48 protein-coding genes and 3 tRNA genes are annotated in these 48,993 nt (G+C 66.2%); 39 read left to right on the forward strand and 12 right to left on the reverse strand.

Annotated features, from left to right (window positions below; genetic code table 11):
• The 8 genes from Q8N19_RS06775 to Q8N19_RS06810 all read left to right on the forward strand — a co-directional run.
• On the forward strand, positions 1–521 hold a 521-nt coding region (locus Q8N19_RS06775), incomplete at its 5' end, for an aminotransferase class V-fold PLP-dependent enzyme (RefSeq protein ID WP_305588818.1).
• Between the two features lie 10 nt (positions 522–531).
• Positions 532–2,001 (forward strand): Fe-S cluster assembly protein SufB, encoded by a 1,470-nt coding sequence (gene sufB, locus Q8N19_RS06780; protein ID WP_305588819.1) that lies wholly within the window; start codon positions 532–534, stop codon positions 1,999–2,001.
• Positions 2,002–2,027: 26 nt separating this feature from the next.
• Positions 2,028–2,399 (forward strand): hypothetical protein, encoded by a 372-nt coding sequence (locus Q8N19_RS06785; RefSeq protein WP_305588820.1) that lies wholly within the window; start codon positions 2,028–2,030, stop codon positions 2,397–2,399.
• Positions 2,399–3,145: a Fe-S cluster assembly ATPase SufC gene (gene sufC / locus Q8N19_RS06790; protein ID WP_305588821.1), complete on the forward strand. Its 747-nt coding sequence runs from the start codon at positions 2,399–2,401 to the stop codon at positions 3,143–3,145. Before Q8N19_RS06785 ends, sufC begins: the two co-directional genes overlap by 1 nt.
• Positions 3,142–4,182: a Fe-S cluster assembly protein SufD gene (gene sufD / locus Q8N19_RS06795; RefSeq protein WP_305588822.1), complete on the forward strand. Its 1,041-nt coding sequence runs from the start codon at positions 3,142–3,144 to the stop codon at positions 4,180–4,182. The genes sufC and sufD overlap by 4 nt, the downstream gene beginning before the upstream one ends.
• On the forward strand, positions 4,182–5,396 hold the full coding sequence (locus tag Q8N19_RS06800; RefSeq protein ID WP_305588823.1) for an aminotransferase class V-fold PLP-dependent enzyme: 1,215 nt from the start codon (positions 4,182–4,184) through the stop codon (positions 5,394–5,396). Before sufD ends, Q8N19_RS06800 begins: the two co-directional genes overlap by 1 nt.
• 5 nt (positions 5,397–5,401) lie before the next feature.
• On the forward strand, positions 5,402–5,761 hold the full coding sequence (locus Q8N19_RS06805) for an SUF system Fe-S cluster assembly protein (RefSeq protein ID WP_305588824.1): 360 nt from the start codon (positions 5,402–5,404) through the stop codon (positions 5,759–5,761).
• A 15-nt stretch (positions 5,762–5,776) separates the two neighbouring features.
• On the forward strand, positions 5,777–6,181 hold the full coding sequence (locus Q8N19_RS06810; RefSeq protein WP_305588827.1) for an iron-sulfur cluster assembly accessory protein: 405 nt from the start codon (positions 5,777–5,779) through the stop codon (positions 6,179–6,181).
• A gap of 8 nt (positions 6,182–6,189) precedes the next feature.
• On the opposite strand, the gene Q8N19_RS06815 is transcribed toward Q8N19_RS06810, so the two are convergent.
• From Q8N19_RS06815 to Q8N19_RS06840, 6 genes are all read right to left on the reverse strand, one after another.
• Positions 6,190–6,999 carry an enoyl-CoA hydratase/isomerase gene (locus Q8N19_RS06815; RefSeq protein WP_305588835.1) on the reverse strand — a complete coding sequence of 270 codons (810 nt, stop codon included), beginning with the start codon at positions 6,997–6,999 and terminating at the stop codon, positions 6,190–6,192.
• Between the two features lie 85 nt (positions 7,000–7,084).
• Positions 7,085–8,140, reverse strand: coding sequence for a diguanylate cyclase domain-containing protein (locus Q8N19_RS06820; protein ID WP_305588842.1), 1,056 nt, complete (start codon positions 8,138–8,140; stop codon positions 7,085–7,087).
• Positions 8,141–8,261: 121 nt separating this feature from the next.
• Positions 8,262–9,869: a DEAD/DEAH box helicase gene (locus Q8N19_RS06825; RefSeq protein ID WP_305588863.1), complete on the reverse strand. Its 1,608-nt coding sequence runs from the start codon at positions 9,867–9,869 to the stop codon at positions 8,262–8,264.
• A 165-nt stretch (positions 9,870–10,034) separates the two neighbouring features.
• Positions 10,035–12,119: a DNA topoisomerase IV subunit B gene (parE, locus tag Q8N19_RS06830; protein WP_305588871.1), complete on the reverse strand. Its 2,085-nt coding sequence runs from the start codon at positions 12,117–12,119 to the stop codon at positions 10,035–10,037.
• Positions 12,120–12,256: 137 nt separating this feature from the next.
• A complete protein-coding gene (gene glnA / locus Q8N19_RS06835) occupies positions 12,257–13,666 on the reverse strand; it encodes a type I glutamate--ammonia ligase (RefSeq protein WP_305588873.1) in 1,410 nt (469 codons plus the stop codon).
• Between the two features lie 37 nt (positions 13,667–13,703).
• The gene (locus tag Q8N19_RS06840) at positions 13,704–14,042 is read right to left on the reverse strand and encodes a P-II family nitrogen regulator (protein WP_293317003.1); all 339 of its coding nucleotides are present in this window, start codon (positions 14,040–14,042) and stop codon (positions 13,704–13,706) included.
• 239 nt (positions 14,043–14,281) lie between these two features.
• On the opposite strand from Q8N19_RS06840, the gene Q8N19_RS06845 reads away from it, so the two are divergent.
• From Q8N19_RS06845 to Q8N19_RS06875, 7 genes are all read left to right on the forward strand, one after another.
• Positions 14,282–15,817: an acetyl-CoA acetyltransferase gene (locus tag Q8N19_RS06845; RefSeq protein WP_305588875.1), complete on the forward strand. Its 1,536-nt coding sequence runs from the start codon at positions 14,282–14,284 to the stop codon at positions 15,815–15,817.
• 3 nt (positions 15,818–15,820) lie between these two features.
• Positions 15,821–16,390 carry a histidine phosphatase family protein gene (locus Q8N19_RS06850; protein WP_305588877.1) on the forward strand — a complete coding sequence of 190 codons (570 nt, stop codon included), beginning with the start codon at positions 15,821–15,823 and terminating at the stop codon, positions 16,388–16,390.
• Between the two features lie 18 nt (positions 16,391–16,408).
• The gene (locus Q8N19_RS06855; protein ID WP_305588879.1) at positions 16,409–17,854 is read left to right on the forward strand and encodes an NAD(P)H-hydrate dehydratase; all 1,446 of its coding nucleotides are present in this window, start codon (positions 16,409–16,411) and stop codon (positions 17,852–17,854) included.
• Positions 17,855–18,115: 261 nt separating this feature from the next.
• Entirely contained in the window at positions 18,116–18,757 is a 642-nt protein-coding gene (locus Q8N19_RS06860) for a LysE family translocator (RefSeq protein ID WP_305588881.1), read from the forward strand.
• A 37-nt stretch (positions 18,758–18,794) separates the two neighbouring features.
• Positions 18,795–18,879 (forward strand) — tRNA-Leu (locus Q8N19_RS06865).
• A 143-nt stretch (positions 18,880–19,022) separates the two neighbouring features.
• A complete protein-coding gene (gene tig / locus Q8N19_RS06870; protein WP_305588954.1) occupies positions 19,023–20,381 on the forward strand; it encodes a trigger factor in 1,359 nt (452 codons plus the stop codon).
• Positions 20,382–20,583: 202 nt separating this feature from the next.
• On the forward strand, positions 20,584–21,198 hold the full coding sequence (locus tag Q8N19_RS06875) for an ATP-dependent Clp protease proteolytic subunit (RefSeq protein WP_304753155.1): 615 nt from the start codon (positions 20,584–20,586) through the stop codon (positions 21,196–21,198).
• Positions 21,199–21,278: 80 nt separating this feature from the next.
• Here Q8N19_RS06875 and Q8N19_RS06880 read toward each other — a convergent pair whose 3' ends face one another.
• Together Q8N19_RS06880 and Q8N19_RS06885 are read right to left on the reverse strand one after the other, a co-directional pair.
• Positions 21,279–21,713, reverse strand: a complete 435-nt coding sequence (locus tag Q8N19_RS06880) for a nucleoside triphosphate pyrophosphohydrolase (RefSeq protein ID WP_305588891.1) — start codon at positions 21,711–21,713, stop codon at positions 21,279–21,281.
• A complete protein-coding gene (locus tag Q8N19_RS06885) occupies positions 21,713–22,330 on the reverse strand; it encodes an HAD-IB family hydrolase (protein ID WP_305588893.1) in 618 nt (205 codons plus the stop codon). The genes Q8N19_RS06880 and Q8N19_RS06885 overlap by 1 nt, the downstream gene beginning before the upstream one ends.
• Before the next feature lie 377 nt (positions 22,331–22,707).
• On the opposite strand from Q8N19_RS06885, the gene clpX reads away from it, so the two are divergent.
• The 6 genes from clpX (at position 22,708) to Q8N19_RS06915 (ending at position 29,333) form a co-directional block, all read left to right on the forward strand.
• On the forward strand, positions 22,708–23,970 hold the full coding sequence (gene clpX, locus Q8N19_RS06890; RefSeq protein WP_293321178.1) for an ATP-dependent Clp protease ATP-binding subunit ClpX: 1,263 nt from the start codon (positions 22,708–22,710) through the stop codon (positions 23,968–23,970).
• Between the two features lie 224 nt (positions 23,971–24,194).
• Positions 24,195–26,594 (forward strand): endopeptidase La, encoded by a 2,400-nt coding sequence (lon, locus tag Q8N19_RS06895; RefSeq protein WP_305588896.1) that lies wholly within the window; start codon positions 24,195–24,197, stop codon positions 26,592–26,594.
• 163 nt (positions 26,595–26,757) lie between these two features.
• Positions 26,758–27,033 carry an HU family DNA-binding protein gene (locus tag Q8N19_RS06900; RefSeq protein ID WP_293321182.1) on the forward strand — a complete coding sequence of 92 codons (276 nt, stop codon included), beginning with the start codon at positions 26,758–26,760 and terminating at the stop codon, positions 27,031–27,033.
• A 121-nt stretch (positions 27,034–27,154) separates the two neighbouring features.
• Positions 27,155–27,231, forward strand: a tRNA-Val gene (locus Q8N19_RS06905).
• A gap of 18 nt (positions 27,232–27,249) precedes the next feature.
• Positions 27,250–28,164: an aldo/keto reductase gene (locus Q8N19_RS06910; protein WP_305588898.1), complete on the forward strand. Its 915-nt coding sequence runs from the start codon at positions 27,250–27,252 to the stop codon at positions 28,162–28,164.
• Between the two features lie 74 nt (positions 28,165–28,238).
• Complete coding sequence (locus tag Q8N19_RS06915; protein ID WP_305588900.1) at positions 28,239–29,333, forward strand: glutathione S-transferase family protein; 1,095 nt, start codon at positions 28,239–28,241, stop codon at positions 29,331–29,333.
• A 29-nt stretch (positions 29,334–29,362) separates the two neighbouring features.
• Here Q8N19_RS06915 and Q8N19_RS06920 read toward each other — a convergent pair whose 3' ends face one another.
• The 4 genes from Q8N19_RS06920 to Q8N19_RS06935 all read right to left on the reverse strand — a co-directional run bounded on the left by Q8N19_RS06920 (position 29,363) and on the right by Q8N19_RS06935 (position 32,817).
• Entirely contained in the window at positions 29,363–29,839 is a 477-nt protein-coding gene (locus tag Q8N19_RS06920; RefSeq protein ID WP_305588904.1) for a MarR family winged helix-turn-helix transcriptional regulator, read from the reverse strand.
• A complete protein-coding gene (locus tag Q8N19_RS06925; RefSeq protein WP_305588908.1) occupies positions 29,832–30,968 on the reverse strand; it encodes a hypothetical protein in 1,137 nt (378 codons plus the stop codon). The genes Q8N19_RS06920 and Q8N19_RS06925 overlap by 8 nt, the downstream gene beginning before the upstream one ends.
• A gap of 163 nt (positions 30,969–31,131) precedes the next feature.
• Positions 31,132–31,208, reverse strand: a tRNA-Asp gene (locus Q8N19_RS06930).
• 55 nt (positions 31,209–31,263) lie between these two features.
• The gene (locus tag Q8N19_RS06935; RefSeq protein WP_305588910.1) at positions 31,264–32,817 is read right to left on the reverse strand and encodes an AbgT family transporter; all 1,554 of its coding nucleotides are present in this window, start codon (positions 32,815–32,817) and stop codon (positions 31,264–31,266) included.
• A gap of 247 nt (positions 32,818–33,064) precedes the next feature.
• Between Q8N19_RS06935 and Q8N19_RS06940 the strand changes: the two genes are divergently transcribed.
• The 18 genes from Q8N19_RS06940 to Q8N19_RS07025 form a co-directional block, all read left to right on the forward strand.
• Complete coding sequence (locus tag Q8N19_RS06940) at positions 33,065–33,442, forward strand: NADH-quinone oxidoreductase subunit A (RefSeq protein WP_293321188.1); 378 nt, start codon at positions 33,065–33,067, stop codon at positions 33,440–33,442.
• Positions 33,412–33,993 carry an NADH-quinone oxidoreductase subunit B family protein gene (locus Q8N19_RS06945; RefSeq protein WP_305588912.1) on the forward strand — a complete coding sequence of 194 codons (582 nt, stop codon included), beginning with the start codon at positions 33,412–33,414 and terminating at the stop codon, positions 33,991–33,993. Before Q8N19_RS06940 ends, Q8N19_RS06945 begins: the two co-directional genes overlap by 31 nt.
• The gene (locus tag Q8N19_RS06950; RefSeq protein ID WP_305588914.1) at positions 33,990–34,619 is read left to right on the forward strand and encodes an NADH-quinone oxidoreductase subunit C; all 630 of its coding nucleotides are present in this window, start codon (positions 33,990–33,992) and stop codon (positions 34,617–34,619) included. Before Q8N19_RS06945 ends, Q8N19_RS06950 begins: the two co-directional genes overlap by 4 nt.
• On the forward strand, positions 34,616–35,851 hold the full coding sequence (locus Q8N19_RS06955) for an NADH-quinone oxidoreductase subunit D (RefSeq protein ID WP_305588921.1): 1,236 nt from the start codon (positions 34,616–34,618) through the stop codon (positions 35,849–35,851). Before Q8N19_RS06950 ends, Q8N19_RS06955 begins: the two co-directional genes overlap by 4 nt.
• Positions 35,848–36,198 carry a nuclear transport factor 2 family protein gene (locus Q8N19_RS06960; protein ID WP_305588926.1) on the forward strand — a complete coding sequence of 117 codons (351 nt, stop codon included), beginning with the start codon at positions 35,848–35,850 and terminating at the stop codon, positions 36,196–36,198. The genes Q8N19_RS06955 and Q8N19_RS06960 overlap by 4 nt, the downstream gene beginning before the upstream one ends.
• Before the next feature lie 7 nt (positions 36,199–36,205).
• A complete protein-coding gene (gene nuoE, locus Q8N19_RS06965) occupies positions 36,206–36,889 on the forward strand; it encodes an NADH-quinone oxidoreductase subunit NuoE (RefSeq protein WP_305588928.1) in 684 nt (227 codons plus the stop codon).
• 29 nt (positions 36,890–36,918) lie between these two features.
• The gene (locus tag Q8N19_RS06970; protein WP_305588930.1) at positions 36,919–37,095 is read left to right on the forward strand and encodes a hypothetical protein; all 177 of its coding nucleotides are present in this window, start codon (positions 36,919–36,921) and stop codon (positions 37,093–37,095) included.
• A gap of 5 nt (positions 37,096–37,100) precedes the next feature.
• Positions 37,101–38,417, forward strand: a complete 1,317-nt coding sequence (gene nuoF / locus Q8N19_RS06975; protein ID WP_305588932.1) for an NADH-quinone oxidoreductase subunit NuoF — start codon at positions 37,101–37,103, stop codon at positions 38,415–38,417.
• Between the two features lie 5 nt (positions 38,418–38,422).
• Entirely contained in the window at positions 38,423–40,462 is a 2,040-nt protein-coding gene (gene nuoG, locus Q8N19_RS06980; RefSeq protein ID WP_305588934.1) for an NADH-quinone oxidoreductase subunit NuoG, read from the forward strand.
• Between the two features lie 3 nt (positions 40,463–40,465).
• Positions 40,466–41,551: an NADH-quinone oxidoreductase subunit NuoH gene (gene nuoH, locus Q8N19_RS06985; protein WP_293321346.1), complete on the forward strand. Its 1,086-nt coding sequence runs from the start codon at positions 40,466–40,468 to the stop codon at positions 41,549–41,551.
• Entirely contained in the window at positions 41,551–42,048 is a 498-nt protein-coding gene (gene nuoI, locus Q8N19_RS06990) for an NADH-quinone oxidoreductase subunit NuoI (protein ID WP_293321344.1), read from the forward strand. Before nuoH ends, nuoI begins: the two co-directional genes overlap by 1 nt.
• A 104-nt stretch (positions 42,049–42,152) precedes the next feature.
• Complete coding sequence (locus tag Q8N19_RS06995; RefSeq protein ID WP_305588938.1) at positions 42,153–42,770, forward strand: NADH-quinone oxidoreductase subunit J; 618 nt, start codon at positions 42,153–42,155, stop codon at positions 42,768–42,770.
• Complete coding sequence (nuoK, locus tag Q8N19_RS07000; protein WP_293321340.1) at positions 42,767–43,075, forward strand: NADH-quinone oxidoreductase subunit NuoK; 309 nt, start codon at positions 42,767–42,769, stop codon at positions 43,073–43,075. The genes Q8N19_RS06995 and nuoK overlap by 4 nt, the downstream gene beginning before the upstream one ends.
• 8 nt (positions 43,076–43,083) lie before the next feature.
• Positions 43,084–45,141 carry an NADH-quinone oxidoreductase subunit L gene (gene nuoL, locus Q8N19_RS07005; RefSeq protein ID WP_305588945.1) on the forward strand — a complete coding sequence of 686 codons (2,058 nt, stop codon included), beginning with the start codon at positions 43,084–43,086 and terminating at the stop codon, positions 45,139–45,141.
• 14 nt (positions 45,142–45,155) lie between these two features.
• Positions 45,156–46,643, forward strand: coding sequence for an NADH-quinone oxidoreductase subunit M (locus Q8N19_RS07010; RefSeq protein WP_305588947.1), 1,488 nt, complete (start codon positions 45,156–45,158; stop codon positions 46,641–46,643).
• 13 nt (positions 46,644–46,656) lie between these two features.
• The gene (gene nuoN / locus Q8N19_RS07015; protein WP_305588949.1) at positions 46,657–48,087 is read left to right on the forward strand and encodes an NADH-quinone oxidoreductase subunit NuoN; all 1,431 of its coding nucleotides are present in this window, start codon (positions 46,657–46,659) and stop codon (positions 48,085–48,087) included.
• 1 nt (position 48,088) lies between these two features.
• Positions 48,089–48,832, forward strand: coding sequence for a biotin--[acetyl-CoA-carboxylase] ligase (locus Q8N19_RS07020; protein WP_305588951.1), 744 nt, complete (start codon positions 48,089–48,091; stop codon positions 48,830–48,832).
• Positions 48,829–48,993, forward strand: a 165-nt coding sequence (locus Q8N19_RS07025) for a type III pantothenate kinase (RefSeq protein WP_305588962.1), incomplete at its 3' end; no start/stop codon positions are given. The genes Q8N19_RS07020 and Q8N19_RS07025, both read left to right, overlap by 4 nt.

Here is a 48,993-nt window from a genome sequence, read left to right on the forward strand (position 1 = left end):
GGGCCCTGACCTTCGGACCTCGCGTCACCCTGGTCCGTCAGCTGCATGGGGGCGGCCAGGAGCGCGGCCGTCGGGCCGGGACCGAGAATGTCGCCGGACTGGCGGGCTTCGGCGCCGCGGCCGAAGCCGCCCAGCGGGACATGAGCGCCGCGGCCGCCCAGTCTGAGTGGCGCGACGCCGCCGAGGCGGCCCTGGTCGCCGCCGGTGCGGTCGCCATTGGTGAGCAGGCCCCGCGCCTGCCCAACACGCTTTGCATCGCCGCCCCGGGGTTTCCGGCCGAACTGCAGGTCATGACCCTGGACCTCGCCGGGATCATGGTCAGCGCCGGATCGGCCTGTTCCTCGGGGAAGGTGAAGGCAAGTCACGTGCTCCTGGCCATGGGCCTGGATCAGTGCGCTGGCGCGGCGATCCGCGTCTCGGGCGGCTGGTCCACTGGGGCTCAGGACTGGAAACACATGGTCGAAGCCTGGATCACGGCTTACGACCGCCACGCCGCGCGCCGTCGCGCGCCTGCGGCCTGAAGGAAGAACAATGCCCGCCGTCAAAAAGACCGTCGATTCTGTCGAGGCCCTGGAGCGCTACCAGCATGGCTTCATCACCAGCGTCGACCAGGAGTTCGCCCCCAAGGGCCTGAGCGCCGACATTGTCCGCTTCATCTCCGCCAAGAAGCAGGAGCCGGAGTGGATGCTGGAGTGGCGCCTCGCGGCCTATGAGCGCTGGCTGGCCATGGACGAGCCGGACTGGGCCAAGGTCAACTATCCCAGGATCGACTACCAGGACTCCTACTATTACGCCGCGCCCAAAGAGAAGATCGGGCCGATGAGCCTGGACGAGGTGGATCCGGAAATCCTGGCCACCTACGCCAAGCTCGGCATCCCCCTGCGCGAGCAGGAAGTCCTGGCCGGCGTCCAGGGGGCGCCGAAATACGCGGTGGATGCGGTGTTCGACAGCGTCTCGGTGGTCACCACCTTCAAGAAGGAGCTGGCTGCCGTCGGGGTGATCTTCTGTTCGTTCAGCGAGGCGGTGCGCGAGCATCCTGAGCTGGTGAAGAAGTACCTGGGCACGGTGGTGCCGGCTTCGGACAATTATTTCGCCTGCCTCAACAGCGCGGTCTTCTCCGACGGGAGCTTCGTCTATGTGCCGCCGGGGGTCCGCTGCCCCATGGAGCTGTCGACCTATTTCCGCATCAATGCGGCTGAGAGCGGCCAGTTCGAGCGGACCCTGATCATCGCCGATGAGGGCGCCTACGTCTCCTATCTGGAGGGTTGCACGGCCCCCATGCGGGACGAGAACCAGCTGCACGCCGCGGTGGTCGAGCTGGTCACTCTGGATGATGCGGAGATCAAATATTCCACCGTCCAGAACTGGTATCCAGGCGATCCCGAGACCGGCAAGGGCGGCATCTACAACTTCGTCACCAAGCGCGCCGACTGCCGCGGCGACCGCTCCAAGGTGTCCTGGACCCAGGTGGAGACCGGCTCGGCCATCACCTGGAAGTACCCGTCCTGCGTCCTGCGCGGGAAGGACAGCGTTGGCGAATTCTATTCCATCGCCATCACCAATGGCCGCCAGCAGGCCGACACCGGCACCAAGATGATCCATCTGGGGGAAGGGACCCGCTCGCGGATCATCTCCAAGGGCATCTCGGCCGGGAGATCGTCCAACACCTATCGCGGTCTGGTCTCGGCCCATCCCAAGGCCAAGGGCGCGCGGAACTTCACCCAGTGCGACAGCCTGCTGATCGGCAAGACCTGCGCGGCCCACACCGTGCCCTATATCGAGGCGCGCAATGGCCAGTCGGTGTTCGAGCACGAGGCCACCACCACCCGCCTGTCGGACGATCAGCTTTTTTATGTGATGCAGCGGGGGCTTTCCCAGGAGGAGGCCGTCCAGTTGCTGGTCAACGGCTTCGTCAAGGACGTGCTGCAGGAGCTCCCCATGGAGTTCGCCGTCGAAGCCCAGAAGCTCGTCGCCATCTCACTCGAAGGGTCCGTCGGATGACCCATGATCAAGCTCGGACCCTGTCTATGACTCTCAAAGCCGCATTCGAAGCCGAACATGCCCGCCGGGAGGCCGAGCGCCAGGCCCGGGAAGCGGCGGAACAGCAGCGACAGGCGGAAGATCTGGCCCGCGCCGAAGGCCTGGAAGCGATCCTGGCCAGAGACAGCGAGTTTCTGGCGAGCCGTGGCGTCGGGCTCGAGCGCCGTCGCTATACGGTGACCCTCGACCACGCCGACTACCGGATCGCCGCCTATTTCGAGGATGGTCAGGTGAGCGTGACGGCCTCGGACAAACGCAACGCCACCACCTCGGCTGCGCCACGAAAGCAGCAGTTCGCCGAAAGCGTCGAGGACGCAGTGCTGATCATGGCGCAATTCCTGGCTGATGAGACCCGCTGATGCTGTCGATCAAAAACCTGCACGCCCGTGTCGAGGCCGCCGAAATCCTCAAGGGCCTGAGCCTTGAGCTGCCGGCCGGGGAAGTCCACGCGATCATGGGACCCAATGGCGCCGGCAAGTCGACCCTCTCCTATGTGCTGACCGGCCGCCAGGGCTATGAGGTCACCGACGGAACCGCGACGCTGGACGGCGAGGACCTGCTCAGCCTGGAAGCCAATGAGCGCGCTGCGCGCGGGGTCTTCCTGTCGTTCCAGTATCCGCTGGAAATCCCCGGTGTCCCGGCCATGACCTTCCTGCGGACGGCCATGAACGCCCAGCACAAGGCTCGCGGCGAACCGGAAATCAGCGCGACCGACTTCCTGAAGCGGGCCCGTGAGGTCGCCGGCCAGCTGAAGATGGACTTCGACATGCTGAAGCGCCCACTGAACGTCGGCTTCTCAGGTGGTGAGAAGAAGCGGATGGAAATCTTTCAGATGGCGATGCTTTCGCCTCGCCTGCTCATCCTGGACGAGACCGATTCAGGCCTGGACATCGACGCCCTGAAGATCGTCGCCGACGGGGTCAACGCCCTGCGCCGCCCTGATCGGGCCATGCTGGTCATCACCCACTACCAGCGCCTGCTGGACTATATCCACCCCGACAAGGTGCATGTGCTGGCCGCTGGCCGCATCGCCGCCACCGGCGGTCCCGAACTGGCTCACGAGCTGGAGCGGGAAGGCTATGACAAGTATGCGAGGGCCGCTTGACCCTCTCACTGGCCCTTGAGGCGCGCGACCTCTCTCAGCTCCCCAGCCGTCGGGATGAAGACTGGCGATGGACTGACCTGCGTGGCCTGATCCGCGAACTGCCGGCGCCGTCCCCAGAGGTGAGCGCCGACCTGTCACCCGGCCCGTTCGGCGACGAGGGCCAGGCCGAGTTGCTCGTGGTCAATGGTCGGGTGTGGGGAGACGTAGGTCTGCTCACCCTGGCAGAGGGCGAGGCGAGGGTGGTTCGCCTCCGGTTTGTCTCCGCGACGGCCGCCACCGGGCATGGGATCAAGCTGGCCGTCAGTCTGGCCCCCGGAGCGCATCTGACGCTGCTGGAATCCTATGAGGGCCAGGCGCCGGACTATCTGGCCGATGCGGCCCTGAACGTCCGCCTGGAGACGGGCGCCCGCCTCGAGCGCATCGTCCTGGCAAGCGATCACGCCGAGGGGGTCAGCGTCAGCACCGCGAGCGTCAGCCTGGCGCCTGGGGCGGGCTTCGCCCAGACGGTGCTGACCGACGGGGCGCGGCGCCAGCGCCTGGAAACCCGGGTCGAGCATCCAGGTCAGTCGGCCGCCGTTCGGATGGACGGCGCCTATCTGATCGCTGACCGCCGTCACGCCGACCTGACCACGGCGGTCAACCACGCCGGAACGGACGGAACCACCGACCAGCTGGTCAAGGGCGTGGTGGCCGACCAGGGGCGCGGCGTCTTCCAGGGACGGATCACCGTCAGCCCTGGGGCAGATCGTACCGACGCGCGGATGGGGCACCACGCTCTGCTGCTGTCCGACCGGGCCGAGGTCAACGCCAAGCCAGAGCTGCTGATCTTCGCCGATGACGTGGCCTGTGCGCATGGCAATACGGTCGGCGCCCTGGATGAGGACGCCCTCTTCTACGCCCAGCAGCGCGGCATCCCCGAGGCTGAGGCCCGGGCCATGTTGACCGAGGCCTTCATCGGTGAGGTCATCGACCGCATCGTCCATGACGGCGCCCGCGAGGTCGCCCGCGCCTGGGCCGCCAAGAGGCGGGTGGGCTGATGGCGTTCGACGTCGAGGCCGTGCGCGCGGAGTTTCCGATTCTGCAGCGGCAGGTGAACGGCCATCCCCTAGTCTATCTGGACTCCGCGGCCTCGGCCCAGAAGCCTGAGGCTGTGATCTCGGCCATGAGCCGGGCCATGGAGACCTCCTACGCCAATGTGCATCGGGGTCTGCACACCCTGGCCAATGAGACCACCGAGGCGTTCGAACAGGCCAGGGCCTCCGTGGCCCGGTTCATCGGCGCGGACACCGATGAGGTGGTCTTCACCAAGGGCGCGACCGAAGCCATCAATCTGGTCGCCGCAGGGCTGGGCGCGGGGCTGAAGGCCGGCGACGAGATCCTGCTCACCCAGATGGAGCACCACGCCAACATCGTCCCCTGGCACTTCCTGCGCGAACGCTTGGGCGTCGTGCTGCGGTTCGCGCCCGTCACCGAGACCGGCGAGCTCGATCTGGCGGCCATGGGCCAGATGATGGGGCCCCGCACAAAGGTCGTGGCCTTCAGCCACATGTCGAATGTGCTGGGCACCGTAAATCCGGCCGCCGAGATCATCGGCATGGCCAAGGCGGCTGGCGCGCTCACCCTGGTGGATGGTTGCCAGGCGGTCGTTCACCAGGTGGTGGACGTCAAGGCGCTGGACGCCGACTTCTATGTCTTCTCCGGCCACAAGCTCTATGGGCCCACAGGGATCGGCGTCCTCTACGGGAAGCGCGAACGGCTGGCCGAGCTGCCGCCCTATCAGGGGGGCGGCGAGATGATCGCCACAGTGACGGAAGACGCCATCACCTATGCGGACTCCCCCCACCGGTTTGAAGCCGGGACCCCGGCCATCATCGAAGCCATCGGCCTGGGCGCGGCCATCGAGTGGCTGAGCGGCCTTGATCGGGAGGCTATCGCCGCCCACGAGGCGGCCCTCTACGCCCGGGTTCTCGACCAGCTCTCCGGCGCCAACTGGTTGCGGATCATCGGCGAGGCGCCGGGCAAGGGCGCGATCCTGTCCTTCACCATGGAGGGGGCGCACGCCCACGATGTGGCCCAGATCCTGGATCGCTACGGGGTCGCTGTCCGCGCCGGCGCCCATTGCGCCGAGCCGCTGATGCGCCGGTTTGGCGTCACCTCCAGCGCCCGGGCCTCCTTTGGCCTCTACAACACCGAGGCTGAGGCTGACGCCTTCGCCGCCGCCCTTTTCAAGACTCAGACCTTTTTCGCGTGAACGCCATGGATGACGCCCCCGCCACGACCACAGCCGCCACGCCCCTGTCCCAGGGCGAGTTGGATAAGCTGACCGATCAGCTGATCGACAAGCTCAAATCGGTCTATGACCCCGAGATCCCGGTCGACATTTATGAGCTCGGCCTGATCTACAAGGTCGACGTTTCCGACGACAAGGACGTGGCCATCGACATGACCCTGACCGCGCCGGGCTGCCCGGTGGCCGGAGAAATGCCGGGCTGGGTCCATGATGCGGTGATGGAGATCGGGGAGATTCGATCCTGCACTGTGGAGCTGGTTTTTGATCCCCCATGGGATCCTTCGCGGATGTCCGACGAAGCCAAGCTTCAACTCAACATGTTCTGACCCCATATCCTGATCATGGAACCTTTGAACCTCACTCCTGCGCCCCGCGCCCGCCGCCCCAGGCCCCAGGTCGTCTCCCTGACCGAGGCGGCGGCGGACCGCGTGCGCGACATCATGGCCCGGGCCGACAAGCCCTATGCGGGCCTGCGGGTGGGCGTGAAGAACGGCGGCTGCGCGGGCCAGGAGTATGTCCTGGAATATGCCGAGACCGCCGGCGCTATGGATGAGGTGGTGCAGGACAAGGGCGTGACTATCCTGGTCGAGCCCAAGGCCGTGCTGTTCCTGATCGGAACGGTGGTGGACTACGAGACAACCGCCCTGTCGTCCAAGTTCGTCTTCCGCAATCCCAACGAGACCGACGCCTGCGGCTGTGGCGAGAGCGTCACCATCGTGCCGCAGACCGACGAGTCTGAGGCTTAGGCCGCGCCTCAGCGGCCCTGGAACTGAGCCGGCCGCTTCTGCAGGAAGGCCACGACGCCCTCGCGGGAGTCCTCTGTCAGACCGGCTTCGCGCTGAACGACCCGTTCGGCGTGCAGCTGCTCGGCCCATTCGGCGTCGAGGCCGTCCCAGACCAGCTTGCGGATGTAGCCAAGCGCACGCGGTCCGGTGGCTAGCGCCTGGGCGAGCTCCATGGCGGTGTCCATCAGCTCGGCGTCGGGCACGCAGCGGTTGATCAGACCCCACTGCAGGGCCGTCGCCGCCGGCAGTTTTTCGCCCAGGAGGGTAAGTTCCATGGTCCGGGCCTTGCCCACCAGCCGGCTCAGCAGATAGGTGGCGCCGCCGTCCGGCACGAGCCCGATGCGACGGAAGGCCTGCAGGAAATAGCCGCTCTCTCCGGCCACGATCAGATCGCCCATCAGGGCGATGGAGCAGCCGATTCCGGCCGCCGCGCCGTTCACCGCGGTCACGATAGGGATCGGATAGTCGCGCATGCGCGTGACGAAGGGATTGTAGACGGTTTCCAGCGCGCTGCCGGAGTCTCGCGCCTGGGCCTGCATCTGGTCTTGGGCGGCGGGCGCATCGGCCCGACCGGTCAGGTTGGCGCCCGAACAGAAGCCGCGGCCCTCGCCGGTGATGACCACGCAGCGGACGCCGGATTCAGGCGCCGCGAAGCCCGCCATGGCGTCGTCCAGCTCGGCCATCAGGTCAAGGCCAGCGGCGTTGAGGGTCGACGGATCGCAAAGGGTGACCACCGCCACACCGTCGGAGACCGAGGTCTTGATCTTGCTGTAGGCCATGATGGGACTCCTCTGGTGCGCGGACTGCGATCCTGGAGGAACCTACGTTGCGTCAGCCAAGGAGGGAATGGGGCAGAGCCAATCCTCAGGCGGCGTCGGACAAGGGTTCGGCCATGCTCACGCGATTGCGCCCGCCATGCTTGGACGCATATAGCGCCGCGTCGGCCCGCTCCATCAAGCTGTGGGCCGACTCACCGGGATGCCGTTCGGCAAAGCCAGCCGAGACGGTGATGTTGCCCAGATCTTCATTGGTGGAGCGTCGCTTCAGCACCCGCGACCCGATCTCTTCGCGAATCTCTTCGAGCGCCACGGACGCGGCCTGGCGATCCTCGTTAGGGAAGATCAGCGCGAATTCCTCACCGCCATAGCGGGCGGCCATCCGCGGGGTGGCGCCCACCCGGCCGATGACGCTGGCCACATAGCGGATGACCTGGTCGCCGGTCTGGTGGCCCCAGGTGTCGTTGAAACCCTTGAAGTGGTCGATGTCGATCAAGGCCAAGGTCAGGCAGCCGCGGCCGGCATCGGCCTCCAGGCAGGCCCGCTCGAGTTCTTCGTCAAAGGCCTTTCGGTTGGCGAGGTTGGTCAGACCATCAGTGGTGGCCTCCCGGCGCACCAGCTCAAGGTGCTCGCGCAGGCGCGCAACTTCACTGCTGGATTCGCTGAGGCGCTTTTCGAGAGACTGATTCTCTAGCTGCACACGCTGGGTGGCGCCGGCCAGGGTCTTCACCGTCGCCTCCAGGCTGGCGACGTCTTTCTCAGCGGCCAGGGACTGGCTGGCGGTGGCCAGGGTGAGGCCATAGGCCTTGCTGGACTGTTTGGCGGAGTCGATGGCGGCCGAGACGGAGGCCAGTTCGCGGCTCAACTGGTCGCCAGTGTCGCGTATCTGCTCATTGAGCTTGGCCTTGGGCAGGTAAAGGGCCGCTAGCTCCTCGCTCACCTGATCTGTGAACGCCGTGCCTGCCGAGAGCATGCGGGTCATTTCCTGGCCCAGCGGCGCATTGGGTGCGGCGAGGAAATGGATCCACAGTTCGAAATTCAAGGAGGTCGGCCAGATCCGATGGCGTTCCATCTCTTCGATGGCCTTGCGGGCCAGGCCGAAGCCCTCCGGGCCCCTGAGCCGTATCTCGAGTTCATGAGACATTGACTGCCTTCCCTGCCCACCGCGGCCGACATCCGACCCCACGGTTTCCCCCGCACCTTGAGCGTGACCTTAAAGGCCAGAATCAAACGACCGGTTAAGGCGATACCGCCGGTCGCAGATCCTAGTCGTCCCGGGTCGGGGTCGGCCGAAGAAGGAAGGCTGGCGTGTCGCCGCCGAATCCGCGGACGCCATTGCGGTTGTCGTCGGCCTCGTCGCGGGCCTTGACCCCCCGGATGGGACGTTCCGCCTGACGCGGGGCGCGGCGTGGAGCCGGCTCAGGCGCCGCTGTGTCCTGCGGCGCCGGTTCCGGGGCGGCCACGACGGTTTCAACCGGCTGGTCTGCGGTTCGGTCAGGCCGGGCGCGGGTCCGCGTGCGGCTCCGGGCTCTCGGACGATCCTCGGCCGCCGGCGCCTCTGTTGGCGCAGGCGCGGCTTCAACCGCCTGGACAGCTTCCGGAGGGGCGGGCGCGGTCTGATCGGCGTCGTCACGGCTCGGGCGTCGGCCGCGGGCGGGCGCGCGGGACTCGCCCCGGCGACCGTCGCGGCTGGAGGCGCCTCGGCCGCCGCTGCGGCCGCGCTCGTCCGTAAGGCTCGCCCAGTCGAGGTCCAGGGGCGCCAACTGCGGCGTCTGGCCGATCAGCTTCAGCACCTTGTCCAGGGACTTGGAGTCCGCGGGGGTGACGATCATATAGGTTTCGCCGGTCCGCCCAGCCCGCCCGGTCCGCCCGATGCGGTGGACATAGTCGTCGGCGTGGTGAGGGACGTCATAGTTGAATACGTGGCTGACGGCCGGAATATCCAGGCCACGGGCCGCCACGTCCGAAGCCACCAGGAGCTTCAGCTCGCCCTTGCGGAAGCTCTCCAGCGTCCGGGTGCGCGTCGCCTGATCCAGATCGCCGTGGATCGGGGAGGCGTCAAAGCCATGGCTCTTCAGCGACTTGGCGACGATGTCGACTTCGGTCTTCCGGTTGCAGAAGACGATGCCGTTCTTCACATCGGCCCGCTCGGCCAGGGCGCGCAGCGCCGCGCGCTTGGCCTTGGAATCAGAGACCGGAAGTTCGGTGATGTACTGGGTGATGGTTTCGGCGGTGGTGGCCGGGCGGCTCGCCTCGATCCGGGTGGGATCATTGAGGAACTGCTTGGTCAGCCGGGTGATCTCCGGCGGCATGGTGGCCGAGAAGAACAGCACCTGACGCTTGGGCGGCGTCATTTTGAAGATGCGCTCGATGTCGGGGATGAAGCCCATGTCGAGCATGCGGTCGGCCTCATCGACCACCAGCATCTGGACCCCGGTGAGCAGCAGCTTGCCGCGCTCGAAATGGTCCAGCAGGCGACCGGGCGTGGCGATCAGCACGTCGACGCCCCGGTCGAGCTTGGCTTCCTGGTCGCCGAACGAGACGCCGCCGATCAGCAGAGCCCAGCTGAGCTTGTGGTACTTGGCGTACCGCTCGAAGGACATCGAAACCTGGTCGGCCAGCTCCCGGGTCGGGGCGATCACCAGGGCGCGAGGCATGCGGGCCTTGGAGCGGCCGGCCGCCAGCCGATCAATCATCGGCAGGGTGAAGGCCGCGGTCTTACCGGTGCCGGTCTGGGCGATACCCAGGACGTCGCGTCCGGCAAGGGCGACAGGGATCGCCGCCTCCTGGATGGGAGTCGCATCGGTGTAGCCGGTTTCGGCGATGGCCTTCAGCGTCGAATCCGACAGGCCCAGAGAGGAAAATTCAGTCATTCATCGGCAAATCAAGATCAGCGGGCGTCACGTCGCGCCCCTGATCGACAAGCGCGGCGTGATCGACGCGCGCCGCGGAACATAGGCGGAAGCGCTTTCAAGTCAACGCATGTCGCCCGGCTAAGCCGCATGGAGGCGCCGATTGTTCGCGCGGCGCCGCAGGTCTCAGACATCGAGATCTTCGGTGGCGAATTCCGCGTTCTCCTGGATGAAGCGGAAGCGAAGTTCGGCCTTGCGTCCCATGAGGGCCTCCACCAGGTCGATTACGGCCTCTTCCGAACGCGGCAGGGTGACCCGGGCCAGGATGCGTTTGGCCGGGTCCATGGTGGTTTCCTTGAGCTGGGCGGGCATCATTTCCCCCAGGCCCTTGAAGCGTCCGATCTCGGGCTTCTTGCCCTTGAAGTCGGTGGCCAGCAGCTCCTCGCGGTGGGCGTCGTCGCGGGCGTAGACGGTCTTGCCCCCGTGGCTGAGCCGGTAGAGCGGCGGCAGGGCGAGGAAGAGCCGGCCGGCCCGGATCAGACCCGGCATGGTTCGATAGAAGAAGGTGATCAGCAGCGAGGCGATATGGGCGCCGTCCACATCGGCGTCGGTCATGATGACGATGCGCTCGTAGCGCAGGTCCTCTTCCTTGAACTTCGCCCCGGGCTGTACGCCCAGAGCCAGCATCAGGTCACTGAGCTCCTTATTGGCCCCCAGCTTTTCGGCGCCGGCCGAGGCCACGTTCAGGATCTTGCCGCGCAGGGGGAGAATGGCCTGGGTGCGGCGGTCTCGGGCCTGCTTGGCCGAGCCGCCGGCCGAATCGCCCTCCACCAGGAACAGTTCGGTGCCGTCAGAGGCCTGGATGGCGCAGTCGGCCAGCTTGCCCGGCAGGCGCAGCTTTCGGGTCGCCGAAGCGCGGGCGACGTCCCGGTCCTTGCGCCGCTTCAGCCGCTCTTCGGCCCGCTCGATGACGAAGGCCAGCAGGGCGCTGGCGGCCTTGGGCTGGGCGGTCAGCCAATGGTCGAAGGGGTCGCGCAGGGCGGCCTCCACCAGGCGCTGGGCGTCGCTGGAGGACAGGCGCTCCTTGGTCTGGCCCTGGAACTCGGGATTCTTGACGAAGACGCTGATCAGGGCGCCGGCCTGGGCGACCACGTCCTCGGCGGTGATCAGGGTCCCGCGCTTCTCATTGGTCAGTTCTGCGTAGGCCTTCAGGCCGCGGGTGAGGGCGGCGCGCAGGCCGGCCTCATGGGTGCCGCCCTCGGGCGTCGGCACAGTGTTGCAGTAGGACCGCATGAAGCCGTCGGCCTCGCCGAACCCTTCGGCGGTCCAGGTGATCGCCCACTCCACCGCGCCGGCCTCGCCCTGGCGGGTGAAGCGTCCGGCGAAGGGCTCAGGCGTCACGGTTTCGAGCTTCTCTGCCTGCTCGGCCAGATAGTCGGCCAGGCCGTTGGGAAAGCGGAACACCGCCTCCGCCGGGGTCTGGTCCTGGATCCGGGCGGGATCACACTTCCAGCGGATCTCCACCCCGCCGAACAGATAGGCTTTCGAGCGCGCCATCCGATAGAGCCGGGCGGGCTTGAAGGCGGCCCCTTCGCCGAAGATCTGAGGGTCGGGCAGGAAGCGGATCATGGTGCCGTGCTTGCGGCTGGGTTGGCCCTTCTCGATGGCCCCCAGCGGCTTGCCCCGGGCGAAGGCCTGGCGCCACTCGAAGCCGTCCTTCCAGGCCGTCACCTCGACCAGTTCCGACAGCGCGTTGACCACCGAGACGCCGACCCCGTGCAGGCCGCCGGACGTCTCATAGGCCTTGCCGGAGAATTTCCCGCCCGAGTGCAGCACCGTCATGATGACTTCCAGGGCCGACTTGCCCGGGTGCTTGGGATGGGGATCGACAGGAATGCCGCGACCGTCGTCCTTGACGCTGAGATAGCCGTCGGCGTCGAGGCTGACCTCGATGAACTTGGCGTGGCCGGCGACGGCCTCGTCCATGGCGTTGTCCAGCACCTCGGCGAACAGATGGTGCAGGGCCCGCTCATCGGTGCCGCCGATATACATGCCCGGCCGCTTGCGCACCGGCTCCAGCCCCTCAAGGACCTCGATGTCCTTGGCCGAGTAGCCCCCGGCCGTGTCCGCGCCGGCCTGAGGCGCCTTGCTGGCCGGCGGCGGCGGAGGCGGCGGGCTGGGGCGCGGCTCATGGCTCTGCGCCAGCGGCGAGGCGGCCGGCGGGTTCAGGGCGTCATCGAAGAGGGAGGCTTGGGGAGGGGCCTTGGACATTGGCTCGGAAGCTGGGGCGATTCGGGAGGCCCCGGTATGAATCGGGGGGCGAGACAAATCAATGCGTAGGGCCCTGAACGGAAAAAGGGCCGCAGCTTGCGCCGCGGCCCCTCAAATCCAACCTCAGGCGTTGAGGCTTAGCACTTGTAGTACATGTCGAATTCGACGGGGTGCGGATGCAGTTGCAGGCGCATCACCTCTTCCATCTTCAGCTCGATATAGCTGTCGATGAAGTCGTCATCCATCACGCCGCCCTTCTTGAGGAAGGCGCGGTCCTTGTCGAGGTTCTCCAGGGCTTCACGCAGGGAGCCGCAGACTTCCGGAACCTTCTTCTGCTCGCGCGGCGGCAGGTCATAGAGGTTCTTGTCCATGGCCGGACCCGGATCGATCTTGTTCTCGATCCCGTCGAGGCCAGCCATCAGCAGGGCGACGAAGGTCAGATAGGGGTTGCCCATCGGATCGGGGAAGCGGGCCTCGATGCGCTTGGCCTTCGGCGAGTCCACGTGCGGGATGCGGATGGAGGCCGAGCGGTTACGCGACGAATAGGCCAGTTTCACGGGCGCTTCGTAGCCGGGCACCAGGCGCTTGTAGCTGTTGGTGGTGGAGTTGGCGAAGGCGTTGATGGCCTTGGCGTGCTTGATGATGCCGCCGATGTACCAGAGGCAGTCCTGCGACAGGCCGGCATACTTGTCGCCGGCGAACATGGGCTGGCCGTCCTTCCAGATCGACTGGTGGACGTGCATGCCCGAGCCGTTGTCGCCGAACATCGGCTTGGCCATGAAGGTGGCGGTCTTGCCGTAGGCGGCGGCGACGTTGTGGATGACGTACTTATAGAGCTGCATCCGGTCGGCCATGGTCAGCAGATCGGAGAACTTCAGGCCAAGCTCGTGCTGGGCCGGCGCCACCTCGTGGTGGTGCTTTTCGGGCTGCATGCCCAGCTCGCCCATGACGGCCAGCATTTCGCCGCGCAGGTCCTGGGCGGAGTCCACGGGGTTGACCGGGAAGTAGCCGCCCTTGGGGCCGGGCCGATGGCCCATATTGCCCTCGGCATATTCCTTGGACGAGTTCACCGGCAGTTCGGTGGAGTCGAAGGCGTAGCCGGTGTTGTGGCCGGCCGTAGACCAGCGAACGTCGTCAAACAGGAAGAACTCGGCCTCGGGGCCGAAATAGACGGTGTCGCCGATGCCCGCCGACTTCACATAGTTCAGGGCCGCCTTGGCGATGGAGCGCGGGTCGCGGTTGTAGGGGGTGTTGGTGTCGGGGTTCAGCACGTCGCAGAACAGGCAGAGCGTCGTCTGCTGATAGAAGGGGTCAATATAGGCCGAGTTCAGGTCCGGACGCAGCTTCATGTCGGACTCGTTGATGGCCTTCCAGCCGACGATCGACGAGCCGTCGAACATGGTGCCGTCGGTCAGGAAGTCGTCATCGACCAGGTCGATGTCGAACGTCACATGCTGCATCTTGCCGCGGATGTCGGTGAAGCGAACGTCGACATATTTGACGTCCTTCTCAGCGATCATATCCAGGATGTCTTTGGCGGTAGTCATGGCGGTTATCCCCTAACTCGCGTGATAGGTCAGAACGTCAAACCGCAAGCGCGCCGGTTTCACCGGTGCGAATGCGCAGAACCTCAATGATCTCGGAGACGAAGATCTTCCCGTCTCCGATGCGGCCCGTGCGCGCCGCGGTGGTGATTGCCTCAAGGGCGCTATCGAGCTGGTCGTCGGCGACCACCACCTCGATCTTAATCTTGGGCAGGAAGTCCACGACATATTCAGCGCCGCGGTACAGCTCCGTCTGCCCCTTCTGCCGTCCATAGCCCTTGGCCTCAAGCACGGTCATGCCCTGCACGCCCAGTTCCTGAAGGGCTTCCTTCACCTCGTCGAGCTTGAACGGCTTAATGACGGCTTCGATCTTCTTCATGGGGCCTCGTCGGACTGAACGCGCCGCCCTGCTCAAAGGGGGTGAAAGGGACGGAGCATGCCGGGCCGCGGGGCGACAAGAGGGCGCCTCGCCAGGAGTTTGGCGCGGGGCTGCGAAATCGCCGGGTGCGCGCGAAATAGGCAGACGGCGCCCAATGGTTGTGCGCTGCGGAAATGGCCTTGTGAGCCGCCGATAGGCCCCTAGGATCGCGCGGCGCAGTTGGGTGAGGAGGCGTTGCCATGGACGATAGAACCCCAGTTCTGATCGGGGCGGGACAATTCACATATCGGGGCGAGCCGCAGGTTTCCCCGGCGCCCACGCAACTGCTGAAGATTGCGGCGCTCGCCGCGGCTCGCGACGCCGGCCTCAGCGAGGCTCAGCTGGCGAGGATCGACAGCCTGGCCGTGGTGGGCTTCACGGTCGATGCGCCGGGAGGCGGACGGGCCACGCCGCACAGCACCAATCCGCCAACCAGTCTCGCCAGGGCCTTGGGCGCCGCCCCGGACTGGTCAGTCTATTCCCATATGGGCGGCAACAGCCCCCAGCAGCTCATCAACGTGCTCTGTGAGCGAGTCGCCCGGGGCGAAACCAGCCTTGGCCTGGTGGTCGGCTGTGAGTTCCTGGGCTCAGCCACCAAGCGCATGACCCGAGGGTTTGGCTTCGACGACTGGAATGAAGACCAGGAGCTCCCCGCGCCCGAGCGGATCGGCGACCCGCGCCCCGGCGCGACGCCCTATGAGGCCCGGCACGGCCTCGGGCGGCCGATCAACACCTATCCGCTGTTCGAGAACGCCCTGCGCGCCAGGGACGGGCGGAGCATCCCCGACCACCAGGCGCGAATGGGCGCCCTGTTCGCCCCGTTCACCGAGGTTGCGGCGCGCAATCCGGAGGCTTGGTTCCCGATCGCGCGATCGGCTGATGAGCTGGTGACGGTCACCGACCGCAACCGCATGGTCGGTTTCCCCTACACCAAGTATCTCAACGCCATCATGGACGTGGACCAGTCTGCGGGCGTCCTTGTGGCCAGCCTCGCCAAGGCCCGTGAGCTGGGGGTGGCCGAGGACCAACTGGTCTATCTTCATGGCTGCGCCGACGCCGCCGACCTCTGGTATCCCCTGGATCGCCAGAACTTCCATTCCAGTCCCGCCATGCGCCTGACCGGCGCGCGCGCTCTGGAGATGGCCGGGATCGGGCTCTCCGACATCGGGATCATCGATCTCTATTCCTGCTTCCCCGTGGCCGTGGAGATCGGCGCGGAGGAGCTGGGGCTGGCCCTGGATGATCCCCGGGGGCTGACGGTCACCGGCGGGCTGCCCTATGCCGGGGGGCCGGGGAACAACTACGCCATGCACTCCATCGCCGTGATGATGCAGCGGCTGCGGGCGGCCCGGGAAGACTATGGTCTGGTCACGGCCAATGGCTGGTTTCTGACCAAGCAGTCCACCGGCGTCTATTCCTGCCGACCCCCGAAAACCCCGTTCGAGCGCCAGGACCCGGCGGTCATCCAGCGGGAGATCGACGCCCTGCCGCATCCGGTTGTCACAGAGACCCCTCAGGGTCGCGCTGTGATCGAGACCTATACCGTCGTTCATGGCCGCGAGGGCTATCTGATGGGGATTGTGGTGGGCCGCGACGAGGCCGACCGACGCTTCGTCGCCCACACCCCCGCTGATCCCGCCGTTCTCGAAAGCCTGGAGGCGGTGGAATCCGTCGGGCGGACGGGTAGGGTGGGGCCTGCCCCCGAGGGTCAACGCAACCTCTTTGTTCCGGACTAGCCCATGCCGCGTCTCTATCTGATCCGCCACGGAAAGCCTGCCGCCACCTGGGGTGGCCATGATGACGATCCGGGGCTGGATGAGACGGGCCGCCAGCAGGCGGCTGCGGCTCGAGACCATCTGTTGGGCCTGCCCGATGGTCATCGCCCCCGGCTGGTTGTCTCGTCCCCGCTGGCCCGCTGTCGCGAGACCGCCGAGCCGACCGCGCGCGCCCTGGGCGTGGAGGTCGAGATCGATCCGGGGGTCGGCGAGATTCCGACGCCCGCCTCTCTTGCCGCCGCAGACCGCGGTGAGTGGCTGCGCCAGGCCTTTCAGGGCGCCTGGGGTGAGATCACGGGCGACCTGGACTATGACGCCTGGCGGCGGCAGGTGGCGCAGGCGCTGCACGCCCGCGGCGACACGGCCGTCTTCAGTCATTTCGTGGCCATCAATGCAGTGGTCTCGCTGCTCACCGGCGAGGACCGCGTAGTCAGCTTCCGTCCAGATCATACTTCGATCACCGTCTTGGAAACCGACGGTAAGACCTTGACCTTGGTGGAGAAGGGGCGAGAAGCCTCCACCGGCGTACTGTAGCAGACCAGCGGAGGTCCCGTGGCGGCCAAACAGATTCTGACCGTAGCCGAGATGGCTGCGGCTGATCGCGCGGCGGTGGCCGCGGGGACCCCGGCCCTTGAGTTGATGTCACGGGCTGGCGCTGCGGTGGTCGGCGCTGTCGTCTGTCGCTTTTCCCCCTGCGAGACGGTGGTCCTTTGTGGTCCCGGCGACAATGGCGGCGACGGCTATGTGGTGGCGCGGCTTCTGGCTGAACAGGGTTGGCCGGTGCGGGTCGCCGCCGTCGCCCCGCCGAGCTCTCCCAGCGCCAAGGCCATGGCCGCCCAGTGGACCGGGGTGACGCTCGATCTCGACGCAGAGCTGGAGGCCGAGCTCTTTATCGACGCCCTGTTTGGCGCAGGCCTGTCAGGTCCGCTGTCGGGGGATGCGGCCCGGGTGGTCCAGCAGATCAATGCGGTTCCGGAACGCGTTGTCGCTGTTGACGTGCCGAGCGGTCTGCCTGGGGATACGGGCCAGCCGCAAGGCGTCTGTGGCCGCGCGGCGCTGACGGTGACGTTTCACGCCCGCAAGCCCGCCCATGTGCTTGAGCCGGGCCGGGGGCGCTGCGGCGAGGTGATCGTCGCCGATATCGGGCTGGCCCCCTCGGAGGCGACCCTTTTCGAAAACGGCCCCGACCTTTGGGCGGCGCGGTTTCCCTGGCCGACAGCGGCCTCGCACAAGCACGCCCGGGGCCGGCTGGTGGTGGTGAGCGGCCCGGCCTGGAGCACAGGCGCAGCGCGGCTGGCCGCCCGGGGCGGCCTGCGGATCGGCGCCGGCGTGGTCACTGTCCTGTCGCCGGGCGAGGCGCTGGCGACCAATGCCGCCCATCTGGAAGCCATCATGCTGCGGCCCTTCGAGACTGAGGCCGAGCTTGAGGCCCTGGCGACTGAGGTGGACGCCGCCGTGATCGGTCCCGCCGCCGGGGTCAGCGAGACGACCCTGATGAATGTCCTGGCGCTCGCCCGCACGGGCGCGGCCCTGGTGCTCGACGCCGACGCCATCACGGTGTTCCAGCAGGATCCCGAGGAGCTGTTCTCGGTGCTGGACCGGGACGATGTGCTCACGCCGCATCCGGGCGAGTTCGACCGGCTGTTTCCCGGCGTTCTGGCGGGCGAAACCGACCGGATCACCGCCACGCGCCGGGCCGCAGAGCTGGCGGACGCCGTCGTCCTGCTGAAGGGTCCGGACACGGTCGTCGCTGCGCCGGATGGACGCGCCGCCGTCGCCCTGAACGGCTCACCCTGGCTGGCTACGGCCGGATCGGGTGATGTGCTGGCGGGGTTCATCGGGGGGCTGATCGCCCAGGGGATGGACAGCTTCGAGGCCGCCTGTGCGGCGACCTGGATCCATGCCGAGGCCGCTCATGCCCACGGCCCAGGGCTGATCGCCGAAGACCTGCCGGACCTGACGCCAGGGGTGCTGCGAGGGCTGTACGTCGCACGCTAGACCAGGAGCGATTGCTCTGTTAGCGATCCGAGGTCGTTCTAGAGCCGTGACCTGTGTCTCGCCTGACCCGCAACTCCGTCCTTGCTGACGCACCTGTAGCCGCCGGCGCGGCGATGGTGCGCGGGGCGCGGGCTGGGGAAACAGGGACCAGAATCTAGCCACAGCGCTGGATGACGACATCCTCCCCAAGCCCGGCCGTGATGGCGGGCGGGGTCGAGACGACGCCGGAGCGCACATCAGGCCCGTTCCGGACACCAACCCATGACAGGCTACACCCCACAACTCCTTGGCGCGCTCGGCCTCTTCGCCTTCGCCTCGTCAATCACGCCAGGCCCCAACAACGCCATGCTGATGACGTCTGGCGCCAATTATGGCTTTGCCCGCACCCTGCCGCACCTGGCCGGGGTGGTGCTGGGGTTTACGATCCTGCTGTTGGCCGTGGGGTTTGGCCTGGGCGGCCTGTTCTCGGCCCATCCCACCGCGCACACGGCGCTAAAGGCGCTGGGCGCGGCCTATCTGCTCTGGCTCGCCTGGAAGATTGCTGGCGCCGAGGGCATGGGGGAGAGGGCGGCGAGCGCCCGGCCCTTCACCTTCCTCCAGGCCGCCGGTTTCCAGTGGGTCAACCCTAAGGCCTGGACCATGGCGGTCGGCGTCGCGGCCGCCTATGTGCCGCAACAAGGCGGCGTCCTCGACATGCTGATCGCTGGTCTGGTGGTCTTCGCCATCAGCATTCCCTGCGCGGCCGCCTGGGCGGGGTCCGGCGTGGCGCTTCGCCGCCTGTTGGAGGAGCCCAGCGCGCTCAGGCTGTTCAACTGGACCATGGCCGCGCTGCTTCTGGCGTCGCTGGCGCCGGTTCTGATGGAGTTGGCCCAGACGATAGCGGCGGTGGTCAAGCCAGCTTGACGCGCGAAGGCAAACCGCCGATGGCAGGCGATGGAACGCGGGCGTGGCGGAACTGGTAGACGCACTGGATTTAGGTTCCAGCGCCGCAAGGCGTGGAGGTTCGAGTCCTCTCGCCCGCACCACCTTTGCACTTGGACAGGGGAGGCGCCCGTGACATAAGGGCGCCCTCCCGCCGCCTCGACGTAGGCGGCGCTTCCCGTTTCACCATTAGGCGGACCGTCAAGAGCGCGTGACAGCGCCCCGGAGTCCGGAAGCAAGAATGTCGATGCAGATCGTTGAAAAGTCCGGTGAAGGCCTGAGCCGCGTCTATGGCGTCACTGTTCCGGCGGCCGACCTGGCCGAACGCCTGGAAGCACGCATCACCGAGATCACGCCCCAGCTCAACATCAAGGGCTTCCGCCCGGGCAAGGTGCCGCCGGCCCATGTGCGTCGGGTTCACGGCAAGGCCCTGATGGCCGAGCTGGTCGAGCAGACCATTTCGGAATCCACCCAGAAGGTGCTGGAAGAGAACAAGCTGCGCCCCGCCGGCGAACCGGCCCTGACGCCCGAGGGCGACCTGCAGGAAGTGGTGGACGGCAAGGCCGACCTGTCCTTCGAGATCGCCCTGGAAGTCATGCCGGAATTCGATCCGGTCGATCCTGCGACCCTGGAACTGGTCCGCCCGGTCTACAAGCCCGGCGATGATGAGGTCGACGAGGCCCTGGCCGAGCTGGCCAAGCAGAACCGCAGCTTCGAGCCGCGCACCGGCAAGACTGTGAAGGCCAAGGACGGCGATCAGGTCACCATCGACTTCGTCGGCAAGATTGACGGCGAAGCCTTTGAAGGCGGATCGGCCGAAGGCGCTCAGCTGGTGCTTGGCTCGGGCAGCTTCATCCCTGGCTTCGAAGACCAGCTGGTCGGCGCCAAACCGGACAGCGATGTGGTGGTCAAGGTGACCTTCCCCGAAGAATATCAGGCCGCTCATCTGGCCGGGAAGGAAGCCGAGTTCGAGGTCAAGGTGACCGCCGTCTCGGCCCCGGTGGACACTGTCGCCGACGACGCCTTCGCCGAGAAGCTGGGCATTGAGAGCCTGGACAAGCTTAAAGGGCTGCTGCGCGACAACATTGAGCAGCAGTATGTGAGCGCCTCGCGCTTCAAGCTGAAGCGCGCCCTTCTGGACGCGCTGGACACCAAGCACGACTTCCCCCTGCCGCCCAAAATGGTCGAGGCCGAGTTCGCCGCCATCTGGACTCAGGTTCAGCAGGACAAGGCGCAGGAGTCCCTGCCGCCAGAAGACGCCGGTAAGACCGACGAGCAGCTGGAGTCGGAGTATCGCAAGATCGCCGAGCGCCGGGTGCGTCTGGGCCTGGTGCTGGCCGAGATCGGCCGGATCAACAACGTCCAGGTGACCGAGCAGGAGCTGCTTGAGGCCATGCGCCAGGAGGCCATGCGCTATGGTCCCCAGGCGCAGCAGGTCTTCGACATGTTCCGCCAGAACCCCAACGCCCAGGCCCAGCTCCGCGCCCCGATCTTCGAGGACAAGGTCGTCGACCTGATCGTCGAAAAGGCCAAGGTCGAGGACAAGGACGTCAGCAAGGACGAACTGATGGCCGAGGACGATCTGCCGGAAGGCTACGGCGAGTAAGCCTTGCAGGTCACGCCACAGCGGCGCGACAATGTGATTGCGGATCCCGGCGTGGCCTGCAGGCGGCGCCGGGATTGTGCATTTTAGGGCTTCCGAAAGGGCCGGCGTCGGAGGGTCGCCTTGCAACCGGCCGCCGCAGACGCGATATCGGAAGGGACGGCGGCGATCAGACGTTCGCCAATCGAGAAGGGCTCTTAAGCTTATGCGTGACCATGTGACCACCGCGCTCAACCTCGTGCCCATGGTGGTCGAACAGACCAGCCGCGGCGAACGCGCCTTCGACATTTTCTCCCGGCTGCTGAAGGAACGAATCATCTTCCTCAACGGCCCGGTCGAGGACGGCATGGCCGCCCTGATCTGCGCCCAGCTTCTCTATCTGGAGTCCGAGAACCCCAAGAAAGAGATCTCCATGTACATCAACTCGCCGGGCGGCATCGTGACGTCCGGCCTGGCGATCTACGACACCATGCAGTACGTGAAGAGCCCGATCTCCACGGTCTGCATGGGCATGGCGGCCTCCATGGGCTCGTTCCTGCTAATGGCCGGCGAGAAGGACCAGCGGATCTCGCTGCCCAACGCCCGGATCATGGTCCACCAGCCCTCGGGCGGCTACACCGGCAAGGCCTCGGACATCCAGCGGCATGCCGAGGACATCATCAAGACCAAGGGCCGCCTGAACGAGCTCTACGCCAAGCACACCGGCCAGCCGATCGAGGTGGTCGAGGCCACCCTTGACCGCGACCATTTCATGACCGCCGAGGAAGCCAAGGCGTGGGGCATTGTCGACCACGTCTATGAGCGGCGCTCGGAGGACTGAAGACCCCGTTGCGCGGCGCTGCTCAGGCGCCGCGCGCGGATCTTTGACCTGGCCGCCGGCCTAGTTCGGCGAGCCGCCTCCTAACTGTCCGAGGGCTTAGACGCGAGCGGGTCGAGCGGGGCGCCATCCTCAGTTAGCGGTGGATACTGATCGGGGCGGGTCAGATAGTAGGCGATCCCAGGGGTCCCGCTCTCGCCCGCGACCGCGCGATTATATACCCGTCCCTCAAAGCCACCTCTTTGAGCGCGTTTGGCCAGGCGGGCGGCCTCTACAGCCTCTGGACTGAGGCCGGCGGCGGCGATCAGGGCCATCAACACCTCGCTGACGTCGGCCAGTTCCTCGAGGAGGTCATCGGCCGTGGCGACGGCGACCTCCTCAGCCTCCTCCAGGAGTTTCGCCTTGAGCGCGGTGAGGAACTCTGCGTCCCCGAGCCGGTGACAGAACACGGTCAGGCCTTGTTCGCGCATCATCGGGGGAAGACCGTCGCGGATCAGCTTCTCCACCCGAAACCGCATCAGGGGGTTTCCTTGAACACCCGATAGCCTGGTTCGTCGGCGATCTTCAGCATCTCCCGGTCGCCGCTGGTGTCGCCATAGGCGGCCCGCAGGCGAAGGTCGGGACCAAAGACCGCCTGCAGGCGGGACACCTTCTCAGGCCCGCGGCAGTTGCGGCCCTCGAACATGCCAGCCACGCGGTCCTCGGAATCGAAGGCCAGGCGGGTGGCGATCAGATGATCGGCCCCAAGGCCCCGGGCGAAGGGCTGGACGATGATGTCCGGCGAGGCGGTGACAATGACCATGGTCGCCCGCCGGCCGCGCCAGCGCCGCCAGGTGTGCAGGGCGTCAGGCCGCAGAAGGCGCGGGGCGTAGGCCTCGGCGAAGGCGCGAGCCTCGGCCTCCAACTCGGCTCTGGGGACACCGAGTAGAAACTCCCGCACGGCGGCGGCCTTGATGCGGCCCCGGTTGCGATGAAACAGGTAGCTGGCGCCGGCCGGCGCAAGGCGGCGCATGCCGCGGGCATAGCGGGCCCCGCCCGCCCGCCAGCGCAGGAAGGCTGTGAAGCTGTCCTTGGTGGTGAGCGTGCCATCGAAGTCGAAGGCCACGACGCCCGTGTCGTCAGCCGGATCGTCCATGATTCCCCCAAAAAACGCGGCTTGCGCCGAAATAGCGCAGTCTGGCCCCTGGACTGCAACCGCCCCGAGCCGCCTTGCCAGAACCGGGCCGATGCTACTGCGGGCGCAAACAACGCATTCCCCTTTTCCCGCAAGGGAGTCGTGGGGCGACTTGCGTCAATCCGATACAATCCCATCTAGAGATTCGAAATTGCGCGCTATCCGGCCGGGCTGGCCACCTGACGCGTCAGGTCCGGCAAGGCTTGTGATCCTGGCGCGGATCGGGGAATGTCAAGGATTGGACAACCCCCGGCGCGTATCCTGCAAGGACGGCGGGAAACGCCGCCCGCGCCACGGGCACGGTTTCGACCGACGTCGTCGAGAGAGTGAGACTAAACATGACCAAGGCCGCGAGCGGGGACTCCAAGAGCACGCTGTATTGCTCCTTCTGCGGAAAGAGCCAGCATGAAGTCCGCAAGCTCATCGCGGGCCCCACGGTGTTCATCTGCGATGAATGCGTCGAGCTCTGCATGGATATCATCCGCGAGGAGCACAAGATCTCCTTCGTGAAGTCGAAGGATGGCGTGCCCACGCCCCGCGAGATCCGCGAAGTCCTCGACGATTACGTGATCGGCCAGGATCACGCCAAGAAGGTGCTCTCGGTCGCGGTCCACAATCACTACAAGCGCCTGAACCACGCCACGAAGAACAACGATGTTGAGCTGGGCAAGGCCAACATCATGCTGATCGGCCCCACCGGCACCGGTAAGACCCTGCTGGCCCAGACGCTCGCCCGAATCATCGACGTGCCCTTCACCGTGGCCGACGCCACGACCCTGACCGAGGCCGGTTATGTGGGTGAAGACGTCGAGAACATCATCCTCAAGCTGCTGCAGTCGGCCGACTACAATGTCGAGCGGGCCCAGCGGGGCATCGTCTATATCGACGAGGTCGATAAGATCAGCCGCAAGTCGGACAACCCGTCTATCACCCGTGATGTGTCGGGCGAGGGCGTCCAGCAGGCGCTGCTGAAGATCATGGAAGGCACGGTGGCCTCCGTCCCGCCCCAGGGCGGCCGCAAGCACCCGCAGCAGGAATTCCTGCAGGTGGACACCACCAACATCCTGTTCATCTGCGGCGGCGCCTTCGCTGGCCTGGACAAGATCATTTCGGCCCGCGGGCAGGGGACCTCCATCGGCTTCGGCGCCAAGGTCTCCGACCCTGACGACCGGCGTACGGGCGAGATCTTCCGCCGGGTGGAGCCTGACGACCTGCTGCGTTTCGGCCTGATCCCGGAATTCATCGGCCGTCTGCCGGTGATCGCCACCCTCGATGACCTGGACGAGGAAGCTCTGGTCAAGATCCTGACCGAGCCGAAGAACGCCTTCGTCAAGCAGTACCAGCGCCTGTTCGACATGGAGAATGTCGGCCTGACCTTTACCGACGACGCCCTCAACGCCGTGGCCCGCAAGGCCATTGCGCGCAAGACCGGCGCCCGGGGCCTGCGCTCGATCCTCGAAGGCATCCTGCTCGACACCATGTACGAGCTGCCGACCTATGACGGCGTGGAAGAGGTCGTGGTCAACGCCGAGGTCGTCGAGGGCCGCGCCCAGCCGCTGATCATCTATGCCGAGCGTCGGGATAAGGGCGGGGCGGCCTGAGGGCCGCCCTGAACACGGGTTTCTGTTGCGGCGCCGAAGACAAGTTGTCGCGCGCCGCCCCGGCGCCGCTTGAACCGCGGTCCGAAGCGTCCACATAAATAGTCTGAAGACACCGCCACACCGGCGGACGGACCGTCCGACTCAGGCGCATCGTCTGAGGTAACCGCGGCCCGAGGGTCGAGCCCTGCTTTTTTTCCGAGGGGGCCGACCGGGAGTGAAAGCATATGTCTGAGACCAAGAAGACCCTTCCTGTCCTTCCGTTGCGGGACATCGTCGTGTTTCCGCATCAACCCGTGCCGCTGTTTGTCGGGCGGGAGAAATCCGTGCGGGCGCTCGAAGAGGCCATGCGCGACGAGGGCAAGGACATCCTTCTGCTGACCCAGAAGGACAAGGACGACGATGATCCGGCGCCCATCGCCATCTATGAGATCGGCGTCGTCGCCACCATCCTCCAGCTTCTGAAACTGCCCGACGGGACCGTGAAGGTGCTGGTGGAGGGCAAGGCCCGTGCGGCCGTCGCCCGCTACACCGATCAGGCCGACTATTATGAAGCCGAGATCGCCGATCTGCCCGAAGACCCCCAGGCCTCGCCTGAGGCCGAGGCGCTGAGCCGCGCTGTGGTTGAGCAGTTCGAATCCTATGTGAAGCTCAACAAGAAGGTGCCGCCGGAGGCCCTGGCGGCCATGCCGCAGATTGAGAACCCGGGCGAGCTGGCCGATCGCGTCGCCTCGCACCTGTCGGTGAAGATCAGCGAAAAGCAGGCCCTGCTGGAGATCTTCGACGTCGTGAAGCGTCTGGAGAAGGTCTACGCCCTGATGGAGGGCGAGATTTCGGTCATGCAGACCGAGAAGAAGATCCGGAACCGCGTAAAGCGGCAAATGGAGAAGACGCAGCGCGAGTACTATCTCAACGAGCAGATGAAGGCGATCCAGCGCGAGCTGGGCGAGCAGGACGACACCCGCGACGAGCTCAACGAGCTGGAGAAGCGGATCAAGAAGACCAAGCTGTCAAAAGAGGCCCGCACCAAGGCCGAGGCGGAGCTGAAGAAGCTCCGCTCCATGAGCCCCATGTCAGCGGAATCGACGGTCGTTAGAAACTATCTCGACTGGCTGCTGTCCATTCCGTGGGGCAAGGCCAAGCAGAAGCCCATCGATCTCGCCCGGGCTGAGGAGATCCTCGACGAGGATCACTACGGCCTGGACAAGGTGAAAGAGCGGATCCTGGAATACCTGGCCGTCCAGGCCCGGACCGGGGCGCTCAAGGGTCCGATCCTGTGCCTTGTCGGTCCTCCGGGCGTCGGCAAGACCTCGCTTGGCCGCTCGATCGCCAAGGCGACGGCGCGGGAATTCGTGCGCGTCTCCCTGGGCGGGGTGCGTGACGAGGCCGAGATCCGCGGCCACCGCCGGACCTATATCGGCTCCATGCCGGGCAAGATCATCCAGTCGATGAAGAAGGCCAAGACCACCAACGCCTTCTTCCTGCTGGACGAGATCGACAAGATGGGCGCCGACTATCGCGGCGACCCGGCCTCGGCCCTGCTGGAAGTGCTGGACCCGTCGCAGAACTCCACCTTCGCCGACCACTATCTGGAGGTGGACTACGACCTGTCGCCGGTGATGTTTGTCACCACGGCGAACTCGCTCAACATGCCCCAGCCCCTGCTGGACCGCATGGAGATCATTCGCATCCCCGGCTACACCGAGGATGAGAAGGTCGAGATCGCCAAGCGCCACGTCCTGCCCAAGCTGACCAAGGACCATGGGCTGACGCCCGAGGAGTTCGTGGTCTCCGAGGACACGATCCGCGACCTCATCCGCTACTATACGCGGGAGGCCGGCGTGCGGTCGCTCGAACGGGAACTGGGCAATCTGGCCCGCAAGACCGTGCGCGATCTTGCCCGGGAGAAGCTGACCAGCATCACCATCGATCCCGATCGGCTGGCCAAGTACGCCGGGGTGCGCAAGTACCGCTACGGGGAGATGGATCTCGAGGATCAGGTCGGGATCATTACGGGCCTGGCCTACACCGACTTCGGCGGCGACATCCTGACCATCGAGGCGGTCAAGATGCCAGGCAAGGGCCGCATGACGGTCACCGGCAACCTGAAGGATGTGATGAAGGAATCCATCTCGGCGGCGAACTCCTATGTCCGCAGCCGGGCCACGCAGTTTGGGATCGAGCCCCCGAACTTCGAAAAGACCGACGTCCACATCCACGTGCCGGACGGGGCGACCCCCAAGGACGGTCCTTCCGCCGGCGCGGCCATGGCCACAGCCATCGTCTCGGTCCTGACCGGCATCCCGATCCGCAAGGACATCGCCATGACGGGCGAGGTGACCCTTCGCGGCCGGGTGACCGCCATCGGCGGCCTGAAGGAAAAGCTGCTCGCGGCCCTGCGTTCTGGGGTCAAGACCGTGCTGATCCCGCAGGAAAACGAGAAGGACCTGGCCGACATCCCGGCCAAGGTGAAGGAGGCCCTGGAGATCATCCCGGTGAACACCATGGATGAAGTCCTGGTCCGCGCCCTGACCCGTCTGCCCGATCCGATCGAGTGGACCGAGCCCCCGACCAAGGGGCCGGTCGCCGGTGATGACGGCGAGGCCGAGGCGATCATGACCCACTGAGGGTCAGACCGTTTCCATACCAGACCACAGGCGGCGCGGGCTCACTCCCGCGCCGCTTTGTTTGACGCGCCTGCTTAAGCCCGCATAATCCCTTGGCGCGAAGGTGTTTGCCGCTGCCGGCGCTTCGCGAAAAACAGAAAAAGGGCAGGGAGAGGAAACTACCATGACCAAGGCTGAACTGGTTTCGGCGATGGCTGAGAAGGCCGGGATCACCAAGTCACAGGCAAAGGACGCCCTTGAGGCCTTCGTCGATTCCGTCACCGGATCGCTCAAGGGGGGCCAGGAGGTGCGTCTGGTCGGCTTCGGCAGCTTCGTGCCGGTAAGCCGGGCTGCGGGCGTCGCCCGCAATCCGCGGACCGGCGAAAGCGTCAATCGCCCGGCCTCACAGACGGCGCGATTCCGCATCGGCGAAGGACTGAAGAACGCCCTGAACAGCTGATCGAAGGGGGCTGCTCACTATTCAAGGGGACGGCCGCGGCGGGGCGGCCGTCCCCTCTTTGCGTCTATCCTGCCGAATGCGGCTCCGAATCTCGCGTTGGAGGCGTTATGACGGCGGGCGAGGGCGGCTAGCTCAGCTGGTCAGAGCACCTGGTTTACACCCAGGGGGTCGGGGGTTCGAACCCCTCGCCGCCCACCATCCCTCGGCGAAGGACCCATGCGATACCGTCCCCTGGGCCGCACTGGGCTCACCGTTTCTGAGATCGGTTTCGGTTGCGCCAGTTTCTGGGGGCTGCCCCGGTTCGACGAGGCCGAAGCCGTGCGGCTGGTTCACCGGGCCCTGGACCTTGGCGTCACCCTGTTCGACACCGCGCCGGGCTATTCTCGCGGCGAGGCCGAACCACGCCTGGGCCGGGCCCTCAAGGGAAGTGATCCTGAGCGGCTGGTGATCGCCACCAAGGCTGGGACCTTTCATGCCGGCGGCGGACGGACGGGCCGAGACTTCTCGCCTGCCGCCATCACCACCAGTGTCGAGGCCAGTCTGCGCCGTCTTGGCGTCGAGCGACTGGGATTGGTGCAGCTTCATGGGCCGGCCGCTTCGGAGATGAACGGCGACCTGTTCGAGGCGCTTGAGCGCTTGCGTCAGCGGGGTCTGGTGGCCGCGTTCGGCGCCAACAGCTTCGACCCGGGGGTGATCTCCGCCATCATCGGTTCCCCCAGCCTCGATGTGGTGATGCTGGATTACAATGTTCTGCGCCCCGAGCGCAGCGTGTTGATCGATACAGCCGCCGCCCAGGGCAAGGGCGTTCTGGCGGGTATGCCGCTGGCCATGGGCCATGTGGACGGCCAGATCCGCAAGCTCCGAGGCGTACGGGACCTTTGGTACGCCGCCCGGGCCCTGAAGAACCATCGGCGGGAAGTGGCGCTCGCCGAGCGTTTCAGCTTTCTCCGCCGACTGGAGACCATGAGCGCGGCCCAGGCGAGCCTCGCCTACGTGCTGGAGCATCCCGGCGTCTCGGCCGCCGTGATGGGCACCACGCGACTGGCTCACCTGGAGGCGAACGTCGCGGCGTCTGGCCTGGGCCTGCCACCCGATGTGCGGGCGGCCATCAGAGATGCGCAAACCCGCTGAGCTTTCTGCTTCCCTCGCCCGGGGAGGCGGGTATTGTCATGGTGCATGCCGATTTATGGTGATGGAGCCCCTCCGTGATCTTCGACCAGGCTGACCTCATGCCCCGCCCCGGGCGCTACCGGATCCTCGCAGGACCCGGCTCGCCCTATTCGCACAAGGTCCGCGCCGCCCTGCGCTATCGGCGCATTCCACACGACTGGACGGTTCCCCTCGGCGGTTTTGATGGCTCAGGCCAGAGCGAGGGGCTCAAGGCCTTCGGCAAGCGGCTGTTGCCGGTCGTGGTCTATCCCGATGGAACCCCCTGGAACGACTCCACGCCGATCCTGCATGAGATGGAGGCCCTTCACCCTGACGCGCCCAGTCTCATGCCGCCAACCGCGCCACAGCGGTTCCTGGCCCGGCTGGTGGAGGATTTCGCCGACGAGTGGCTCGCCGTGATCCTGATGGCCTTCCGCTGGACGTCGGACACCGACGTCGCCTTCTGCGCGCGCCGCCAGATGGCCGGCTGGCTGGGGGATGTGGATGAACCGGCGCTCACGGTCGGCATCGAGAAGTTCACCGCCCGCCAGCAGATGGTTCGAAATTTCATCGGCGGCGGCGATCCCACCACCCACGCAGCGCTCGAGGCAGAATATCTGGCCCTGCTTGATATCCTGGAGCGGGGCCTGTCGCGGCGACTGTTCCTGTTCGGACAGCGGCCATCGATCGCGGACTTCGGCCTCTACGGGATGCTGAGCCAGCTGGCCATCGATCCGACTCCGTCCCGGCTGATGCGTGAGCATGCGGTGCGGACCTATCAGTGGACTCAGTGGGTGGACGACCTGTCCGGCCATCAGGCCGCGTGGGCGCATAACCCGGCGCCCGACGAGACCTTAATCGAGCTCGTCGCCCTGGCCGGCCGCGGATTCCGGTCCATGATGCTGGCTTCGGCCGAGGCCGCCGGCCGTGGCGAGCTGCGTTGCGCCTTCGAGGTCGGCGGCGCGCCCCTGGCCAGCGTCGCGCGCCCCTATACGGTGGACTGCTGGCTCTGGCTGAAGGCCATGTTCGCCGAGCTGTCTGAGGAGGAGCGGGGGAGCCTGCGGCCGATTCTGGAGCCCGCGGGTTTCTGGGGCGTCCTGGACTTCGCCCCTGGTGAAGCCGACCGTCTCAAGCCCTTCGCCAAGCTCTGACCCCGCCGGGTCGGCCCGGCCCGCCTGATTCAGAGGGTCCGGTTCTCGTCCAGCCAGATTCGCAGTTTCGTCAGACCCGGCAACAGGTCCTCCACCTCGCTCCGGGACAGGGCTGAGCGGGCGCGCGTCAGGATCGGCGCGGCCGCCGCAATGCACGCCGCGGCGGCCTCCCGACCAGAAGGCGTCAACAGGACCCGCTTGGAGCGCCCGTCCTTGGCGTCGGGAACGATCTCGACAAAGCCCTTCGCCTCGAGCCTTTGCAGGGTGCTGGTCAAGGTGCCCCGGGTGACCTGGAAGGCCGAGGCCAGCTGGGCCGGCGTCTTATTGTCGCCCAGCCGCACACAGTGGTTGAGCACGGTGAACTGGGCCTGAGTCAGGCCATGGGGCAGGACGCGCTCAAAGGCCGTGCCGCTCAGCTGATGGATGATGCCGATCTCATTGAACAGGGTGAACAGCCGCGCCTCGTCGGAAGGCTCGGTACTGGGTTCGGGTTTCGTGTCAGGCAAGGTGGGCGTTCAGTCCTCTGCGCGGCGTTGGGATAACGGGGTCAGCGTAGCCGATGCGATACAGCATTTGCAGCCTCTCTCCCCGCCCGATCAGGGCATGGACTTCCTCGTATAGCTCCGAGATTTCGGGATACTCCTGAAGCGTCTGGCTCCACGTGTGGATTCCGAGGCCAAGCTCGGTCGCCTTGAGGTTCAGCCGTACGTAGGCGCGACCGGCATGGAGCTGCTCAGTGCGGTCGTTGTCGCCGTTGGCCAGCCAACCGAACGCCCGGGCGGACATGGCCATCTCGCGATACATGTCGAGCCCCTGCTGGAATGCCGTTGAGGCCGGGTCACCCAGGGTGTCGCGGTTGACCACGCCCGCAAGCCGTCCCGCCCCGATGAGCGGTCCTTCCAGTTCGATCCCGTCTGGATTGGCGGTCACTTCGCGCGCGCCGATCCGCATCAGCTCCACCGATTCCTGCATCGGATCGGGTGTCGACATCTCGGTCATGTGGCCGCGCCACGTCAGGTCTCGAAGCCGAGCGGCAAGGTCGGTGTCTCCGACGCACTCGGACGTGTTTCCATAGGCGCCGCCAGCCTCCGCCAGCTCGACCAGAAGGGCCTGGGGCACGTTGCGGGGATGGTAGACCGTCTTGTTGGATCTGCGTTCCAGGATCTGGGCGAACAGAGGGTCTGGCTGCGCCTTGTCGGCCACGAATTCCACCCTGGCCACCGGGCGGTGATCCAGGGTGCTCATGTTCTCCCCATCGGGGAAGGGGGTGATGATCGCCGCGTAGCCATCCTGCGCCGCGGCGATCACCAGCAGCTCAAGGAAGGCGCCGCAGCCGATTGTGATCTGCCGGTCCAAGGGGTCGGTGGCGGGCAGGCGTCGCCCCAGGTCGCAGAACAGGGTCAGGGCCTGATCACCGTCCAGTCTGACCAGCCAGGGCTGCCGGTTATGGGGGTTGGGAGCCAGCAGGGCGTAGGAAAGGGCGCGGCGGCGGAACTCCTCATGCTGGCCGGCCTCTCGCCAGGGCGCGCGGGCTGCCCGGGAGGGCTGGTTCATGACGAGAAAGCCGCCTGTGGTGGTGGCCGCGACGACAACGCCGCCGCCGATCAGTTTCAGCACCTTCCGACGCGATGGCATCACTGGCCTCCATATAGTATGACATCAAACTAATAAAGCTTGATACCAAACCATAGTCAAGGGGCGAGCCTCAGGCCGAACCAGACGTCGATGGGCTGGCGCGAACTGGGCGATGGGAATTCTGGGAGGAGGGGGCCGCGCCAGATCTTCTCAAGGAAGACCATGGCGCGAGTGACGGGACTCGAACCCGCGACCTCCGGCGTGACAGGCCGGCGCTCTAACCAACTGAGCTACACCCGCATATGGCGCTCGCGTCGCCGCGAGGGGCGTCTGATAGGTCCCGACCGGAATCGTGTCAACTGGGCACGAGCGATGATGTGGCCTGAGGCGGCGAATAATGCACATCAGCCTGTGGACCGAGGGGGAGTTCGAGCGCCGACCACAGGCCGACCAGGATCAGGCCTGCGCTCATCATGGCCGCAGAATAGGGCAGCATGGCGCTGATCAGGCCGCCGACCCCGAAGCCGGGTCGCCATCTCTGGCAGAAGCCGAGCACCAGCGCGAAATAGGGCATGAGCGGCGAGGCCATGTTCACGCTGGAATCCCCCATGCGATAGGCCGCCGTGGTCATCTCGGGGCTGACGCCGAGCAGCATCAGCATCGGCACCAGGACCGGCGCCAGGGCCGCCCATTTGGCCGACGCCGATCCGATCAGCATGTCGAGGCCTGCGGTCAGGACGACGATGGCCATCAGCAGCACGGGGATCGGCAGGCCTGAGGCTCGCACCGCCTCCGCGCCGTTGATCGCAATAATGACCCCCAGGTTCGACCAGGTGAACATGGCGATGAAGTGGGCGGCGGCGAAGGCCAGCACGATGTAGGGGGCCATGGCGGCCATCGACTCTGAGGCCAGGCGCACCACGTCCCGATCCGTGCGGATCTGGCCCGTCAGCCTGCCATAGGTCAGGCCGCCAGCCAGAAAGAGGACGAAGAAGCCCGCCACCAGGGAGCGGAAGAAGGGGGTCCAGCGGCCGGGACCCTCCAGACTGTCATCGACCAGGGGCGCGCCGGGCATGAGCGCTAGGGCGGCCCAAACGACCATGACGCTCAGAACAGCCACGCCCGACCACCGCAGGGCTCGGCGTTCCGCAGTGGACAAAGGCGCGTCCTGCGGCGGCAGGTCGGTCGGCGGGGTCCAGGGCCCCAGGCGGGGCTCCACCACATTGGCCGTGACCCACCAGGCCACGGGGATGAACACCAGGGCGCCTGCGGCGGTGAAGTACCAGTTGCCCACCAGATTGGCGGTCCAGGTCGGGTCGATCAGGCGTGCGGCAGGCTCTGACAGGCCGAGAATCAGGGCGTCGAACTGGCCGGGCAGGGGATTGCCGGCGAAACTGCCCACCACGCCGGCGAAGGCCGCGGCGATTCCCGCCACGGGGTGGCGCCCCACCGCAGCGAACGCCGCGCCAGCGAGGGGCAACAGGATGACGAAGCCCGTATCGGCGGCATGGTTGGCGATGAGTCCGAGGAAGATGACCACCGGGGTCACCAGCCGGTGCGGCGTGCGACTCATCATGGCGCGAATCGCCGCCGACAGCAGCCCGACCCGTTCGGCTATGCCTGCGCCCAGCATGATCAGCAGGACATAGCCCAGCGGGGCGAAGCCGGTCAGGGTCTTGGGCATCTCGACCAGAAGGGTGCGGACATTGTCTGGGGCCAGCAGGCTCTGCGCCCGAAGCAACTGCCCATCCACAGGGTTTATGGCGCTGACGCCCGCCCAGGCGCAGATGACGCTGGCAAGGACCAGGGCGCCGATGATCCAGGCGAAGATGAAAACCGGGTCCGGCAGGCGGTCGCCCAGGCGCTCAATGGCGTCGAGCGCCCGGTGAAGTATGGGTTTTGCGGTCAATTTCCCCTCCCCGCTGCGGGGTCAGCCTAGGGCGCAGGGCGTGGCGCGGAAACCGCCGTCGCAGCGCTTGCGAAGCATTCGCAAAATAATCCGGATAATGCCCGCCTGCTGGGCGCGCTGCTCACCTCGCGACGTCTGGCCGCAGCCGCTGCAGGCGCGACCATGGCGTATCTCTGTTGTCGGAATCCGCTGTTTGAACCCTGCGCATTGCTGGTCTAGAAGGGCCCGCGACTCCTTCGAGGACTCCATGAACGCGTTCCTTCTGCAGTACCTGCCCATCGTGATTTTCCTGGGGATCGCGGCGGTTCTGGGCCTGGCCTTCGTGCTGGCCGCCGCCGTGCTGGCGCCCAAGGCGCCGGACCCTGAAAAGCTCTCGACCTACGAGTGCGGCTTCAACGCCTTCGACGATGCGCGGATGAAGTTCGACGTCCGGTTCTATCTGGTCTCGATCCTCTTCATCATCTTCGACCTTGAGGTCGCGTTCCTGTTCCCCTGGGCCGTCAGCCTGATGAACCTGCCCACCGAAGCCATGCAGTTCGCCTTCTGGTCGATGATGACCTTCCTGGGCATTCTGACTGTCGGCTTCATCTATGAATGGAAGAAGGGGGCCCTCGAATGGGAGTGATCGTTCCGGCCAATTCGGCCGCCCGGGCGACCGTCGAGGGCTATGACCCTAAGGTTCACGATCCCTTCTTCGATGGGGTCAATGACCAACTCGCCGACAAGGGTTTCATCACTGCGGCCGCCGACGACCTGATCACCTGGGCGCGCACCGGCTCGCTGATGTGGATGACCTTCGGCCTGGCCTGCTGCGCCGTCGAGATGATGCAGGCGTCGATGCCGCGCTACGACCTGGAGCGCTACGGCTTCGCCCCGCGGGCCAGCCCGCGGCAGTCCGACGTGATGATCGTCGCCGGCACCCTGTGCAACAAGATGGCTCCGGCCCTGCGCAAGGTCTACGACCAGATGCCGGACCCCCGCTACGTCATCTCCATGGGCTCCTGCGCCAATGGCGGCGGCTACTACTATTTCAGCTATTCGGTGGTCCGCGGCTGTGACCGCATCGTGCCGGTGGACATCTATGTTCCGGGCTGCCCGCCGACGGCCGAGGCGCTGGTCTATGGGGTTCTGCAGCTCCAGAAAAAGATCCGCCGCACCGGGACGATCGAACGATGAGCTGGCCCGTCTCCGCCGCCGACCTGCAGGCGCTCGGCCAGGCCATGGTGGCCAACAGCGCCGGCGCCCTGACCGCCGCCCATGTGACCTATGACGAGCTGTCGCTTAGCGCGCCCCTGCCGCGCATCGTCGAGGCCCTGACTTTCCTGCGCGATCACCCCGACTACCGGTTTGAGGTGCTGATCGACCTGACGGCGGTGGATTATCCCGAGCGCGAGAAGCGCTTCGAGGTGGTCTATCACCTGTTGTCGATGAGCAAGAACCTGCGGGTGCGGATCAAGCTGGTGACCGACGAGGACACGCCTGTCCCCACCGCGACCCCGGCCTATCCTTGCGCCAACTGGTACGAGCGCGAGGCCTTCGACATGTACGGGGTCTTCTTCGAGGGCCATCCGGACCTGCGCCGCATCCTCACCGACTATGGCTTCCACGGCCATCCGCTGCGCAAGGACTTCCCCATGAGCGGCTATGTGGAGCTGCGCTATGACGACGAGCTCAAGCGCGTGGTCTATGAGCCCATCAAGATGACCGAGTGGCGCAACTGGGACTTCCTCAGCCCGTGGGAAGGCGCCGAGCGCGGCTTCGCCGCCCTTCCGGGCGACGAAAAGGCGGAGCCCAAGGCATGACCGGCGAAGTCGTCCCCGCATCCGAGGCCCAGCTGGCCCACAGCCCCTCCGCCGAAACCGAAATCCGCAAGTTCACCATCAACTTCGGTCCCCAGCATCCGGCCGCGCACGGGGTGCTGCGCCTGATCCTGGAGCTGGACGGCGAAGTCGTCGAGCGCGTGGACCCCCATGTGGGTCTGCTCCATCGCGGCACCGAGAAGCTGATGGAGTACCGGCCCTATCAGCAGACGATCCCCTATTTCGATCGCCTGGACTATGTGGCCCCGATGAACCAGGAGCACGCCTATGTGCTCGCCATCGAGAAGCTGCTGGCCGTCGAGGTCCCTTACCGGGCCCAGCTGATCCGGGTCCTGTATTCGGAAATCGGTCGCATCCTGAACCACCTGCTCAACGTCACCACCCAGGCCATGGACGTGGGGGCGCTCACCCCGCCGCTGTGGGGCTTCGAAGAGCGCGAAAAGCTCATGGTCTTCTATGAGCGGGCTTCGGGCGCCCGGCTGCACGCAAACTATTTCCGCGTCGGCGGCGTCCGCCAGGACCTGCCGCCGGCCCTGGTGGCCGATATTTCGGCCTGGTGCGACGCCTTCCCCAAGGCGTTGAAGGACATCGACAGCCTGATCACCGGCAACCGCATCTTCAAGCAGCGCAATGTCGATATCGGCGTGGTCAGCAAGCAGGAGGCCCTCGACTGGGGCTTCTCCGGCGTGATGGTGCGCGGATCGGGCATCGCCTGGGACCTGCGCCGCAACAAGCCCTATGAGTGCTACAACGAGCTGGAGTTCGACATTCCGCTGGGCGTGAACGGCGACTGCTACGACCGCTATCTCTGCCGCATGGAAGAGATGCGTCAGTCGGTCCGCATCATGAAGCAGTGCTGCGATCGCCTGGAAAAGACCCCCGGCCCGGTGCTGACCGAAGACAACAAGATCGGCGCCCCCCGTCGTGGCGAGATGAAGCGCTCGATGGAAGCGCTCATCCATCACTTCAAGCTGTTCACGGAAGGCTACCGGACCCCGCCCGGCGAGGTCTATGCCTGCGTCGAGGCGCCCAAGGGCGAGTTCGGCGTCTTCCTGGTCTCCGATGGCTCCAACAAGCCCTACAAGTGCAAGATCCGCGCGCCGGGCTATCCGCACCTGCAGGCCATGGACTGGATGAACCGCGGCCACATGCTGGCTGACGTCTCGGCCATCCTCGGCTCGCTGGACATCGTGTTCGGGGAGATCGACCGATGAACGCCGCAGCTGCGCCCCAGTCGGCCGACCTCGCCCAGGGTCAACTTGACGCCTATAACGCCCAGGACGTGGACGCCCTTTGCGGCTTCTTCGCCGATGACCTGATCGTCGCCGATTTCAACGGCGCGGTGACGGTGGACGGACTTGAGGCCTTCCGGGCCAAGCACGTGGCCCTGTTCGCGGAGCATCCGCAGAACCGCGCCGAACTCGCCCATCGGGTGGTGATTGGCGACCGGGTGATCGATCACGAGCGGGTCTATCGCCAGCCCGGGCCGGTCAGCTTCGAAGTGGCCGCCATCTACACCATCGCCGGCGGCAAGATCGCCCGCATCGACTTCGTCAAGTGAGGGGCATGTGAGCGTTCGTCGTCTTTCGCCCAACCAACCCGCTAGCTTCGCCTTCCAGCCCGAGACGCTGGAAAAGGCCAAGTGGTGGATCGCCAAGTTCCCGGCCGGCCGCCAGCAATCGGCGGTGATCCCGATCCTGTGGCTGATCCAGAAGCAGGACGGCTGGGTCAGTGAGCCTGCCATCCGAACCGTGGCCGAGATGCTCGGCATGGCCCGCATCCGGGTGCTGGAGGTCGCGACCTTCTACACCATGTTCATGCTCGAGCCGGTGGGCAGCGTCGCCCTGGTCCAGGTCTGTGGCACCACGCCCTGCCAGCTGCGCGGCTCCGAGAGCCTGATGGCGGTGTGCAAGCGCAAGATCGGCGCAAAGGATCACCTGTCGGCGGACGGCAAGTTCACCTGGCAGGAAGTCGAATGCCTGGGCGCCTGCGCCAACGCCCCCATGGCCGCCATCAATGACTACTATTACGAAGACCTGACGCCGGAGAGCTTCGAGGCCCTGCTGGACGACTTTGCTGCCGGCAAGGCGCCGGCGCCGGGGTCTGCCGCCAAGCGCCAGGGATCGGCGCCCGAGGGCGGTCCGTTGACCCTGTCCGATCCGGCCCTCTATGACGGCTCGGCCGCCAAGCCGCTGAAGAAGATCCCCAATGCCGCGCCCAAGGCGAAGGCCAAGGCGGAGCCGACCGCGTGAGCGCAGAGGCGGGCATCAAGGCGCGGTTCATGCGCATGGCGGTGATCAACGGCCTTTGCCTGGCGGCGGCCGTCGCGGCGGTGATCGGCGCGCTGGTTTCCGGACAGGACTGGCTATTCGCCATTTTCGGCGTCGCTCTGGCCGCAGGGTTTGCGGCGCAGATCTGGTTCATCGCCGCCTTCCGGCGCGCGAAAGAAGGAGTTTGAGGGGCGTGGTCGGGATTCTCGAAGACAAGGACCGCATTTTCACGAACCTCTATGGCCTGCACGACTTCGGGCTCGAGGGCGCGAAGCGGCGCGGGGCCTGGAATGGCGTGCGGGAAATCCTGTCGCAGACTCCCGAGTGGATCTGCGATCAGGTCAAGAATTCCGGCCTGCGCGGGCGCGGCGGGGCGGGCTTCGGCACCGGCCTGAAGTGGACCTTCATGCCCAAGCAGGAAAGCGAGCGGCCGCATTACCTCGTGGTCAATGCCGATGAGTCCGAGCCGGGCACCTGCAAGGACCGAGAGATCCTGCGCAATGATCCGCACCTGCTGATCGAAGGCTGCCTGATTGCCAGCTACGCGATCCGGGCGCACGCCTGCTACATCTATATCCGCGGCGAGTACGTCTTCGAGCGCGAGCGCCTGGAGGCCGCCATCCGCCAAGCCTATGAGGCCAGGCTGATCGGCAAGGACAATGTACATGGCTGGGACTTCGACCTCTATGTGACCCACGGGGGCGGCGCCTATATCTGTGGCGACGAGACCGCCCTGATGGAAAGCCTGGAAGGCAAGAAGGGGCAGCCGCGGCTGAAGCCGCCGTTCCCGGCCGGCGCCGGCATCTATGGCTGCCCGACCACCATCAACAATGTCGAGACGATCGCCACGGTGGGCTCGATCCTGCGCCGCGGCGCCGAGTGGTTTGCGGGCTTTGGCCGCCCCAACAACACGGGCACCAAACTGATGGCCATTTCCGGCCATGTGAACCGCCCCTGCGTGGTCGAAGAGACCATGTCGATCCCGCTCCGCCAGCTGCTCGAAGAGCATTGCGGTGGCATCCGCGGCGGCTGGGGCAATCTGAAGGCGGTCATCCCGGGCGGCTCGTCGGTGCCGATGATCACCGCCGAAATGGCCGAGACCGCGCTGATGGACTTCGATTCCCTGCGCGAGATGCGCTCCGGGCTCGGAACCGCGGCGGTCATCGTCATGGACAAGGACGCCGACATCGTGAAGTCGATCGCCCGGCTGTCCTACTTCTACAAGCATGAGAGCTGCGGCCAGTGCACGCCGTGCCGTGAAGGCACCGGCTGGATGTGGCGGGTCATGGAGCGGATGGTCACCGGCGAGGCCGAGATGACCGAGATCGACATGCTGCTCGATGTGGCCTCGCAGGTCGAAGGCCACACCATCTGCGGTCTGGGCGACGCCGCCGCCTGGCCGATCCAGGGTCTCTTCCGTCACTTCCGCCACGAAGTGGAGGATCGCATCACCCAGTACCGCGCCGGACGTCCGCACGTTCAGGGCGCCACGCTCGTGGCTGCGGAGTAAAAGACATGCCCATCGCAAAGGTCGACGGCGTCGAGGTCGAGTTCGAACCCGGCATGACGGTGTTGCAGGTCGCCGAGCTGGCCGGGAAGGAAATCCCGCGGTTCTGCTACCACGAGCGCCTGTCCATCGCCGGCAACTGCCGCATGTGTCTGGTCGAGGTGAAGCCTGGCCCGCCCAAACCGCAGGCCTCCTGCGCCCTGCCGGCGGCTGAAGGCCAGGAAATCTTCACCGACACGCCGATGGTCAAGAAGGCCCGTCACGGGGTGATGGAGTTCCTGCTGATCAACCACCCGCTGGACTGCCCGATCTGCGATCAGGGCGGCGAGTGCGATCTGCAGGACCAGGCCATGGGCTATGGCCGCGACGATTCCCGCTATGGCGAGAACAAGCGCGCGGTCGAAGAGAAGTTCATGGGTCCGCTGATCAAGACGGTGATGACCCGCTGCATCCAGTGCACCCGCTGCGTGCGCTTCGTCACCGAAGTCGCTGGCGTGCCGGAGATCGGCCTGATCTCCCGCGGCGAAGACGTTGAAATCACGACCTATCTTGACGCCGCCGTGACGTCCGAGCTGAGCGCCAATGTCATCGATCTCTGCCCGGTCGGCGCCCTGACCTCAAAGCCCTACGCCTTCAACGCGCGGCCCTGGGAGCTGAAGAAGACCGAGAGCATCGACGTCATGGACGCCCTGGGCTCGGCCATTCGGGTCGACGCCCGCGGCCCGGCCGTGCTGCGCGTGCTGCCGCGCATCAATGACGACGTCAACGAAGAGTGGATCAGCGACAAAACCCGCTACGCCGTCGATGGCCTGTCGCGCCAGAGGCTGGATCGCCCATACATCCGCGAGACCGGCAAGCTGCGTCCCGCCACCTGGGCCGAAGCCCTGCAGACCGTGGCCGCCAAGGTCAAGGCGACGGCTCCGGACCGCATGGGCGTGATCGCCGGCGACCTGCAGGACGCTGAGTCCATGAAGGCCGCCCTCGACCTCTTCGGCGCCCTGGGCGTCACCAGCCTCGACTGCCGCCAGGACGGCATGGCCCTGGGCGACGGTCCCCGCGAAAGCTGGCTGCTGAATTCCACAATCGCCGGCATTGAAGACGCCGATGTCATCCTGCTGGTGGGGACCAATCCCCGCCTGGAGGCCCCGGTGTTCAACGCCCGTCTGCGCAAGCGCTGGCTGGCCGGCGCACTGCGGGTCGGCGTGATCGGCGAGCAGGCCGATCTGAGCTTTGGCTATGACTATCTTGGGGCCGGCCCAGAAACGCTCAGCGGACTGTCCAAGTCCCGCAGCGATTTCGCCAAGGCCCTCAAGGGCGCTGAAAAGGCCGCGATTATCGTCGGGGCAGGCGCCCTGGCCCGCGCAGATGGCGCAGCCGTGCTCAAGGCCGCCGCTGGCGTGGCCGACACCTTCAACGCGACCTGGAACGTGCTGCATACGGCCGCCGCCCGTGTGGGCGGTCTCGACCTGGGTTTCATCCCCAAGGCTGGTGGCAAGACCGCCCTGGAGCTGACCGCCAAAGGCGGCGCAGACCTGCTGGTCCTGATGGGCGCCGATGAGATGGATCTGTCGGCCACCGATGCTTTCGTCGTCTACATGGGCACCCATGGGGACGCCGGCGCGCATCGGGCCGACGTGATCCTGCCGGGCGCGGCCTATACCGAGAAGAACGGCCTCTATGTGAACACCGAGGGCCGGGTTCAGCGCGGCGAACGGTCCGTCTTCCCGAAGGGCGAGGCCAAAGAGGACTGGGCCATCCTGCGTGCCCTGTCCGAACTGCTGGACGCCAAGCTGCCCTATGACAGCCTCGACCAGTTGCGCGCCCGCCTGTTCGCCGATCACCCCACCTTCGGCCGAATCGACTATGTGCCGGACGCGCCTGGCGCGCTCGACCTGTCGATCCTTGGCGGGGAGGGCGATCTGTCGGACGCGCCCTTCGCGAGTCCCGTGAAGGCCTTCTATCTGACCAACCCGATCGCACGCGCCAGCGTGACCATGGCCGAGTGCCAGGCGCTCGTGCCGGGCGCCGAAAAAATCGCCGCGGAGTAGGGCATGGACGCCACCACCAATTTCTGGGCGACGCCAGGCGGCTGGACGCTGATCACTGTGGGCCAGATTCTGGCTGTCATGATCTGGATTCTGCTGTCGCTGGCCTTCCTGCTGCTGGCCGATCGCAAGATCTGGGCCGGCGTGCAGATGCGCAAAGGCCCCAACGTCGTCGGGCCCTTCGGCCTGCTGCAATCCTTCGCCGATTTCCTCAAGTTCGTGCTGAAGGAAATCGTCATCCCCGACGGGGCCGACAAGGTGGTCTTCATCCTGGCCCCCCTGATCAGCTTCGTCCTGGCCTTCGCCGCCTGGGCCGTGGTGCCCCTAGCGCCGGGCTGGGTGGTGTCGGACATCAATGTCGGCGTCCTCTACCTGCTGGCGATCAGCTCGCTCGGCGTCTACGGCATCATCATGGGCGGCTGGGCGTCCAACTCGAAATACCCCTTCCTGGGCAGCCTGCGCTCGGCCGCCCAGATGGTGAGCTACGAGGTCTCCATCGGCTTTGTGATCATCACGGTGATCCTGCTGGCCGGCACCATGAACCTGCAGACCATCGTCGAGCAGCAGGCGGGCGGCTTCTGGAACTGGTACGTGTTCGGCGGCGGGCTCTCCAACCTGCCGATGATCCTGATCATGGTCCCGATGGCGGTCGTGTTCTTCATCTCGGCCCTGGCCGAGACCAACCGCCCGCCCTTCGACCTGCCGGAGGCCGAGTCCGAACTCGTGGCCGGCTACCAGGTCGAATATTCCTCGACCCCGTACCTGCTGTTCATGATCGGCGAGTACGCCAACATCGTCCTGATGTGCGCCATCATCACCATCCTGTTCTTCGGCGGGTGGCAGGCGCCGTTCCCGACGCCGTTCATCGAGAGCTGGCCGGCGACCGCACAGAGCTTCTTCGGCTTCATGTGGTTCTTCGCCAAGACGGTGTTCTTCTTCTTCCTGATCGCCATGGTGAAGGCGATCGTGCCCCGCTACCGCTACGACCAGCTGATGCGCCTGGGCTGGAAGGTCTTCCTGCCCTTCTCCCTGGTGGCTGTGGTGCTGGTCGCCGCCTGGCGCGTGTTCGGCCCGGCCCAAGGAGCGATCTGATGAGTTTCGCCGCCCGTCTCAGCCAGGCCGCCAAGGGCGCGGCGCTGATGGACTTTATCGGGGCCTTTGGCCTGGGCATGAAGTACATGATGCGTCCCAAGGCGACCGTCATCTATCCGAACGAGCGCAACCCGCAGTCGCCGCGCTTCCGTGGCGAGCACGCCCTGCGGCGCTATCCCAATGGGGAAGAGCGCTGCATCGCCTGCAAGCTGTGCGAGGCCATCTGCCCGGCCCAGGCCATCACCATCGAGGCCGAGCCCCGGGACGACGGCAGCCGCCGGACGACCCGCTATGACATCGACATGGTCAAGTGCATCTACTGCGGCCTGTGCCAGGAGGCCTGCCCGGTGGACGCCATCGTCGAGGGGCCGAACCTGGAGTTCGCCACCGAGACCCGGGAAGAGCTCTATTACGAAAAGGATCGCCTGCTCGACAACGGGGACCGTTGGGAGCGGGAAATCGCGAAGAACCTGGAACTCGACGCGCCCTATCGCTAAGAGACAGGCGCGATTCCGGGGCTTTTGGACGTTGGCGTCCCAACCGGGCCATGCGCCCGGCGGGCGGACCAACCTGATGATTGAGGGGCGAAAGTAGAGCCGTCATGGCCTTGCAGGCGATCGCATTCTATCTGCTGGCGACAGTCACCATCGGCTCCGGCCTCGCCGTGGTGTCCGTCAGAAATCCCGTGCACTCGGTGCTGTTCCTCATCCTGACCTTCTTCTCGGCGGCGGGCCTCTTCCTGCTGCTGGGGGCGGAGTTCCTGGCGATGCTGCTGGTGGTCGTCTATGTGGGCGCGGTCGCGGTGCTGTTCCTCTTCGTCGTCATGATGCTCGACGTGGACTTCGGCGCGCTGAAGCAGGGCTTCGCCAGATACGCTCCGGTCGGCGCAGTGGTGGGCGGCGTCCTGGCGATCGAGATGATCATCGTCGCCACCGCGGTGGCCCGGGGCGGGGCGGCCAGCGGCGCGCGCGAGCCCATGTCGGCCCTGGACGGTCTGTCCAACACCGAGACCATCGGGCGGGTGCTCTATACCGACTACGTCTACTTCTTCCAGGCCGCGGGGCTGGTGCTGCTGGTGGCCATGATCGGCGCCATCGTGCTGACCTTGCGTCATAAGCCCGGCGTCCGCCGTCAGGTGATCGCCGACCAGGTGGCGCGCACGGCCGAGAGCGGCATGCGCACCGTTCAGATCAAGCCGGGCGAGGGGATGGGCGAATGACCATCGGGCTCAGTCACTATCTGGCGGTCGCCGCCATCCTGTTCACGATCGGGGTCTTCGGGATCTTCGTGAACCGCAAGAACATCATCGTCATCCTGATGTCGATCGAGCTGATCCTGCTGGCGGTGAACATCAATCTCGTCGCCTTTTCGGCCTATCTCCATGACGTGGTGGGGCAGATCTTCGCCATGTTCGTCCTGACCGTGGCCGCCGCCGAAGCGGCCGTGGGTCTGGCCATCCTCGTCACCTTCTTCCGTAACCGCGGCGGCATCGCCGTGGACGACGCCGCCGTGATGAAAGGCTGACGGACCCTATGACCCCTCAGTCTCTCGCCATCATCCTGGTTTTCGCGCCCCTGTTGGGCGCCCTGATCGCGGGCCTGTTTGGCCGTCGGATCGGTGATTTCGCCTCGCAGGCGGTGACCACCGGCCTGCTGCTGCTGGCCTGCGTCCTGTCCTGGACCCTGTTTATTCAGTGGACCTGGGGCGGGCTGGAAGCGTTTACGCTGACCCTGCTGCCCTTCATCAATGTGGGAGACTTCCAGTCGGCCTGGTCGATCCGCATCGATGGGCTCTCGGCCGTCATGCTGATCGTCGTGACCTCGGTCTCGGCCCTCGTCCACGTCTATTCGTGGGGCTACATGGCTGAGGACGATTCCCGGCCGCGCTTCTTCGCCTATCTGTCGCTCTTCACCTTCGCCATGCTGGCCCTGGTCACGGCGGCCGACTTCATGCAGCTGTTTTTCGGATGGGAAGGGGTGGGGCTGGCCAGCTACCTGCTGATCGGCTTCTGGTTCAAAAAGCCCACGGCCAACGCCGCCTCGATCAAGGCCTTCGTGGTCAACCGGGTGGGCGACTTCGGCTTTGCGCTCGGCATCATCACCGTCTTCTGGATGTTCGGCACCATCGAGTTCGCCGAGATCTTCCCGCGGGTTGAGGAGCTCGCCTCGGTCGGCTGGTCGTTCGCGGGCCAGACCTGGCACGCCGTGGACCTCGCCTGCGCCCTGCTGTTCGTCGGCGCCATGGGCAAGTCGGCCCAGTTCTTCCTGCACACCTGGCTGCCGGACGCCATGGAAGGCCCGACCCCGGTCTCGGCCCTGATCCACGCCGCCACCATGGTGACGGCGGGCGTCTACATGGTCTGCCTGCTCTCGCCGATGTTCGAATACGCGCCGGTGACCAAGCAGATCGTCACCCTGGTCGGCGCGGTCACGGCCCTGTTCGCCGCCACGGTGGGTCTGGCTCAGAACGACATCAAGCGGGTCATCGCCTATTCGACCTGTTCGCAGCTCGGCTACATGTTCTTCGCCGCGGGCGTCGGCGCCTATCAGGCGGCCATGTTCCACCTGTTCACCCACGCCTTCTTCAAGGCCCTGCTGTTCCTGGGCGCCGGCTCGGTGATCCACGGCATGCACCACGAGCAGGACATGCGGAAGATGGGCGCCCTTTGGAAGCTGCTGCCCGTCACCTATGCGGTGATGGTCATCGGCACCCTGGCCATCACCGGCTTCGGCATCCCTGACCTGCACCTGGGCTTCGCCGGCTTCTACTCCAAGGACACCATCATCGAGGCGGCCTATGCCGCTGGCGAAGAGAACGGCATCGCCTATTTCGCCTTCGTCATCGGCATCCTGGCGGCGGGGCTGACGGCCTACTACTCCTGGCGCCTGGCCTTCATGACCTTCCACGGTCATGCCAAGTGGGGCCACGAGCCCCATGACGACCACGCCCATGCGCCGGCCCAGCATGAGACTCATGACGAGCCCCTGCCGGACGCCCATGATCATGGCCATCATCACGCCCACACGCCCCATGAGAGCCCGTTGGTGATGGTGGTTCCGCTGCTATTGCTGGCCGTTGGCGCCGTAGCGGCGGGCTTCGCCTTCGTCGAACACTTCGTGGGCGACCATCAGGCCGAGTTCTGGCGCGGCGCCATCTTCACCGCGCCCACCAACCACGTGCTCGAACACGCCCACCATGTGCCGCACTGGGTGCTCTATGCGCCCCTGGTGGCCTCGATGCTGGGGCTGGCGGTGGCCTTCTACATCTATGTGCTGCGCGAGGGCCTCGGCGCCCGGATGGCGGCCAAGGAGGGTGCGGTCTGGAGTTTCCTCTACAACAAGTGGTTCTTCGACGAGCTCTACAACGCCACCTTCGTCCGCGCCGCCCGCGGTCTGGGCGACCTGTTCTGGAAGGTCGGCGACCAGAAGATCATCGATGGCCTTGGACCGAACGGCGTGGCCGCCGTCTCCGCGGCCATCGGCCGGCGGACCGGCAAACTGCAGACCGGCTTCGTCTACCACTATGCGTTTGTGATGCTGCTCGGGGTGGCGGGTCTTCTGACCTTCGCCCTGTGGTTCTGGCAGGCTTGAGGCGGGGATAGGTCATGTCTGGCATTCTCTCGCTCATCACCTATGCGCCGCTGCTGGGCGTCGCGGCGATCCTGGCGCTGCGGTTCATCGCGCCTGCGGGCAGCGCTAAATCGGCTGAGCTGGCCAAGTGGGTGGCGCTCGTCACCACTCTGGTGACGCTCGCCCTATCCCTGGTCATGCTCGGCCAGTTCGACCGGACCACGGCCGACTTCCAGTTCGTCGAGGACTTCGCCTGGTTTGGCGGCCTCCATTACCGCATGGGCGTCGACGGCATTTCGGTGCTGTTCGTCGTGCTGACGGCCTTCCTGATGCCGCTCTGCATCGCCGCCTCCTGGCGCTCGATCGAGCATCGTATCGAAGAGTACCTGATCGCCTTCCTGGCGCTGGAGACCCTGGTCATCGGCGTGTTCTGCGCGCTCGACCTGATCCTCTTCTATCTCTTCTTCGAGTTCGGCCTGGCGCCGATGTTCCTGATTATCGGGGTCTGGGGCGGCAAGAACCGGGTCTATGCGGCCTTCAAGTTCTTCCTCTACACGCTGCTGGGCTCAGTGCTGATGCTGGCCGCTGTGCTCGGCATGATCGGCATCACCGGCACGTCGTCGATCCCCGAACTGATGACCTACGACTTCGGTCAGGAGATCCAGATCTGGCTGTGGCTGGCCTTCTTCGCCTCGTTTGCGGTGAAGATGCCCATGTGGCCGGTGCACACCTGGTTGCCCGACGCCCACGTGGAAGCCCCCACCGCGGGCTCGGTGATCCTGGCCGGTGTGCTGCTGAAGATGGGCGGCTACGGGTTCATGCGCTTCTCCCTGCCCATGTTCCCCGACGCCTCGGCCTATTTCACGCCGCTGGTCTTCGCCATGTCGGTCATCGCCATCGTCTACACCTCGCTGGTGGCCTTCCGGCAGACCGACATCAAGAAGCTGATCGCCTATTCCTCGGTCGCCCATATGGGCTTCGTGACGCTGGGGATATTCTCGGGCAACGCCCAGGGCGAACAGGGCGCCATCTTCCAGATGGTCAGCCACGGCCTGATCTCGGGCGCGCTCTTCCTCTGCGTCGGCGTCGTCTATGACCGTATGCACACCCGTGAGATCGCCTTCTATGGCGGCCTGGTGAACCGGATGCCCTGGTACGCGGCCATCTTCCTGCTGTTCACCATGGGCAATGTAGGCCTACCGGGCACTTCCGGCTTCGTGGGCGAGATCCTGACCATGGCCGGCGCCTATCAGGCCTCGACCTGGGCGGCCATCGTGGCGGCCTCCGGCGTCATTCTCTCGGCCGTCTATGCGCTCAGCCTCTACCGGCGGGTCGTGTTCGGCGAGATCACCAATCCGGCCCTGGCCGAGATCAAGGACCTGAACTGGCGGGAGGTGGCGATCTTCGCCCCCCTGATCATCGGCACCCTCTATCTCGGCATCTATCCGGCCGCCGTTTTCGATATCACCCAGGCCTCGGTCGACAATCTGGTCGCGGTCTACCGCGCCGCGACCGGCGGGTGAGGGGGCTTTTGAGATGAACTTCTCCACCGATCTGAGCCTCGCCCTGCCTGAACTGATCCTGGCCGGGGGCGCCCTTGTCCTGCTGGTCTGGGGCGCCTTCCAGAGCCGCGCCAACATGGTCTTCAGCCTGGCGGCCGTGGCCCTTCTGGTGGCGGCCGGCGCCGCCGCTGTCCTCGGTCCCATGGGCCGTGGCTTCTCCGGCGGGCTGATCGCCGACCAGGCCTCGGCCTTCGCCAAGGTGGCCATCTATGCCGCCAGCGCCATCGCCATCCCGCTTGGCCAGCCCTGGTTCCAGCGTCGGGGCATCAACAATTTCGAATTCCCGATCCTGATCGTCCTGGCCGCGCTCGGCATGGGCATGATGGCCTCAGCCGGCGACCTGATCTCGCTCTATATCGGCGTCGAGTTGCACTCCCTGGCCCTCTATGTCCTGGCCGCCATCCATCGCGACAACGCCAAGGCCTCTGAAGCCGGTCTGAAGTACTTCGTCCTCGGCGCCCTGTCCTCGGGCCTGCTGCTCTATGGCGCCTCGCTGATATACGGCTTCGCCGGCTCCACCCACTTCACCGTCATCGCCCAGTCGGTTGAAGGCGGGGCCAATGTGGGCGTGCTGTTTGGCCTGGTGTTCCTGATCTGCGGCCTGGCCTTCAAGATCTCGGCGGCCCCGTTCCACATGTGGACGCCCGACGTCTACGAGGGCGCGCCGACCCCGGTCGTGGCCTTCTTCGGCGCGGCGCCGAAGATGGCGGCCATGGTGCTGTTCGCCCGGGTCCTGGCCGAAGGCTTCGGTGGCGCAGCCGATCAATGGCGCCAGATCCTGGTGATCATCGCGCTCGCCTCTGTCGCGGTCGGCGCTTTCGCGGGCTTGGCCCAGACCAACCTCAAGCGCCTGTGGGCCTATTCCTCGATCGCCAATATCGGCTACGCGGTTCTTGGCCTGGCGTCGGGCGACGCCGCAGGCATTCAGGCCATGCTGGTGTTCATGGTCCTATACATGGTGGACGTGACCGGCTTCTTCGCCTGCCTCGCGGCCCTGTCGCGGGATGGCCGGCCCATGGAGACGATCTCAGACATGGCGGGGCTGTTCAAGGAACGCCCCGGCATTGCGCTCGCCATGAGCGCGTTCGCGCTCTCGGCCCTTGGCCTGCCGCCCTTCTCGGGCTTCTGGGCCAAGTTCTATGTCTTCAAGGCGGCCATTGGCGCGGGCCTTGGGGTCGTTGCGGTCATCGCCCTGGTGGGTAGCGTGGTGGCGGCCTTCTACTATCTGCGGCTGATCAAGGTGATGTGGTTCGACGCCTCGGCCGGCGCCACGGAAACCCCGCCGGTGGAGGCCCGCACCATCGCCCTGACGCTGGCCCTGTTCACCTTCCCTGTGGTTCTGGTGGCCCTGGCCTTCATCGATCCGCTCGCAGCGGCCGCGGCCGCCGCCTTCGGCCTGGCCTGATTTGGCTACCGCTCACCCGCCGATCGCGTTCTTCGACGAGCTCGACTCCACCAACGCCGAGGCCCGTCGCCGGGCCGAGGCGGGGGAGGGCGGCCCCCTCTGGATCGCCGCCCTGCGCCAGACGGCCGGCCGCGGCCGGCGGGGTCGGGCCTGGGAGACCGGGTCGGGCAACCTGGCCGCCACCCTGCTGATGACCACCGACCGCCCGGCCGGGGAGGCCGCGCAACTGTCTTTCGTAGCCGCCCTGGCCGCCGCCGACCTGGCAGAGTCCTGCCTGCCGCCGGGCCTGGTCAGCGTGAAATGGCCCAATGATCTGCTGATCGCCGGGCGCAAGTCCGCCGGCATCCTGGTGGAATCGGGCGCCCGCCCCGACGGCCGACTCTGGCTGGCGGTCGGGATCGGGATCAATCTGGTGAGCGGCCCGGAGGCCGCGGAGCGGCCATCCACGACCTTCGCCGAACACATGGACGGCGCGCCCCCGACGCCCCAGGCCGCCCTGGACGTCCTGGCCGCGTCATTCGAGACCTGGCGCAGCGCCTGGGCCGTACAGGGCTTTGCGGCCATAGCGCAGGGCTGGACCCTGCGCGCCCATGGCCTCGGCCAGGCCTGCGTCGCGCGCCTGCCGAATGAGACCGTCGAGGGGGTGGCCGAGGGCATGGATCCCGATGGCGCCCTGCGCCTGCGGCTGGCCGACGGCCAGATCCGGCGGATCACCGCCGGCGACGTTTTCTTTGGAGAGGCCTGATGCTGCTGGCTATCGAACAGGGCAACACCAACACCCTTTTCGCCGTCCATGACGGCCAGACCTGGATTGCGCAGTGGCGGGCGGCCACCGATTCCACCCGCACGGCTGATGAGTACGCCGTCTGGCTCTCACAGCTGCTGCACATGGCTGGTCTGCAGTTT

This window comes from Phenylobacterium sp. (genome assembly GCF_030693405.1).
Taxonomy (GTDB): domain Bacteria; phylum Pseudomonadota; class Alphaproteobacteria; order Caulobacterales; family Caulobacteraceae; genus Phenylobacterium.

Bases quoted from the DNA above. Each gene is read 5' to 3' on its own strand.
- Q8N19_RS06880 (WP_305588891.1), bottom strand. From the start codon at position 21,713: ATGCGGTTTCGGGTGGAGAAGCTGATCCGCGACGGTCTTCCCCCGATG.
- Q8N19_RS06925 (WP_305588908.1), bottom strand. From the start codon at position 30,968: ATGCCATCGCGTCGGAAGGTGCTGAAACTGATCGGCGGCGGCGTTGTC.
- Q8N19_RS06995 (WP_305588938.1), top strand. From the start codon at position 42,153: ATGGCCTTGCAGGCGATCGCATTCTATCTGCTGGCGACAGTCACCATC.
- Q8N19_RS06785 (WP_305588820.1), top strand. From the start codon at position 2,028: ATGACTCTCAAAGCCGCATTCGAAGCCGAACATGCCCGCCGGGAGGCC.
- nuoG (WP_305588934.1), top strand. From the start codon at position 38,423: ATGCCCATCGCAAAGGTCGACGGCGTCGAGGTCGAGTTCGAACCCGGC.
- Q8N19_RS06875 (WP_304753155.1), top strand. From the start codon at position 20,584: ATGCGTGACCATGTGACCACCGCGCTCAACCTCGTGCCCATGGTGGTC.
- Q8N19_RS06900 (WP_293321182.1), top strand. From the start codon at position 26,758: ATGACCAAGGCTGAACTGGTTTCGGCGATGGCTGAGAAGGCCGGGATC.
- Q8N19_RS06950 (WP_305588914.1), top strand. From the start codon at position 33,990: ATGAGCTGGCCCGTCTCCGCCGCCGACCTGCAGGCGCTCGGCCAGGCC.
- Q8N19_RS06970 (WP_305588930.1), top strand. From the start codon at position 36,919: ATGCGCATGGCGGTGATCAACGGCCTTTGCCTGGCGGCGGCCGTCGCG.
- Q8N19_RS06805 (WP_305588824.1), top strand. From the start codon at position 5,402: ATGGATGACGCCCCCGCCACGACCACAGCCGCCACGCCCCTGTCCCAG.
- lon (WP_305588896.1), top strand. From the start codon at position 24,195: ATGTCTGAGACCAAGAAGACCCTTCCTGTCCTTCCGTTGCGGGACATC.
- Q8N19_RS06940 (WP_293321188.1), top strand. From the start codon at position 33,065: ATGAACGCGTTCCTTCTGCAGTACCTGCCCATCGTGATTTTCCTGGGG.
- Q8N19_RS06810 (WP_305588827.1), top strand. From the start codon at position 5,777: ATGGAACCTTTGAACCTCACTCCTGCGCCCCGCGCCCGCCGCCCCAGG.
- nuoI (WP_293321344.1), top strand. From the start codon at position 41,551: ATGAGTTTCGCCGCCCGTCTCAGCCAGGCCGCCAAGGGCGCGGCGCTG.
- glnA (WP_305588873.1), bottom strand. From the start codon at position 13,666: ATGACTACCGCCAAAGACATCCTGGATATGATCGCTGAGAAGGACGTC.
- Q8N19_RS06825 (WP_305588863.1), bottom strand. From the start codon at position 9,869: ATGACTGAATTTTCCTCTCTGGGCCTGTCGGATTCGACGCTGAAGGCC.
- Q8N19_RS06800 (WP_305588823.1), top strand. From the start codon at position 4,182: ATGGCGTTCGACGTCGAGGCCGTGCGCGCGGAGTTTCCGATTCTGCAG.
- nuoN (WP_305588949.1), top strand. From the start codon at position 46,657: ATGAACTTCTCCACCGATCTGAGCCTCGCCCTGCCTGAACTGATCCTG.
- sufC (WP_305588821.1), top strand. From the start codon at position 2,399: ATGCTGTCGATCAAAAACCTGCACGCCCGTGTCGAGGCCGCCGAAATC.
- sufB (WP_305588819.1), top strand. From the start codon at position 532: ATGCCCGCCGTCAAAAAGACCGTCGATTCTGTCGAGGCCCTGGAGCGC.
- Q8N19_RS06885 (WP_305588893.1), bottom strand. From the start codon at position 22,330: ATGGACGATCCGGCTGACGACACGGGCGTCGTGGCCTTCGACTTCGAT.
- nuoL (WP_305588945.1), top strand. From the start codon at position 43,084: ATGACCCCTCAGTCTCTCGCCATCATCCTGGTTTTCGCGCCCCTGTTG.
- Q8N19_RS06820 (WP_305588842.1), bottom strand. From the start codon at position 8,140: ATGTCTCATGAACTCGAGATACGGCTCAGGGGCCCGGAGGGCTTCGGC.
- Q8N19_RS06850 (WP_305588877.1), top strand. From the start codon at position 15,821: ATGCCGCGTCTCTATCTGATCCGCCACGGAAAGCCTGCCGCCACCTGG.
- Q8N19_RS06845 (WP_305588875.1), top strand. From the start codon at position 14,282: ATGGACGATAGAACCCCAGTTCTGATCGGGGCGGGACAATTCACATAT.
- clpX (WP_293321178.1), top strand. From the start codon at position 22,708: ATGACCAAGGCCGCGAGCGGGGACTCCAAGAGCACGCTGTATTGCTCC.
- Q8N19_RS07010 (WP_305588947.1), top strand. From the start codon at position 45,156: ATGTCTGGCATTCTCTCGCTCATCACCTATGCGCCGCTGCTGGGCGTC.
- nuoH (WP_293321346.1), top strand. From the start codon at position 40,466: ATGGACGCCACCACCAATTTCTGGGCGACGCCAGGCGGCTGGACGCTG.
- Q8N19_RS06910 (WP_305588898.1), top strand. From the start codon at position 27,250: ATGCGATACCGTCCCCTGGGCCGCACTGGGCTCACCGTTTCTGAGATC.
- Q8N19_RS06945 (WP_305588912.1), top strand. From the start codon at position 33,412: ATGGAAGAAGGGGGCCCTCGAATGGGAGTGATCGTTCCGGCCAATTCG.
- Q8N19_RS06840 (WP_293317003.1), bottom strand. From the start codon at position 14,042: ATGAAGAAGATCGAAGCCGTCATTAAGCCGTTCAAGCTCGACGAGGTG.
- parE (WP_305588871.1), bottom strand. From the start codon at position 12,119: ATGTCCAAGGCCCCTCCCCAAGCCTCCCTCTTCGATGACGCCCTGAAC.
- tig (WP_305588954.1), top strand. From the start codon at position 19,023: ATGCAGATCGTTGAAAAGTCCGGTGAAGGCCTGAGCCGCGTCTATGGC.
- nuoK (WP_293321340.1), top strand. From the start codon at position 42,767: ATGACCATCGGGCTCAGTCACTATCTGGCGGTCGCCGCCATCCTGTTC.
- Q8N19_RS06955 (WP_305588921.1), top strand. From the start codon at position 34,616: ATGACCGGCGAAGTCGTCCCCGCATCCGAGGCCCAGCTGGCCCACAGC.
- Q8N19_RS06960 (WP_305588926.1), top strand. From the start codon at position 35,848: ATGAACGCCGCAGCTGCGCCCCAGTCGGCCGACCTCGCCCAGGGTCAA.
- Q8N19_RS06815 (WP_305588835.1), bottom strand. From the start codon at position 6,999: ATGGCCTACAGCAAGATCAAGACCTCGGTCTCCGACGGTGTGGCGGTG.
- Q8N19_RS06860 (WP_305588881.1), top strand. From the start codon at position 18,116: ATGACAGGCTACACCCCACAACTCCTTGGCGCGCTCGGCCTCTTCGCC.